38 protein-coding genes (1 of these 38 running past the window's edge) are annotated in these 44,002 nt (G+C 34.9%); 6 read left to right on the top strand and 32 right to left on the bottom strand.

What is annotated here, in order from left to right:
- Positions 1–607: 607 nt before the first annotated feature.
- Positions 608–1,498, bottom strand: coding sequence for a DMT family transporter (locus tag HNR27_RS04635; RefSeq protein ID WP_429338922.1), 891 nt, complete (start codon positions 1,496–1,498; stop codon positions 608–610).
- A 92-nt stretch (positions 1,499–1,590) separates the two neighbouring features.
- Here HNR27_RS04635 and HNR27_RS04630 point away from each other — a divergent pair, with 92 nt between their 5' ends.
- Both HNR27_RS04630 and HNR27_RS04625 read left to right on the top strand, forming a co-directional pair.
- On the top strand, positions 1,591–1,800 hold the full coding sequence (locus tag HNR27_RS04630; RefSeq protein WP_429338921.1) for a gamma-type small acid-soluble spore protein: 210 nt from the start codon (positions 1,591–1,593) through the stop codon (positions 1,798–1,800).
- A 2-nt stretch (positions 1,801–1,802) separates the two neighbouring features.
- Positions 1,803–2,111, top strand: a complete 309-nt coding sequence (locus HNR27_RS04625) for a DUF3892 domain-containing protein (protein WP_429338920.1) — start codon at positions 1,803–1,805, stop codon at positions 2,109–2,111.
- A 51-nt stretch (positions 2,112–2,162) separates the two neighbouring features.
- Here the strand turns inward: HNR27_RS04625 and HNR27_RS04620 are convergent, their stop codons facing one another.
- The 13 genes from HNR27_RS04620 to HNR27_RS04560 form a co-directional block, all read right to left on the bottom strand.
- Positions 2,163–2,678, bottom strand: coding sequence for a YkvA family protein (locus HNR27_RS04620; protein ID WP_429338919.1), 516 nt, complete (start codon positions 2,676–2,678; stop codon positions 2,163–2,165).
- A 172-nt stretch (positions 2,679–2,850) separates the two neighbouring features.
- Positions 2,851–3,825 carry a quinone oxidoreductase family protein gene (locus HNR27_RS04615; RefSeq protein ID WP_429338918.1) on the bottom strand — a complete coding sequence of 325 codons (975 nt, stop codon included), beginning with the start codon at positions 3,823–3,825 and terminating at the stop codon, positions 2,851–2,853.
- Positions 3,826–3,964: 139 nt separating this feature from the next.
- Positions 3,965–5,044, bottom strand: coding sequence for a sugar ABC transporter substrate-binding protein (locus HNR27_RS04610; protein ID WP_429338917.1), 1,080 nt, complete (start codon positions 5,042–5,044; stop codon positions 3,965–3,967).
- Between the two features lie 30 nt (positions 5,045–5,074).
- Entirely contained in the window at positions 5,075–6,613 is a 1,539-nt protein-coding gene (locus tag HNR27_RS04605) for a response regulator (RefSeq protein ID WP_429338916.1), read from the bottom strand.
- Positions 6,591–8,051: a sensor histidine kinase gene (locus HNR27_RS04600; RefSeq protein WP_429338915.1), complete on the bottom strand. Its 1,461-nt coding sequence runs from the start codon at positions 8,049–8,051 to the stop codon at positions 6,591–6,593. The genes HNR27_RS04605 and HNR27_RS04600 overlap by 23 nt, the downstream gene beginning before the upstream one ends.
- Entirely contained in the window at positions 8,048–9,025 is a 978-nt protein-coding gene (locus tag HNR27_RS04595; RefSeq protein ID WP_429338914.1) for a sugar ABC transporter substrate-binding protein, read from the bottom strand. The genes HNR27_RS04600 and HNR27_RS04595 overlap by 4 nt, the downstream gene beginning before the upstream one ends.
- 173 nt (positions 9,026–9,198) lie before the next feature.
- On the bottom strand, positions 9,199–10,374 hold the full coding sequence (locus HNR27_RS04590; protein ID WP_212919066.1) for a sugar ABC transporter permease: 1,176 nt from the start codon (positions 10,372–10,374) through the stop codon (positions 9,199–9,201).
- A gap of 12 nt (positions 10,375–10,386) precedes the next feature.
- A complete protein-coding gene (locus HNR27_RS04585; RefSeq protein WP_212919065.1) occupies positions 10,387–11,907 on the bottom strand; it encodes a sugar ABC transporter ATP-binding protein in 1,521 nt (506 codons plus the stop codon).
- Positions 11,908–11,987: 80 nt separating this feature from the next.
- Complete coding sequence (locus HNR27_RS04580; protein ID WP_212919064.1) at positions 11,988–13,103, bottom strand: sugar ABC transporter substrate-binding protein; 1,116 nt, start codon at positions 13,101–13,103, stop codon at positions 11,988–11,990.
- 411 nt (positions 13,104–13,514) lie between these two features.
- On the bottom strand, positions 13,515–13,766 hold the full coding sequence (locus tag HNR27_RS04575; RefSeq protein WP_212919063.1) for a hypothetical protein: 252 nt from the start codon (positions 13,764–13,766) through the stop codon (positions 13,515–13,517).
- Between the two features lie 140 nt (positions 13,767–13,906).
- Positions 13,907–14,332 carry a thioredoxin family protein gene (locus tag HNR27_RS04570; protein WP_212919062.1) on the bottom strand — a complete coding sequence of 142 codons (426 nt, stop codon included), beginning with the start codon at positions 14,330–14,332 and terminating at the stop codon, positions 13,907–13,909.
- 13 nt (positions 14,333–14,345) lie between these two features.
- Positions 14,346–16,478 (bottom strand): peptidase domain-containing ABC transporter, encoded by a 2,133-nt coding sequence (locus HNR27_RS04565; protein ID WP_212919061.1) that lies wholly within the window; start codon positions 16,476–16,478, stop codon positions 14,346–14,348.
- Positions 16,447–17,739 carry a glycosyltransferase gene (locus HNR27_RS04560; RefSeq protein WP_212919060.1) on the bottom strand — a complete coding sequence of 431 codons (1,293 nt, stop codon included), beginning with the start codon at positions 17,737–17,739 and terminating at the stop codon, positions 16,447–16,449. The genes HNR27_RS04565 and HNR27_RS04560 overlap by 32 nt, the downstream gene beginning before the upstream one ends.
- A 349-nt stretch (positions 17,740–18,088) precedes the next feature.
- On the opposite strand from HNR27_RS04560, the gene gccF reads away from it, so the two are divergent.
- Complete coding sequence (gene gccF, locus HNR27_RS04555; protein WP_212919059.1) at positions 18,089–18,307, top strand: glycocin F family RiPP peptide; 219 nt, start codon at positions 18,089–18,091, stop codon at positions 18,305–18,307.
- Positions 18,308–18,618: 311 nt separating this feature from the next.
- A complete protein-coding gene (locus HNR27_RS04550) occupies positions 18,619–18,936 on the top strand; it encodes a PH domain-containing protein (protein WP_212919058.1) in 318 nt (105 codons plus the stop codon).
- A 407-nt stretch (positions 18,937–19,343) separates the two neighbouring features.
- Here the strand turns inward: HNR27_RS04550 and HNR27_RS04545 are convergent, their stop codons facing one another.
- The 16 genes from HNR27_RS04545 to HNR27_RS04470 form a co-directional block, all read right to left on the bottom strand.
- Positions 19,344–19,682 (bottom strand): hypothetical protein, encoded by a 339-nt coding sequence (locus HNR27_RS04545; protein ID WP_212919057.1) that lies wholly within the window; start codon positions 19,680–19,682, stop codon positions 19,344–19,346.
- A 782-nt stretch (positions 19,683–20,464) separates the two neighbouring features.
- Positions 20,465–22,366 (bottom strand): endonuclease MutS2, encoded by a 1,902-nt coding sequence (locus HNR27_RS04540; RefSeq protein ID WP_212919056.1) that lies wholly within the window; start codon positions 22,364–22,366, stop codon positions 20,465–20,467.
- Between the two features lie 504 nt (positions 22,367–22,870).
- On the bottom strand, positions 22,871–23,377 hold the full coding sequence (locus tag HNR27_RS04535; protein ID WP_212919055.1) for an HXXEE domain-containing protein: 507 nt from the start codon (positions 23,375–23,377) through the stop codon (positions 22,871–22,873).
- Positions 23,378–23,943: 566 nt separating this feature from the next.
- Positions 23,944–26,844, bottom strand: a complete 2,901-nt coding sequence (locus HNR27_RS04530; RefSeq protein ID WP_429338913.1) for a DEAD/DEAH box helicase — start codon at positions 26,842–26,844, stop codon at positions 23,944–23,946.
- Positions 26,845–26,906: 62 nt separating this feature from the next.
- Positions 26,907–27,302, bottom strand: a complete 396-nt coding sequence (locus HNR27_RS04525; RefSeq protein ID WP_212919053.1) for a (deoxy)nucleoside triphosphate pyrophosphohydrolase — start codon at positions 27,300–27,302, stop codon at positions 26,907–26,909.
- A gap of 643 nt (positions 27,303–27,945) precedes the next feature.
- On the bottom strand, positions 27,946–30,102 hold the full coding sequence (locus HNR27_RS04520) for a YhgE/Pip domain-containing protein (protein WP_212919052.1): 2,157 nt from the start codon (positions 30,100–30,102) through the stop codon (positions 27,946–27,948).
- 221 nt (positions 30,103–30,323) lie between these two features.
- Positions 30,324–30,473: a small acid-soluble spore protein SspO gene (gene sspO / locus HNR27_RS04515; protein WP_212919051.1), complete on the bottom strand. Its 150-nt coding sequence runs from the start codon at positions 30,471–30,473 to the stop codon at positions 30,324–30,326.
- Positions 30,474–30,622: 149 nt separating this feature from the next.
- Entirely contained in the window at positions 30,623–31,810 is a 1,188-nt protein-coding gene (locus tag HNR27_RS04510; protein ID WP_212919050.1) for a spr1629 family repressor/antitoxin, read from the bottom strand.
- Between the two features lie 21 nt (positions 31,811–31,831).
- Positions 31,832–32,593, bottom strand: a complete 762-nt coding sequence (locus HNR27_RS04505; protein WP_212919049.1) for a spr1630 family ClpXP-sensitive toxin — start codon at positions 32,591–32,593, stop codon at positions 31,832–31,834.
- 342 nt (positions 32,594–32,935) lie between these two features.
- A complete protein-coding gene (locus HNR27_RS04500; protein WP_212919048.1) occupies positions 32,936–34,660 on the bottom strand; it encodes a sulfate adenylyltransferase in 1,725 nt (574 codons plus the stop codon).
- Positions 34,661–34,827: 167 nt separating this feature from the next.
- Positions 34,828–36,357 carry a solute symporter family protein gene (locus HNR27_RS04495; protein WP_212919047.1) on the bottom strand — a complete coding sequence of 510 codons (1,530 nt, stop codon included), beginning with the start codon at positions 36,355–36,357 and terminating at the stop codon, positions 34,828–34,830.
- Complete coding sequence (locus HNR27_RS04490; protein WP_212919046.1) at positions 36,357–36,704, bottom strand: DUF485 domain-containing protein; 348 nt, start codon at positions 36,702–36,704, stop codon at positions 36,357–36,359. The genes HNR27_RS04495 and HNR27_RS04490 overlap by 1 nt, the downstream gene beginning before the upstream one ends.
- 179 nt (positions 36,705–36,883) lie before the next feature.
- Positions 36,884–37,636, bottom strand: a complete 753-nt coding sequence (locus tag HNR27_RS04485; RefSeq protein ID WP_212919045.1) for a LytR/AlgR family response regulator transcription factor — start codon at positions 37,634–37,636, stop codon at positions 36,884–36,886.
- The gene (locus tag HNR27_RS04480) at positions 37,633–39,399 is read right to left on the bottom strand and encodes a LytS/YhcK type 5TM receptor domain-containing protein (RefSeq protein ID WP_429338912.1); all 1,767 of its coding nucleotides are present in this window, start codon (positions 39,397–39,399) and stop codon (positions 37,633–37,635) included. The genes HNR27_RS04485 and HNR27_RS04480 overlap by 4 nt, the downstream gene beginning before the upstream one ends.
- Positions 39,396–40,940 carry a solute symporter family protein gene (locus tag HNR27_RS04475; RefSeq protein WP_429338911.1) on the bottom strand — a complete coding sequence of 515 codons (1,545 nt, stop codon included), beginning with the start codon at positions 40,938–40,940 and terminating at the stop codon, positions 39,396–39,398. The genes HNR27_RS04480 and HNR27_RS04475 overlap by 4 nt, the downstream gene beginning before the upstream one ends.
- Positions 40,937–41,212, bottom strand: a complete 276-nt coding sequence (locus tag HNR27_RS04470) for a DUF485 domain-containing protein (RefSeq protein ID WP_212919042.1) — start codon at positions 41,210–41,212, stop codon at positions 40,937–40,939. Before HNR27_RS04470 ends, HNR27_RS04475 begins: the two co-directional genes overlap by 4 nt.
- A 278-nt stretch (positions 41,213–41,490) precedes the next feature.
- Between HNR27_RS04470 and HNR27_RS04465 the strand changes: the two genes are divergently transcribed.
- A complete protein-coding gene (locus tag HNR27_RS04465; protein WP_429338910.1) occupies positions 41,491–41,871 on the top strand; it encodes a MarR family winged helix-turn-helix transcriptional regulator in 381 nt (126 codons plus the stop codon).
- Between the two features lie 12 nt (positions 41,872–41,883).
- Entirely contained in the window at positions 41,884–43,092 is a 1,209-nt protein-coding gene (locus HNR27_RS04460) for an MFS transporter (protein ID WP_212919041.1), read from the top strand.
- A gap of 108 nt (positions 43,093–43,200) precedes the next feature.
- Here HNR27_RS04460 and HNR27_RS04455 read toward each other — a convergent pair whose 3' ends face one another.
- Both HNR27_RS04455 and HNR27_RS04450 read right to left on the bottom strand, forming a co-directional pair.
- On the bottom strand, positions 43,201–43,578 hold the full coding sequence (locus HNR27_RS04455) for a VOC family protein (RefSeq protein ID WP_212919040.1): 378 nt from the start codon (positions 43,576–43,578) through the stop codon (positions 43,201–43,203).
- A gap of 100 nt (positions 43,579–43,678) precedes the next feature.
- Positions 43,679–44,002 carry the final stretch of a LysR family transcriptional regulator gene (locus HNR27_RS04450; RefSeq protein WP_429338909.1) on the bottom strand. The gene runs 570 nt beyond the window's last position, so only the last 324 of its 894 coding nucleotides appear in the window; the start codon falls outside the window, past its right edge; its stop codon occupies positions 43,679–43,681.

Here is a 44,002-nt window from a genome sequence, read left to right as displayed (position 1 = left end):
CGGTTTCTGCTCTTTTGTGTCTATTAGAGCGGTTCTATTGGACTGTGTTACGGGGTTTCCTCTCTTTTGTGTCCATTAGACTGGTTCTATTGGACAGTTTTACGCGGTTTCTGCTCTTTTGTGTCTATTAGAGCGGTTCTATTGGACTGTGTTACGGGGTTTCCTCTCTTTTGTGTCCATTAGACTGGTTCTATTGGACAGTTTTACGCGGTTTCTGCTCTTTTGTGTCTATTAGAGCGGTTCTATTAGACTGTCTACAGCTTTTCCGCTCTTTTGTGTCCATTAGACTTGTTCTATTGGACAGTTTTACGCGGTTTCTGCTCTTTTGTGTCTATTAGAGCGGTTCTATTAGACTGTCTACAGCGATTCCGCTCTTTTGTGTCCATTAGACTTGTTCTATGAGACAGTTTTACTCGGTTTCTACTCTTCTATGTCCATTAGAGCGGTTCTATTGGACAGTCTACAGCTTTTCCGCTCTTTTGTGTCCATTAGAACGGTTCTATTAGACAGGTCTAAGGCGTTTTCCCACTTCAGTGTCTATTAGAACTACGTAATCAGACTGGCTCAACGAAATTCTCCCTATACTATGTTTACGATTAGCCCATACTTAGCTCTTCATTAATCTACTATCTTTAGTCAGCTTTAGTTCACTCAATAATGTTGATCCGAGTATCAGTACTCCACCAATAATTTGCACTAACCCCATGTTTTCATGCAAAACAATGGCAGCCATTAGGACTGCTGATATAGGATCTATATAGCTAAAAACAGCGATTGTTTGTCCTTTAAGCTTTTTTATAGCAGCAAAATATAATAAATAAGCTATCCCGGTATGAAATACCCCGACAACTAATATTAACAATATAGTTTCTCCACTGATTCCTGTGTAATTCATTTCCTCTGTGAATAGTACATAAGGTAACAAAACAATAGTGGCAATTGTTAGCTGCATAATGGTCGTTTCAAAATCAGATAAATTTCGGATAAATTTATTTAATAATATGACGCTTGCATAGAAGGCTGCCGCCAAAAGTCCGTATCCTATACCTACTCCGTGATGAAATCCCACGTTAGAAGGAAGTGCTTGTGGCTGAACTATCAAAAAGAACCCTGTAAATGCAAGAAGGATACTGATAGCTTTAAGAGTTGTCCACCTTTCCTTTAGTAGAAATGGAGCTAGAGCCATAACAAAAATTGGAGCAAAATAATAGCTCAACGTGGCATTCGAGATGGTTGTGTATCGATATGCTTCAAAAAGAAAAATCCAATTAAATCCCATCGCTGTCCCAGAAAAAAGGAGCAACATCAAATTTTTCTTAGAGATTTGATTAAAATTTACCTTTTGTTTAAGAAACAAACTGGCAACAATCAAAAAAACACTCCCAATTGCTCCCCTAAACAATGCAAGTTCACTTGAGGATAGCTCAATATTCTTTACAAATAATCCAATACTTCCAAAAATTAACATAACAAATATAAATACTGCTTTTGCTTTCACGTAATTTCCCCCTACCATATTCGTTCATCCATTATCTCATAATTAGAATAAATTTAGCACATGCTAAGAAAAAGACAAGGGGGATATTTTCTATGGAAAAATCGAATGGAAACTTTACTGTAGCTGGTACTAATATCGATGAAGTTAAACGGAAAAATGCAAATTCGGGTTTGTCCTATAACGAGGTCAAGGAATTACTAGCTAGAACGACAGGTGGACATGGTACATCCATCTATAGTGACACAGATCCGGAGAAAATAAGAAAGCAAATAAACACGGATATCTCACAAAGGAAGGAATAACTATGGCAGAAAAGGACTTTGAAAAAATTTATAATGAATACCGAAACCAAAGTGAACAAAACGAAAATAAGAGCCAACAGGAAATTAGCGATAAAGAACAAATTACAGCGGTTAGAAAAAATGATGATGGAGATATCATTGCTTTTAAAACGAATACTGGTCGAGAGTTAGATTACGTGACAGCACTTGAAGAAGCCAAATTAGGTAACCTAGCACATGTCGATGTCTTTCATAAGTATGGACGCGATATTATTCGCAGTGAGCCAGATGGCATTAAGGAAAATAACTTAGATCAATTACCTGAATTTTAAAAGGAGCAACCATTAAGTTGGCTGCTCCTATATATCCATCCAAACGCGAATTTATTTTGGATTTAATTTCATATCAATATCAGAAATATCTACCTTTTCTCCGAACCAAGCATGTAGTTTTTCTTTTGCTTTCCTTTTGACTTCATCATCAACATAAGCAGCAACTTGGAGTAAAGCAGCAGTAAGTACTCCTAAGTCATCCACAAAACCTGCACCTAAAGCAACATCTGGGATAATATCAATCGGCAAAATAAAATATCCTAATGCTCCTAAAATAGTTGCTTTAACTTTTACAGGAAGCTCTGGCTTTTGCAACGTATAATATAGTATCAATACAACATAGATTACCGATGCTCCTGCTTTCTTTGCGAATCGTTGGATTTTCTTCCATAGTTTCTCTTCTGAATAATGTTCTACATGCTTTTCCAATTCTTCTTCCGACTGTAAAGATTCAATATCTATTTCTTCAATTTGTACTTCATCTAGTTTTATTTGTTCAGAGCTTAATTCATTGTTCTGATCCAATTCAACTCTATTTGACTTGTTTTTCTTGAATTTCTCAAACATTCGCATCACCTCATAGGTTGCTTAGATTTTATAAGGATGTCTTACCTAAATCATAATCTTTTCTATTCTCCCCGTAAAGTGATGAACTCAAAACTAGTCCCGATTAATAGCATTTTCTAAAAACAAATAACCTTCACCAACTTCCTGAGGAGTGAAGGTTATTTTATCATTTTTATCCTCTAACATTAAGTAAAATTTTCCCGGAGTGTTGCCTATTCTCAATTAACCTATGGGCTTCAGCAACCTTGTGCAATGGAAACTCGTCTCCAATTATAATATGTAATTCACCACTTACTAAAAAGCGAATAACCTGATCTGCTACCTCGTTTAATAAATATGGTCTCTTTTTTCTTGTATTTCCAAGGCTGAATCCCAAAACAGAGCGACAGCTAGAATGTATTTCATTTGTTTTGAATGTCCCCACTTCGCCACTTGAATTCCCAAAATGGACGAGCCGACCATATTCTGCGAGACAATCCATACTCTTTTCTGTCACTTTACCAGAAACAGAATCAAGGATGAGATCCACCCCATTGCCATTCGTGACGTCTAATACATTAGAAGTAAAGTCCTCATAGGTAAAAACCTCATCGGCACCTGCTTCAAAAGCAGTTTTTTTCCTTGCCTCACTACCAACTGTACCTATAACTTTACTAGCACCTAAAAGTTTTGCAATTTGAATAGCTGTAGTACCTACACCACCTGCTGCTGAATGAACTAGTACTGTTTCCCCTTTAGAAATTCTTCCAACATTTTGGACAAGCATGTACGAGAGAAAACTGACTATAGGGCTTGCTGCAGCAATATCTGTATCCATATTATCTGGAATAGGAAAAACAAGCTGTTCATTCGCAATGGCAAATTCTGCATAGGAGCCACTATGTGGGAAAGCAATCACTCTTTGGCCCTTTTTTATATTTTTCACATCTGGACCAACCTTTTCAACTATACCAACCAAATCGATGCCTAATATCAGTGGAAAATTCCCTTTAGATTTTTTCCCATTTCTATTCTTAATATCAGCAAAGTTAACACTAGTCTTCCACGTTTTTATTAAAACTTCCCCTGCATTAGGTTCAGGTATTGGAATTTCTAGATATTGTAATACCTCTGGACCACCGAACGCTTCTAATACAACTGCCTTCAAAGCAACCCCCTCCAAACATGCTTTACTATATTAAAAATCTATTACAGCAAAATAGTTTTCGCCATTAATTCAGCAAGTTATTGGCTTTTCATACAAAAAATTGTATAAATCAAGATGAAAGAAGTAATTTCTCTCCCCATCACTCTCCATAAACATCTTCCCTCGAATGAAACCCATCCGCTATAATTGTATCATCAATATTATCCTTGTTAACTTCAATCGGAGAAAGCAAGATAGATGGGACTTCAATTTTTCCGTTATTAATCTTTCTATTCGTTTTAATTGTTTCTCCATCTGCAAGCTTGAGGGCAAGATCTGCCGTTTCTTTCGCTAAAGAGCTAATAGGCTTATAGACAGTCATTGCCTGTTCACCTTGAACAATACGTTGAACTGCTGTAAGATCAGCATCTTGACCGGCTACTGGTATCTTGCCTGCAAGTCCCTTTTCTCTAAGTGCTCTAATAGCTCCCTCTGCAGTAGAATCATTAGCTGCAATAACGGCGTCTATCTCATTATGATTAGCCTCTAGTGCCGCTAACATGTTTTTATAGGCATTATCTGGATTCCAGTCCTCGGTCCATTGGTCATATACAACTGTTATATCTCCATTTTGTATGTAAGGCTGCAGTACTTTAAACACACCTTTTTTAATTAAATTGGCATTATTGTCTGTTATCGCCCCACCAATATATACATATTTTCCTGTTGGAACCAGGCTTGTAATTGCCTTGGCTTGCAATTCTCCTACCATTTCATTATCAAAGGAAACATATAAATCAACATTCGCATTTTTAATGAGCCGATCATAGGATATCACCTTGATTCCAGCTAAATGGGCTTTTTCTACGATTGCCGCAGCAGGCTCGGTGTTATAAGGAACGATGACTAATACATCCACCCCATTATGAATTAATGTCTCAACTTGTGCGATTTGCTTCGCTACATCTTCGTTTGCCACCATGATATCTATTTTGGCACCTAATTCCTCTACTTCCTTTTTAAAAAGCTCCCTATCCTTCAACCAACGCTCTTCCTCTAAGGTGTCCATCGAAAACCCAATGTGTATCGGTCCAGATTCAGCTCCCTCTTCTTCGAGTTCTAATGAAGGTTCAGGGGAGCTTTCCGATTCTGTTGGTTCAGCCTTTTCACAAGCTATTAACAAGAAAATGAATAAGACCATCAACATTATTTTCATACAATGAGGAATAAATCGTTTCAAGTTAATCCCCTCCCTCTAACCAATCCACAATTAGTCTTTCTTGCCCAGAACAGTTTTCTGATAATCGCTTGGCGAAATACGAACCATTTTCTTAAAAACCTTACTAAAATAATTTGGTTCATGATAACCAACCTCGATAGCAATTTCTTTTATACTGCGATTTGGATCTGCCATTAATTTCTTTGCCCTTTCTATACGACATTCTGTCAAAAAATCAATATAGTTAACCCCTATTTTCTCTTTGAAAATTTTACTAATATAAATAGGACTTAAACCCATCCTTTTCCCTAATGCCTCAAGTGATATATCCTCATGAGAGTGCTCGATAATGTATCGCTTAATCTGTTCCACATTATCCGCCTCAAGTCTTTGATAATACTCTGTATGTAATTGTTTCATCTGTCCTAGTAAGGACACTGTTTCACTCCGAAGCTGTCTATAGTCAAGTGTTCGATACGAGTACAGAGGTGTGTCGGAATCAATTCCTAATTCATTTAAAACTTTTGATACAGTCCACAATACCTCTAAAATTCTTTGCTGAGCTTGTAATGGGTTAATGCCATTGTTTTCAAAAAGGCGAATGACGTTTATTATCTTTACTTGAGCTTGTTCCCATTGACCAAACCTAATAAGATCAGGAAGTTCTTTTTGCAGTAATTTTACTTGGTCATTGGACTCATAATTATCTCCAGGAATATCTGGATAAAATTTATATTTTACAGGTGCTGCTATATCCAAGCATGATATTAATGCCTCTTGATAGGACTTTCGGACATCATCAAGGGATGGGTAGACTTTTCCAATGCCAATAAACCACCCGTCTTCATTTGGATTCTCTCTAACGGAGAGAATCTCACGAGCAAGCGAAGTAGCTTGAGAACGATAGGATATCCCATTAGTACGGAAGACAATAATGGGAAGCTGATTGCTATGTAAAGCTCCCACTAAGCTATAACCTGTCTGCCTAACTACCTCTTTAATTTTCGAATAATTATCCTCGGAACCTGCTGGGAGATGAATATTTATCACAAACATTTCAGCTTTTGTTTCAATACCTAAAATTTCTACTAACATATCAAGGTGGACTTCATGAACATGATCAAATAATAGCTGTGTAACTACATCTGTTTCGATTACGGACATCGTTTTTTGGAAAATTTGTTGCTGGCGTTTCGTAGAGATACGGGATTTTTGTTCTAGCATAATTTGCTTAATTACCTTACCGACAATGTCAATAATATCGTTTATCTTGCTCGGTTTAAGTAGATAGTCTGTTGCCCCAAGTTTAATCGCTTGGCGCATATACTCAAACGTATCATATGCCGTGACCATGATAAATTTCGTATCGGGATTGTCTTCCCTAATCTGTTCCATCGCCTCAAGCCCACTCATTCCTGGCATCTTAATATCCATTAAAATGAGATCAGGTTTCCTCTCTCTCGCTACATCAATGGCCAGTTTTCCATTTCTTGCTTCGATAATTGATAGACTTGGAAATGAACGACTTAAAATCGCCCTCATCCCTTCTCGCTCTACATGCTCATCATCAACGATTAGTACCCGCATCATTACTTCCCCCATTTTGCTTCGGTATATGTAGAACTATTTTTGTAAAACTTCCTACTATACTTTCCATCTTAATGACCTCATCGAACCCATAGTAAAGCCGTAGTCGTTCCACCACATTACGAAATCCAATCCCTGTGGATGTGCTGTCACCTGACTTCAACTTACTATTAAGTAATTGTTCCATTTTTTCCGCTTCCATCCCCATACCATTGTCCTCAATCTCGATTTTCACCTGTTCTCTATAATCCTTAATTCGAACCCAAATTGCACCGCCTTCCTCCTTTGGCTCTATACCATGGATGACAGCGTTCTCAATTAGTGGTTGCAGAATAAGTGTCGGAATGGGAACAGCTAGACATTCTTCATCTACGACAAGGTGAAAATGAAGTCTATCTGTTAATCTTGCTTTTTGAATTTCCATATACTGCTTTAAAACGATAACCTCTTCTCCAAGTGGAACAGTTCGATCCATTTGCTTTAGATTGTATCGAAGTAGCCCAGCAACATTAACAAGTAAATCACTTGTTTCGTGTGACCCTTCTAGATATGCCTTTTTGGATAACGTATTCAATGTATTAAATAAAAAGTGAGGGTTAATTTGGCTTTGCAAACTACGAAACTGGCTTTCTTGTAATAATATTCTATTATGCTGCAATTCCTGCTCAAGCTTAGCTTTCTGTTTTGTTTCCTGAAATAGCTTATTAATGTTTTTGCGCATATGATCAAATGTATTCGCCAGAAAAGCGATTTCATCCTTTGTATCGATTTTTACTTGTACATCAAATCTCCCTTTGGAAAGCTCATTTGCTGCCTTGGTTAACTGTAGGACCGGCTTTGTGATGCTCCGTGAAAACAAGTAGGAAAACACAAGTAATGAAAAAGCGATTAATATTAATAGCCAGATTCCTAGTTCCCTTAAATCCCGTGATTGTTCCATAATTCCAAGATAGAATTGATCATATGTTTCTAATTCCTTATCAATTAAGGTCAGAGTCATATCTGAAATATGATTCGAAATACTCGTCGCTTCTGCAAATTCTCTCGCAGACTCCTCTACCTCATTTTCCTCATAAAAGATAATGAAACGATTCGTTGTCTCAATGAAACTGTCAATTAAATGTATATAATTGGTTAACGTAAAATCATTTATTTCATTTCGAAGATGATTTACATTATTTTTTGCTTGCTGTACTTCTCGCTTACTAAGTTCAATTTGCTCTAAATTATCTAACGATGGGTGTAGCATATAATCGTTTAAATCATTAATAACCTGTTGGCTCGCATCTGTTACTTCATTCATACTTAAATATCGTTGAAGAATGTCATTGTATTGATTTAATGATTTATTATGATAATAAGTAAGTGTAATCCATATCGATGACATAATGACTAGGACAATCGTTGATACAGTCCATATTTTGTTCTGAATTTTGTTCATGGTGCATCAGTCGCCTTCATTATATGAATTTCAGTTAAATAGCCATCAGAGTCAAGTGGAATAGTCTCTCCCTTAAGCCAATCTGTCATTAACTCCACACTTTTTCTTCCCATGATTTCAGGGGATTGTCTTAAAACACCATCAATCATTCTCTTTTCCAGTAACGGAATGGCTTCTGGTCCATCATCAAATGTATAAATATAAAAGGGAGATACTTGATAACGCTTACCTATTTCTTGAACCATAGCACCGATAGTATTTGCATTTACTGCAATAAATGCATCCGCATCAGTCACTTTATTTAAAATATCTTGTGTAGAAGTGATAACTTCATCCCGTTTATTCGAAGTTTTCGCATGCTCAATGAGGATATTAGAATATTGCTTTAATAAATCCTCCATTCCAGCTAAACGCTGCTCTTGGTAATACTCCAATTCATCGTTGAACATAATTACTACCTTGCCAGCTGTTCCCATATCGGTGATGAGCTGTTCGGCAATCATTCGCCCCGCCTTATATTGGTCAGAGCCCACATAAGTTCTTCTCAAGCTCTCAGCCATGGGAACATCATTAGCAATCGTGATAATTGGAATACCATAAAACGATGCCTTCACCTTAGTAAGCTCTTTAAACTCCTTAGAGTCTAACCCTTGTACAATAATTCCATCCACCTTGGACTGAATAGCAACCTCTAAATTAGTTAAGAAATCCTCTCGGTGACTACCGTAATTCCCCCATATCTCAAGGCTTACTCCAAGCTTTTTTGCCTCATCCAACGCAGCTCTGCCAACAGCATCCCAAAAAGGTGTATCTATATCCTGCGTAATCAAAACAAGACGATATTCGGATTGCTGTTGATCAATTGCCTCAGGAAGCTCCCAATCGGATTGAAAGACACTTAAAGCAGATACGGAGGTAAAATAACATAAAATGATATATAGAATGATTAACAAAAAAATGCTTAATTTTCTCAAGAAGTTTTATCCCCTTCCTACTTTTCAGGCAAGCTATCAACTGAATGAAGCTTCATTTTTTCTCACTATTATCATACCATCAAACCGTACATCTTCCATACTGCAAAAATTCAGAACTATACCAAAAAAGAAGAAGCTATAATTAGCTCTTCTTTTTTCATAGAACTAGTATTCTATTTTCCTCGTTTTCTAGTCATGACATCAAAGATAACAGCTAGTGCTAATACACCACCACGAATCATGTATTGATAAGAAATCCCGACCCCAAGCAAGTTCATACCATTCGTCAGTGAAGCCATAACAACTGCACCAACAATTGCTCCAGTTACTTTTCCGACTCCACCTGCAGAGGAAACACCACCAACATAAGCTGCTGCAATTGCATCTAACTCAAATAACGTACCTGCAGTAGTTGTTGCTGACTGTAAACGAGACGTAAACAGGATTCCAGATAATGCAGATAACAGTCCCATTGAACCAAATACGAGTAATGTAATCCTGCCGACATTAATTCCACTTAGATGTGCAGCCTCTGGGTTACTTCCTACAGCATAAATATGTCTACCGATAACGGTTTTCGTCGTGATGAAATGATAGATTAATACAACAAGAAGGATAATAACGATTGTCCAGGATAATCCATGATGACCGGCAAGAATCCAAGTGATATAACCAATAATTGCTGACACAAAAACCAATTGTAAAATAAAGATTGGTGTAGATACTACCTCAAAATTATATCTCAGCATTTTTCTACGCTTGGACAGAGCACCATAAATATATAAGATAATCCCTAGTACACCTACTAGCAAGGATAGTAAATGTAATCCACCAATTTGCGTAATTGAGGGAATATATCCATTCCCAATAGCATTAAATGCATCATTTTGAATGATGATTGTACCTGACCCTTCTGTAACACGTAGTAACGCACCTCTAAAAATCAGCCATCCAGCAAGTGTTGCAACAAATGAAGGAATTCCTACTTTTGCTACTAAAGTTCCAGTTGTTAACCCAATTAGTAACCCGATTAATAGAATAATTGGTATGACCACATATACTGGTAATCCAACCTTCATCAGTAGAATTGCAGATATGGCACCAAGAAAACCAGCTAGGAACCCAATTGATAAGTCTATGTGACGAATCACGATAACTATCATTACCCCTACCGCTAGGACCGCAATATACCCTGCAGAATCTAGCAGATTACTTATATTTCTTGATGACATAAAAAGACCATCCGTTAATATCGTGAATGTCAGCATGATAACGAATAAGGCAATATACATACCGTAGTCACGAACATTATTCTTCAGTAACTCTTTTAATTCTGTTATAAAACCCATAGACCCCACTCCCTATTGCGTAGCAAGTTGCATAATTTTTTCTTGACTTGCCTCTTCACTTGATAACTCACCTTTTATCTCACCATCAGCCATAACATAAATTCGATCACTCATCCCTAAAACTTCTCCAAGCTCAGAGGAAATCATAATGATGCTCATGCCTTCTTCAATTAGACTATTCATAATCGTATAGATTTCAAATTTCGCTCCTACATCAATTCCTCTTGTTGGCTCATCTAAGATGAGTAGCTTTGGTTTTACAAATAACCATTTCCCAAGGGAAACCTTTTGCTGATTACCACCACTCAAGTTTCCAACTAATTGTTCAATCGAAGAAGCTTTAATCGTTAGATCCTTTTTATATGCTTCTGCAACTTTAATCTCTTCATTTTCATTAATAACACCACTTGTGGAAATTTCATGTAGATTAGCAACTGAAATATTCTTTAAAATATCCTGTGTTAAAAATAACCCATCACCCTTACGATCCTCTGTTACATAAGCAATTCCAGCTTTTATTGCATCACTCGTATGTTTGAAGCTTCTCGTTTTCCCGTCTACTTTTAAGTCGCCCTTCAATTTATAGGACTTAGGGTTACCAAAAATACTCTGAGCAAGCTCTGTTCGTCCTGCACCCATTAACCCTGCGATACCTACTATCTCACCTTGTCTTACGCGAAAATGAACATCCCTTAGAATTTGCTTACCTAATTGAGAATCATAAGCAGACCAATTATTAACCTCGAGTATGGTATCACCAAAAGCCTTCTTCTCACGCTTTGGATAAATGTCAGTAATTTCACGCCCAACCATGTGCTTGATAATAATGTTTTCGTTAATTTCTCCCTTTGCAGCATCTAATGTGCAAATGGTATTCCCATCGCGAAGAACCGTAACACTATCAGCAATCGCAATAACTTCCTTTAGTTTGTGAGAAATCATGATACTCGTAATTCCTTGCTTCTTAATCTCCTTTAAAAGCGCTAGTAAATTTTCACTATCATCTTCATTCAATGCCGCTGTCGGTTCATCCAAAATTAATAGCTTAACATCCTTGCTAAGTGCCTTTGCAATCTCGATTAATTGCTGTTTACCAACTCCAAGGTCCTTTACAAGTGTTTCAGGATTAACCCGCAGATTAACCTTCTCAAGCATTTTCTTCGATTCTACAATCGTTTGGTTCCAATCTACAATTCCTCGATGCTGTACTTCATTACCAACGAATAGATTTTCATATACGGAAAGGTCAGGAAATAATGCTAGCTCTTGATAAATTATCGCGATTCCTGCATTTACACTATCATTGATCTTAGAGAATTTTTGAACTTCTCCTTCATAGATAATGTTCCCATCGTACGTTCCATAGGGATAGACTCCACTTAATACCTTCATTAACGTCGATTTACCTGCACCGTTTTCACCAACTAAACAATGAATTTCTCCCTTTTTCACTTTAAAGTTAACATTGTTCAGTGCTTTAACGCCGGTAAATTGCTTCGTTATTTGATCCATTTCCAAAATGTATTCACTCATCGTTCCCACCCTTTGACAAAACAAGTTAGAATGGTGAAATAGTAATAGGATTTCCTATTACTATTTCACGCTTGTATCCCTTATTCTAATCCTGTAAATTCGCTTGCTTCGTAATAACCAGAATCAATGAGTTCTGCTTTTACATTTTCTTTATTTACCACAATAACGTCTGTTTGTTTTGCTTTAACATCCACTGAACCATTATTGTAAGAACCAGTTGTTTCAGGTGTATTACCTTCTAGAACTTCAATTGCCATCTTCATCGCATCACTTACTAATGTACGTACATCCTTGAACACTGTCATTGTTTGCTTGCCATCGATAATATATTGAATAGATGCCTTCTCTGCATCCTGTCCTGTTACAACATAACTAGTAATCGCCGGATCAGAACCAAATACGTCGGCAATTGCACGAGCTGTTCCATCATTTGGTGCAAGAATTGCAACATCACCCTTTAAGTCGTCACCCACTGCTGTTAAATGTGTTTCAGCTTTGTTCTTCGATTCGTTTGGATCCCAATTCGTTGTAACCTGTCCAAGAATGGCACTCATTTCATCACGAGTTAATTCTGCTTTATCCTTTAATGCTTCTGCCTCACTAGAGTTTGCAATGACAAAGGTACCATCAGCAATCTTCGGCTGAAGTACACTCCATGCTCCCTCAAAGAATAAGAATGCATTGTTATCAGAGGATGCACCAGCATACAGATAAAGCGGAACCCCTGAACCACTAGCGTTATCGATTAAGTATTGACCTTGTGCCTTTCCAACAGCAACACTATCAAATGTTACATAATAATCAATTGCATCTGTGTCAGTAATTAAGCGGTCATAAGAGATAACAGTTATTCCTTCTTTTTTCGCTTCTTCTACGGCAGCACCTGCTGCAGCCCCATCATGTGGAGCAATAATTAGAACTTCAATACCTTTACTAATTAACGTCTCAACGTTTTCCTTTTCCTTTGCGGAAGAACCTTGGCTAAATAAGATTTCCGTTGTGTACTCAGAATCCTTCAAAGCAGCCTTAAATCTCTCTTCATCTTGAACCCATCTAGGCTCGTCTTTTGTAGGAAGGACAATACCTACACTAATTTTGCCACCTTTACCACCACTCTCACTGCCACATGCAGCAAGAACTACCATTAACATTAAAGCCATAAGCCCAATAGTTAGCGCTTTCAAATTCTTTTTCATGCTTTCCTTCTCCCCTTCTTTTGTAGTTCTTTTTGTCTACAAGTCACATTATATCGAGATATGCTTGGGTTGAAAGCGTTAACATGTGGTAATTTTTTAGTATTGTCTGTAATTTTTTAAGGTGGGATTAGGAAAAACTGGAAGATCTAACGTTAGAATAATGGAAAGTTCATAAATGCAATGAAAAAAATTTAGATATTTGAGGACTCTATCCTTTATTCGGTCATCGATTATAAAAGAGGATATATTCATTAAACAGTTTGATTTATTTTTTACTCTTGTGTATAAATAAAAAAACTCAATAAGCAAAAGCTCTAGCTTATACTTATTGAGGCAACGCTTTATTCAATGTATGTATTATTTGACTCTTCAGTGTCATAGTGGTTATTTCACAATATCTCAATTATTAAATTAAAACCAGAAAATATTTTCTTTAATCTTTACCCCATCAGCCTCTGTCAGTTTTTTTAGTAAAAGTAATCTGATACTTGTGTTATAATCTGATGTTTTTTCGGCAATAACTGCATCACTTTGTAACTGGTTAAGAGTATCTACAATATCTGCTGGGTATTCAAGAATAAAATCGATTTCTTGATTGCCTTTTGTAAATATCTCATAACTTTCTGTGTCAAAATCATTTAAAGACAAGCAGAGCTGTGACATTATTTTTTACGCAAGGAAAAAATTCACCTTTTTTACTGATAAAAGGAAATGATAGGATTTATCAAAAAGGAGCATTCCCATATGAGAATGCCCCCCCTAAACCTTCTGTATTTACAAATTAAAGAACTGGGTTTCGTTTCTCAAATATCACTGTCCCCATAAATCAGATCAGCTGTATTTTTAAATTCGTCTTTACCAAATATTGATAAAAATCTATTTTCTTCCTTTCCTGAACTAATAAAAATAACTGTCGGAGTGCCTTCAATATTGAACCCCTCCATTAGTAGGTTTTTATTTTTGTCTGCATTTATGTCTACTGCAAAAATATCCTTTCCTGTTGTCTGAATGTAATCATTTATAATTGGGTTTACTTGTTTGCATGGAGCGCAGTTTTCTTGATAGAAATAAGCAATAAAAGTTTCCTGTTCTTCCTTCATTTTCTTTATTTGATCTGAGGATACTTTTTTATATAAAGCCGGTTCACTTCCCACTAAATTACTAACAGAAATGTATCCAATAATTACCATAGTTACCACTGCAGAAACAAATACTATAAGTTTCTTCACAAAATCACTCCATTCAAAAAGAATTAATAAGTTTTTGTTTAATATCTCCATCCTCTTGGGGATTGATGGTGGAAGTTTTTCCATTATTTAAGGCGTAAATTTTATCACACGCTGTTGCTAAATCTAGGTCATGGGTTATAAAAATAACAATCATTGGAGCCTCACGTAATAATTGTTTTATTTGATTCCTTTTTACAAAATCTAAACCATTAGTTATTTCATCTAAAATTAAAACATCAGGCGAAGATAGTATATAGCGAGTTATATTTAACATTTGTTGTTGTCCCATTGATAACTGAACACCTTTAGATCCAATTACTGTGTTATAACCTTCTGGCATAGAATTAACTACCTCTTCGAATCCTACTAATCTTGATACCTCTTTGACAACCTCAAAATCTATATCTCTATGAAGTAATATATTGTTTAGAATTGTATCATTAAATATTTGAATGTCTTGAGGAATATACAAGACCTTCTTTAATAAAGACGCTTGGTTTATATTACTAATACTTATATCATTAAATAAAATATCTCCCTTTTCTGGTTCGTAATAGCCTGCTAGTAATTTTGCTATTGTTGATTTACCTGAACCACTTCCTCCAATTAGTGCGATTTTTTCACCTTGCTTAACTTCAATATTTAGGTTGTTTAACACATAATTATTGGGGGTAAAAGAAAAATATAAATTTTGAATTACTATTTTCTCTATTTTATTTTCTATTTCAATTCCTTGATCAGGTTTTTTTTGTACAGAATTAACTATATCTTCATATCTAAGAGTAGCTACTCTTCCTTGTTCTAACGTTGCTTGTAAAGTGGTTAAATTAACAAAAGGGTTGAAAACATTAGAAACCAAGGAGTTGAACATTAATAACATACCAGAGGATAAATCATCATTTATAACTAAATAGGAACCAAAAGCAAAAAAACAGACATTAAAAAAATTCACCACAGACACCTTGATTAGGTTTTGAAAATTATCGAATGATATAAATTTTTCTCTTATAGCGTATACTTCATCCAATCTTTTGATTACCTTATCTTTCATTTGGTTGGTAATGTTATAATTTTTAATACTTTCAGTGTTATCCACCGTTTCTATAAGTTCCGTGTTAAGGTACTCTTGTTTTTCAAATAAGTTATAGCTCAGATTTTCATATCGTTCCCTTGAGAAAAATAGTAGTAAAAAGAAAGTAATTATAGGGATAAAGGTTAGCAAGGATAAATATACATTCATTCTAAATAAAATAATAAAAGTAACAATTATTGCTAAAGTGTCCAAGGGTAAGGTTTGTATAAAAAATAAATATCTAGTTCTTATGTCACTAATATTACTAAATCTAGTTATTAATTCTCCGCTTTCAAATTGTTCCGTGAATGTATAATCCTGTGCAAAGTATTTTGAAACTAACTTTTCTACTAAGTTTTTGTCTATGGAATTATTTGTTTTTACATTGATTACAGAATTAATGTATTTTAAAAAAAACTGAATAGTTACAGCCAAAAGATATATTACTGTGACCCCAACAATAAGTCCAACTGCTTCATTTGGTATAATTAAATCAAAATACGTAGAGAACATTCCAGCTAGGTAAATAGTGAGTAAATATACAATACCCGACAATATCCAGGATGTTATAATATATTTTTTAATTGTAAATAAACTCTTAATAATAGTGTTGCTTTGTTTGGTTTCAGTAATTGAGTATGATGTTAGTTTTTGGCTATCAATCAACTTTTCAACTTCAAGTACAAATGGAACCCAGTTAGACAAAAATCTATTTATTTTCATCCTCTTTATCTGATTTTTTGAAGGATCTCCTATATAAACATGATTTTTAGTAGCCTTAAATAGGGTTATAAAATGGTTATTGCTTCCTTTGATTTGGGTAATACATGGATATTTTAATTCTTGAAACGTTTCTTTAGAGGAAACACATTTTGATACATTTGTTTCCACCCCCAGTTTTTGGAGACCACGTTTTATTCCTAAAAAAGTAGTACCATTTTTGTTAGTAGACAATATTACTTTTAATTGAGATAGTGTCATTTCTATATCCCATGAATATTTAATGAGCATAGATACGGCTGCAGGCCCACAATCGTTTTCTTCAAGTTGTTTTGTGAAATATTTTTTTTTCATTTTCCTCTCCAATTTGTAGTAAATATTTTTGTAATGCATCATATAGTTCCATATAATTTTCTTGATATTCTCCATATTGTGCATCTTCTAGCTTTTTTAGAATGTTAAAACAGCTGTTATAATCTCTTATATTAAAGAAAAGTTGAGACAAGAGATAATCAAGATGGAACCCATTTGAATTTAAACTACCGTAATCTAGTCCTTTATTAGTTTGTTTATAATCTATAATTTGTTGTATAAATTGATGATATGCGTACTCAAAAATAATGAGTTGGATGAATATATCCCAATATAAAGTATCAGTCATATTAGGTGCCAATTTCTTTAGATCTTCTAAATAATACTTTGCGTTTTCAATATCTCCAGCACTTAGATAATGTGCTATTAAGTCGCTTAGTGCTCTTAATTTATATTCTTCGTAAAAAGGGGCTTGTCCACATAATGTTATTACCTTTAAAAGTGAGTCTCTATAAAAATTTTCCTCTAGTACACCTTTCCCATCCCTACAAAGTAGATAATACCATTTAGGATTCAATGGTTCTTTATCAATCATAGTGTAAAGTAAGGAAGTATTACGTTCTTGTTTTTGTTTAGCTGAGGATACAGATTTCATATACCCATCATGATGTAAAATAACATCATCAAAAGCTAAAAAATTTAATTCTGACTTGTTGATATGTCGAGGTTCTTCATGGACCATTCCGAAGTAAAAAACGGAATCATTATTAGGTATAATTCTTCTAACAGTTTGCACAACGTGCCCGCCTGAATTAACAATAGCGGGGCAACAAACTACTGTTGTATTTAATGTATCTACAATAGAAAGATGAGATTTTAAATTCTCAAATGACCCCTTTTCAATAGTTTCATCAGCATCAATAAATACTATCCAATCTTTTGTAGCTTGAGATATTCCAAGATTCCTTATTTCAGCAAAATCATTATTCCAACTTGTTTCAATGATTGAGTATTTATTGGTCATACTAAAATTGTTTAGAATATTTAATGTGTCATCAGCTGATCCAGTATCAATTACAATAACCTCATCATTAATTCCAATATTATTTTTTATTGCATTTAAACATCTTGCTATACACCTTTGTTCGTCTTTACACATTATTATCACTGATAGACTTGGCTCTTTAAGTAATAGGTTGTCAAAAGAGTTTAATTCTAGATGTCTAATATTTTCACTTATGTTAGGCGAGTATAGCTTTAAGTGTTCAAAAAATTTTTTTGCTGTCTTAGTATTTTTTGGCATACCCTTCATATCTCCTTATTTCTTCAAAATATAAATCTAAACTTGTATTATAGTAATCTACTATTTTAACTAAGATACTTACTGGAACCTCCCTTTCAGATCTTTTGTACTTCGAATACAAAGATTGATTGCACTATAATATTGATGATGTTTCTGCATGTGACAAATTATCCTATTCTCTCAATTCCTTTACAAAAATACATCCCCCATTCCTCATATTATAATTAGTAGAAATAGTTCAAAAATTGTTAACATTTTTATTGTTCGATGTTATAATTATATCATCAATGGTGAATATTTAAAATAGAGTTAATAATTTTAAAATTATAATTAAGAGGAGGCTTATTGTATGTCAAAACTAAAGACTGTATTGACAGAAGAAGAAATTAATACGTATACAAAAGAAGGAAAAGGGTTATGGGATCCAGGAGGTGCTCTATGGTGTAGTTACTATATGGCCTTGTGTAGCACCGGATATGACTGTGGAACTTGTGGCTGGATATTTAAGCAATGTGGTGCTGGTGGAGGAGGTGGTGGAGGTGGTTGCGGCACTTGCGTATGCCGATAATGCAGGGTGAATATAGTAAATAGTTCTTTTGCTAACTAAACCTAATTCACCATTGTAATTAAATATTATAGGGCTGCATCAAAAAGTACAAAATTGGAATTCTTATTGATGACAGCCTTTTTGTTTTAGCTATTATAAAGCGTTTTTTCTTAGGAATCTTCTTATTAAAACAGAAAGATTACTAGTGTTTCCCTCCTTGTAGGCAGTATTCAGTATGGACTTAGAAGTTACGTCTGTCCTGAATCAGGTTGTCACATAATGGCAAGAGATACTATGCTCTAGTGAAAAAGGATGCAGGGGAGTGAGTTACGATGAAAAAACTTGAATCGGTGTTGTTTCCTGGTGAGTACATAAAGACGAAGATAGCAGGGACCTTTGAAGTAAAAGAGAAAACAGGCATAGAATATAAATTTGGGGAGTTCCTTGCAACTAACAAAAGACTTATTTGGTACACAAAATACCCTTTTGCCCACGAAGAAGTAGAAATTCATAATTATAGCGAAATATCAAGGGTAGATATTGATTATTCTTTTTTTACATTTAATAGCGGTGTATCAATGAAGATTAAATGGGCAAGTCATGGAGATAGGCAATTCTTTTTTGAAAATCTGAATGAATTAATTCATTAGAATATTACGTTTGTTGCACATGAAAAATAAGCAAGATGTTCTTAACTTTTATAGCAGCAATTAAAGACAAGGAAGGGTATCCAAACCAATCTTGTGATAAACCCCAATTATCGTTTTGAAATTGTTTTTAGACACGCAACGGAATTTATTTTTTGTTCCTGCGAAATAGGAGGCGACACAGGTACTCTGTTTTTGTCATTGAACACTCAGATGGATGTCGCCTCAGCCAATTACACTGTAGACTGGGAGGACTTTTGTTAAAAAACTAAATCAAAAAGAGCAACTTCGTCCAACCTTCCGTTACAAAATTATTATTAGAAAAAGTGTTTACAGTATATTAAGCAACCAATTAGAGTTACAAATGAGCTCATAGCGTTTCTTTTTATTATATTATTCCATTCGATTGATTAATAATCTAATTGACGTAAATACAGAAGAAGACTGTCCTCTTGATTTTTAAGTGTATACTTACGGATTTTACTGTCTATCCTTTTTTGTTGTTTACTATCTTTGCTAAGCCAGTTTATGAAATGAAAAAAGGGACTGGATAATAAGTTCGCTGTACCACGAAAACCTAATTCAAACCCCATTTGTTCTTTTTCAGTTAAGGATAATTGCGTATTTTTCAAGAATTCTTCCTTGAAATGCTTCGGAATTAATATATATGGCTCTTTTTTCTCTAATGCAGAAAGTAACTCTTCAGCATTACCAGCAACAAAGTGATTATTCGATCCATCTGCCTTCATTTTTTATTCCTCCTTCTATTAAATAATTATATTCATATTTTTTAGTCAATTCAAGTAAAGGTATAAAATACCTTTCTCCTTGGTGGGGTAAATAACCAATTCTAAATGCACAATATATACTATTATAATATTTGTATTAAATTAAATTCGATCCTTCTTACTCTACAGATACTTTGCAATAAAAATAAGTTTTTAATACACAATCATTAAAAAAAGTCCGTTAAGGAATTAACAATAGTGTTTCCGAAAATATATTAAGATATAAATATAGAAATTTATATTTAAAGGTTCATCAACTTGATAGAAAATGTTATCCCTTCACTTACAAGGGAGACTCACATGAAATTGTTTAACGCCATATGTGATGGGCGTAATTATTATTGTCTCTATAAAAGTGCGTATGTACAAAAGAACATTTTTTAAAAGAGTCGTGTGTCTAATAAAGACAGACGGCATTTTTGTGTTTAACATAATGGTTCTATATCAAATGTTGTCGTTATCACACAATTTGAATAAAAAAAGTGCACGATATCAACCAATTCTTTATACTTAATTGACCAGGAACAAGAAAAGAATGGGGATATGGATTTTTAGAGTATATAAACAATCTAATAAAAGTAATGAAACGGAACGCTTTCAAGCGAAAATATTATTAACACATAAGTATAAAAAATTGGTGTTCACATTAGGTAAGGGTGAAGCAAAATTCACTTCACCCCAACATTTGACGTTGAACCATTTTTTCGGAGCGACCCGAACCTATTTTTTATATCCTTCTTGTCTTAGCTTCTATTCTTTCTAATTTCTTTTTGAATTTTGCGTAGTGCTTTTTTTGAACCACGCTCGATATCATGCTGCATTTTTCGCGTATGATGTTCGATAAATAGTGTATCCAAATCATATCCTTCTGGGTATAAATCTACCGCCGGTATGTCTAAGGAAAGCCGCTTAACATTTACTTCGATAAATTCCCCATTATGAAATACGATTACATTATAGAAATTATTCATTTCTTCATATACAATTCCGTAATCGTCATAATCTAATAATTTCACACGATCCCCTTTTTTATATTCATACTTCACACTCGATTTCTCATTGGAAGTCTTTGGTTTCCTTATTTTAGACTCGTTTACAGGCTCCAACGTATATTCTTTATTTTCCATATAATATTTTGCTCTCTGTAATACATTTTCTCGCACATTCATTTTTCTAGAAATCCAAAGGGCATTACTTTCTCCTGATTTTCCGATTATTAGCTTATACATTGGTTCCAATGTTTCACTATTAAATTTCATTGCAGCATTCATAAAATCAGGATGTATCTCTGAAAAACGTTTTATTTCACCATAATGAGTCGTCGCCACAGTTATACATCCCATGTGGTAAAATTCTTCTAAAATCGAAATCGCAAGTGCCGCACCTTCATTTGGCTCCGTACCGCTTCCTATTTCATCAAATAATAAAAGTGTATTATTATTGGATACCCTCATAATTTCTGAAATGTTTTTCATATGTGATGAAAATGTGCTTAGTGCATTTTCAATACTCTGGTTATCACCTATATCCGCAAAGATATTCTCAAATACGGCAATCTCGGTTTCCTTGTCTGCAATAATGTGAAAACCCGACATTACTGCCAATGTTATTAATCCAATTGTTTTCAGTACAATTGTTTTCCCGCCAGCATTTGGTCCTGTAATAATCAAGCTACGATAGTCTTTCCCAATTTCAAAATCAAGTGGCACAACCTCTCCTGTTAATAAGGGATGTTTGCATTGGACTAATTTAATATAGCCAAAATCATTCAGTTTGGGCTCTATTCCGTCGATATGTTTGCTGAATTTTGCTTTGGCAAATACCATATCATATTGGCTAATAAGCTCGATATTTATCTTTATCGCGTGAAGATTTTCTAAGATCATTCCTGTTAAAGTGGCTATTATTTGATATTCTTCTATGGCCTCTTCCGATTTTAGAGTTGCAAGCTCTCCATGTAATTTTGTAACTGTGTTTGGCTCAATAAAGACTGTGGAACCTTTGGAAGAAACTTCGACGATTGTCCCTGATACCTGATTTTTATAAGAAGCTTTTATCGGAATCGTATACCGATCGTCTTTCTTCGCAATAAAAAATTCTTGAATGTATTTCTTGTTGGCACTACTATTAATAAATTTGTTTAATCGTTCTTTAATTTTCGCTTCAAGGGATTCAATATTATTTCGTATTCGCTTTAGTTCTTTACTTGCTCCTGAATCAACTTTATTTCCTTTAATTGAAAAATTAATTTCTTCTTCCACTGATAGAAATTCCGTCATTGAATTCGCATAGGAAGCAAGCACAGGGGCAAAGAATTCCTTATTTAACATAAACTTTTTAATTCTTCTACATCCTCTTAAAAAGTCCGATATACTAACCAACTGACTTGGCTCAAGCATCAGACCTTTTTCGAGTTTTTGAATAATGCTTTGAATATTAGATATTCCCAAAAACGGTACATGGCCTTCAGCATCTATTATCGCCCGTGCCTCCGTTGTTTCATTCAAACGGTTTTTTACTACCTCTATGTCTGAACTTGGTTCTAGATCATCTAACAATTGTTTTCCCAATCCACTTACACAATACGATTTAACAATTTGTTTTAATTCGTGATATTGTAGCTTTTCATATGTTGTTTGATTCATTTTATACGCTCCTCACTATGATCAATTTATTATCATACATGAAGATACCGACCGATTAGATTTCAATGAAACACTTAAAAATATGCATAAAAAAGCTGCGGGGATACCGCAGCTTCCTTTACATTTAAAAGGCATGTGTAATAGACATATACAATGAAATAAGCCATCAAACATAGCTAACTCTTCATCATTACACGCTTCATAAAGTATTGTAGGTATCTTCATAGGTATTGAAATAAATCCATGACAAAATTAAAGGGAGTGAAATCTATAAAAGTCCCTATTTGTCATCCAATTTATTTCATTAAATTTTTTCCTATTTAGAACCTACAACACTCACAAAAGCACCTCATATCATTATTTATTTTTATTCATTGAAATCTAATTAACAGTTATTATACTATGCTTTATTAAAAAAGGAAAGCTGATATGTATTAGTAAATTTGGTTTCTTAGGCTTCTCTAATTAACTCAATCTCTTGCGGAATTGTAAGACATTCCGAAATCAACTCCACTTCTCTCCAATCTTATGACTAAGAAGAAATACCGGGATGAAAAGAACGGCGACGACAAATGAAGCTGCAATAGTATTCATCGTTAACATACCTGCTTTAGCGAAGTGGTAGAAAAACAAAATATTATAAGGGATAACCAATAATATTGATGTCCACACCCCTGGGGTGTAGCACCTTAGAAATAGTGACTGTAATGGATGCGTAAAAATATTTAAGGCAAAAATCAGATTTAATCCTAAAAATAAAAAATAATGCTCTGTAACTGCGGCTACTAAAATCAAAGCAGAACATGGAATGGAAAGGACAAAAACAACAACAGCAAACTGTGCAGCTGTAATATCTTGAAACTTCTCAATTTCCTTTTGTGCAAACAAAGGGATTCTTTTTCTAACCCGAGGATATGTTCTCTTCATCCATCTCTCAACCGTTATGATTTCCTCTAAATTGTGGAGCATGAAGATGATGATAAAAGCCAGAATTAATAGATTAGTATTCATACGCTTCTCTCCGATCTACATTTATATTGTTCAGTCAATTATTCCAAACCTCCATTACTTCACACAATCATATTAACATAATTTTCAGTCAAAACACATCACACGATTTATTTATATTTGCAGACCACATATTTTCAATCTAAAAAAACTATTTACCTTTCTTCCCACTGTCTAACAAAGATTCCTTTCACAGCAGAAATATCTCCTCCTTCTTGAACTACCTCGTGGTTTAATAGAGATTACTGTATTCTGTACTTTAATTATTTGAGTCATTTATTCACCCATTTTCTATAAAATTATAAAAGCAGAAGTTACCGTGAATTGGCAAGCTTCTGCTTTTCTTAGTTGTATTCAAATACTAATAAGCTATCAATGTTGTGGTTGATAGAATTTTAGTTTTAGAAGATTTTGTCATTATTATCCCCTAATTGCAATTCTAATAATAGAATTATATCATAAAACAATATCCTTCCTTTCAATACTAACAAGTTACTCATCACTAATATAAAAAATAGGAAGCCACTCTTTTGGTAGACTTCCTATTCGTAAATTAACTCCTTCAAATCTTATTTAATTATATCCTGTACAATATATTTGTATAACCTATTCTCAACCGGCTTCTCCATAATCATATTCATATGAACTACAGGGATCTTTTTACCTTTTTTATCTAGCATAGTATCCTGTTCAATAGTTTCTTTATCTGGAGTTGCCTTTCCAAGATAGTAAAAATTACTTCCCTCATCGTCATCCTTTTTGATAAAGATATGAATGTCAATGTTTCTTTCTTCAGCATGAATAATTTTTTGAACTTCTTCTGACTGTAATGTTCTATTGCTTCTTGTATACCATTTCAACGTTTCCGGGTTAATGAATTCATCACCATAGTCTACACTCGATTCGACTTCGTCATCTTTATGATATGTTACAAAGATTGGACATGTATCATGTTTTGGCTTGTAACCATACATTGTCGAGCTCTCATCACTATCCCAATTAAGAAGTTTACATGCATCTTTTCTCGAATATTTCTCATATAAAGTCAAGGCTTGACTGCAGTCATACTTAGTACTGTTCTCAAAACCACTTGATAAAATATCATTTATTAAATGCAGGAAATATTTATTTGATTGAAGGCTCTTTATGATTGATTTATTAAATGAGTATTTATTATCTTCTCCAAATAAGATAATTGGTTGTTGTCCATACTTTTTCTTATCAGACTGAGTAAAAAATGATAAGTCAAAAATTCTAAGCATGGATTCTATTGTTTTCTCATCAGTTGAGCATCCCTCCTCTACTAAAAAATTAATAAATTCTTTTTCATCTACTTTACCTTTCTCTATTAGCAGTTTTAGAAGAATAAGTTCGTGTTTACGTTTACCATTTAAAAGCTCAATTGATAACATAGTTAAAACTTTTTCTTCATAAAAATTTATATTAGGCACTTCTTCATTCATCTTCATTAGAAACTGATAGTAATTTTTATATTTATCTACTATTACTATCGGATCAATAGAATGGTTCCTAATAAAATCAATTAAACCAGGCACTCTTCCTAAACGGTTTTTAAGCTCGATATATGCTTCTCTTAAAACTTTTACTGCAGTAAGATTGCTACTGTTAATTGATTTAAAAATCTGCTTTCTAGCCACTTCTTCAAAATTAACAGTTGATACCCCTTTAATATAGCTAGTTTCTGAAGTGTGCCTTCTAATATTATCTTTGTTCTGTGACTTATCCCCAGATAAAGCTATTGGGATTAAGTAGTTGTTTTTGTAGTTACCAATAAAATCAATAATCGTAACAAAATCTTTTGATTTATGTTTTCTGAGTCCTCGCCCTAATTGTTGAATAAATATGATACTAGATTGAGTCTGCCTCAACATAACAACTTGATTTACACTAGGTATATCAATACCTTCATTAAATATATCAACTGTTAAGATATAGTCTAACGCACCATTTTCTATTCTTGAAACCTGCCACATTCTTTCCTCTTGAGAATTGTCGCCTGTTAGAGCAATAGTACGAAGTCCCTTCTCATTTAGAGCATGTGATAGCTTGACTGCCTCTTCTTTTCGGCTACAAAACATCAAGCCCTTTACTTGTGTACCCGAATATCCATAATAATTAATCTTATCTAGGATATGTTTTACCCTTTCTTCAGTTACCAATTTAGAAAGAATGGTAGTATCGTCAATTAATTCACCCTCATATTCAAAATCCGAAACTCCGAAATAATGGAATGGACAAAGCATGTCCTCCTCCAACGCTTCCTGCAATCGAATTTCATAGGCTATATTATAGTCAAATAGCTCATAAATATTAAAATCATCAGTTCTTTCAGGAGTAGCAGTCATACCCATTAAGAATTTTGGGGTAAAATAATCAATTACTTTAAGATAAGAACTTGCACCCGCTTTGTGGACCTCATCGATCAGAATATAATCAAATTCGTCCGGATTAAAACTTTCCAGGTTCTCTCTTTTAGATATAGATTGGATAGTGGCAAATAAATATCTAGCATCGGTTTGCTTACTGGAACCAGATAAGATTCCAAAATCTTTTTCTAGTCCTCCCAATATACGTTTAAAATCAGATTTTGCTTGATTAAGAATCTGTTCTCTATGAACAATAAATAACATTTTCTTAGGGGCAAACCGTCTTACATCAAAAGCTGACAAGTATGTTTTACCTGTACCAGTTGACGAAATTACCAATCCTTTATCAAACCCTTTAGCTCTCACACCAGCAATTTGTTTTAAAGCAGCCTGTTGCATCTTATTCGGTTTTATCCTCATTGCATCTTCTAAAAAGTTTTGATTATAGCCTACAGGAAAATCAATAACTTTCTCTGCAGTTTTAAAATCTATAGATTTATATTTTTCCTCGTAGCCCATAATCCAATTTTCATTTAAAGGGATACTATCCACCCATATTTTTTCAAATTGGTCTTTAAAATGTTGAACTAATTCACCATTTTCATGTGATGTGAGCTTAACATTCCATTCATGATTAACTTTTAAAGCTTGTGCAGTAAGGTTTGAGCTTCCAACAATTAAAGAATAATAATTCTCTCTTTCAAATATGTAGCCTTTTGAATGAAAGCCCTCAACATTTGCTAACCTTACTTCAACATTTGTAATTTTTAAGAGTTCTTTAAATATCTTTGGCTGATTAAAATTTAAGAATGTTGAAGTTAAAATCCTACCTGTGATTCCTCTTCTATTTAAATCTAGTAAATGTGACTTAAGGGTAGCAAGACCACTTTCAGTAATAAACGCTACAGAAAACAGAAAACTCCTGCAGTTCTCTAGTTCTTCTATAATTGAGGCTAATACATACTCATTTCCTTTTTGATTATTGATTAATAGTTTTGGTGAGAATCTCCCGTAATTACTTATTTGCTTATCAATGAACCCTTTATGTAATGCTAATTTTAAATCCTTTATAAATTGCTCCATGGACCTTTCCCCACCCTAAAAATTTATTTCTATGTATTTTCAATATCTATTTAGTGAAATTTCTAGAAATTATAGCTTGACAGTTTTTTGATAGCTGGTATATCAGCCGGTGCCCAGTCTAATGATGGAAGTTCATTTGGTTTCAACCACTCTATATTTACGTGTTCTGTTAAAATTGGAGTTCCTTCCTCGAGGCTACAAATATATGTAGTTAGATGAACAATTCCAAAATCATATTCATACCTTGTATATTCAACTTTATCCTTCACTCGAATTTTACAATTCATTTCTTCTTCTATTTCTCTACGTAAAGCATCTTTTGGTAATTCCCCTTTTTCAATCTTTCCACCTGGAAACTCCCATTTGTAAGGTAAAGATTTATTAGGTCCACGCTGAGCACATAAAATTTTTCCGTCTTTTGTAATTACTGCACCAACTACATGTATATCTTTTTTCATTTTCTCCTCCTAAGGAAAAGTATTTTCTTTATTTGAATAATACTTTAAATATATAGAATCCAGATCTACATTGTCCAGATCTATATATATCTTCAACCCTTAACAGCTTATTACAAAATTGATATCTGGTACTTAACACAATTCTTTTTGAAACTTGTTTAGATCTTCTATCAAATATCATAGTGCAATCCATCTCTTCATCGGCTACACCACCTACTTGACGCTATTTTAGGATAAGTACATTCAAATATCAAACAATCCATAAAATACTACTGAATTATATGCGAAAAATGTCAGGCAAACAAAAAATTCTATTTTATCCCTTGTGGTAGAATCTTAATAACAACTAGATAGGATAGAGGGCGGTTGGCTATCCGATTTAAGTAACCGGGAGTATGGATGAATACACATGAAGAAATTAGATTGATAATGCAATTTAGCTTAACTTTCACTTCAGGTTTAACACTCATTAGTTCTATTCCCTCTTCCTAAACAAAAAGAAATAACCGCCCCAACTAAACAGCGATTACTTCTTTATCAATATAAATAACTAGCTAGTAAACTGCTCCATGTCCTACCATATAAGTAAGACATTAATTACGACCATCAATTTCCTCAACACACTATAAATTTATACCTCCCCCTAATGAAACAACCCAGACTCCTTCCCCTTCTCCTTTACCTTACTCGTGTATTTATCAATAGGACCTTTTAATAGCCCTCCTAAGATAAGAGCCAACAATCCAAAGACAACTAACAATAATACATCATGCAAAACCTTCTCCCATATAATCCCCCCAACCGCTTCCCGCATAAGTGAAATTGCATAGGTAAAGGGTAGGAACGGATTAATGACTTGGAAGAATTTAGGTAAAAGCACCACTGGATAGGTACCACCTGCTCCAGCAATTTGCAGCACTAATAATACAATGGCAAGTGCCTTTCCAACATCACCAAAAACGGAAACCAATGTATAGACGATCATGACAAATATTAAGCTGCACAACAGACCAAATAACACAAACCAGAATGGTTCTGCTATCCTTACATTTAGAATAAACATGTCTCCTAACGTCACAATCAACGTCTGGAATAAACCAATTGTTAGAAAGGTAAGCATTCTTCCTACATAAACTTGTTTTTCGGTATAGGACAATTCTGACCGGTGAACATCAGTTGAGAGTAAGGAAATTAATAATAAGCCTCCGACCCATATCGCAAGTACTGTATAGAACGGTGTCATGCCAGTACCATAATTAGGAATTGGAAAAACCTTATTTTCATTAAGCACAACAGGTTCTTCAAAGAAACCTTTTTCTGCAATAGGGTCATGTCGTAGTATGTTAATCAATTCACCTAGACTCATTTCACCTTGAATATCTCTTATACGATTTGCGAGTTGATTTACTTTTTCATTTACATAGGGAAATTCTCCCATAACATTTTTAAGCATTTTCTTACCAGAAGAAAGATTATCACTGGTCCTATTTAGAATACCTTGAACTTCTGGAATAGCGGATTGTACATCAGCTAATATTCCTCTTGCACTTGTGAGAGTATCTTTTGCCTTTGCTACTTCATTCCTAACTGTAGGTTCAATTGTTTCCTTATATTCCTTTACGAATGCATTGACTCTCTCATTTACCTTAGCAGAACGATCTTTAATACTGGAAAATAGTTGATCAACTTCTGCCTGCTTTGCCTCCAAGTAGGAATTAACACTGTTAACCTGATCACTAAGCTTTTCTAAACTCTGCCTGATAGCCTGTACCTCACTTAAGGCACGGTTTATTGTTTCATCATTTCCTTCCTGTGTTTCTTGAAGCTGATGAAGTGCATTTTCAATTACAGTGATGGACTGTAGTGCATCGTTTATTTGTCCTGTAACATTGCTTCCAACAGGATTTCCCTCTGTTATATCAACGTCTGCAGAATTAATGCTGTTAATAAAATCATTAACCCTTTTTGTCATCGTTTGAATCTTGTTTAAATCCTCATCAACTTTAGGAGATATCTTATTTAATCTAGATTCTGCTTCATTTAAGAAACTCGTTGTCTGGTCAATAATCTCGATTCCATTCGCAGTCGCGTTTTTCACTTCAGGTATTAGTCCCTTTGCCCTTTTCAGCATATTATCTGCATGATTGGCATCTTCTGATGTTTCATTTAGGATGTTATTTATTTCTGGCAACCTGTCCTGTAATGTAAAGATATAGTTCTCAAATCTTTCAATATCTGGTCGTTTCTCTCCTATTTCAATTCCAATTTTATTAAAAATATCAAAAATGATTCCATTAACAGTCGAGACAAATTTTCTAGTAATTTGGTCGACAATCACACTTGCACCTTTGTCTGTAATTTTTGGTGCAATGGCATTTATTTTTTCGTTTACATAGTACTCTACTTGTGCTTTCTCAGGTTTGTTGCTCATAACCGTACCTAATTTTTCCGAGAAGTTCTTCGGAATAACAATAACAGCATAATACTCCCCATATTCTAATCGGTCCATTGCCTTACTACGATTAACAAACTGCCAACCAAGTGTCTTATTTTTCTTTAATTCGGCAACCAAATCTCTTCCCACATTAATTTTCTCGTCTCTTACTGTAGCTCCTTCATCCTCATTCACCACTCCGATTGGAATCTGTTCTGTTTGGCCATATGGATCCCACGATGCATTGATATTTAACCATGCATAAAGGGATGGTAATAATATCAGTCCTCCAATAATAATGATAGCAACCCAGTTAGTAATAATATTTTTTATATCATGGATAAAAATCTGAATACTGTTTTTCATCTTTATCATCCTTATCAATTACACTCTTGAAAATTAGCTTTCTAATCATTTAGGTTGTCCAAAATTTTCTATATCATCAAGGAAGGATTAATAAAAGATTTTAAACTGGCACATAGCCAAACGATTTCCCAAATTCAAGTTACACCAAAGGAAAAGCAAATCAAAAAGCAGCCCAAATTACAACTAAATGGGCTGCCATACGGAGATATTATTTCCAATGTTTATTGTCGCTTTTTCGTTTTCTTATTATTATATTTTTCATTAGCGGTTAATGGCTCATTCGCAAATTCATGGTCGAATTGCTTCGAGAGCTTTTTGCGTACAGCTTGTTCATCACTAAAACCACCAGAACTCAGCTTCTTCTTACTCATGGATTAACACCTCCAAGCTTAGTTTCTTCATTTTGGAGGCAAATATGTTGATTTGTTCGTGAAGTAACTTGGCAGAAATGAATAAAGAGTAACCCGTAAAATCTGGATTACTCTTTTAAATGGTTGTCATTATCTTTAGTATTCTTAGTTTAATTAGTTTTAAAAATCAACTCATTTACAGTAGAACTGTTATCTTCCCTTTGCCTATTTTTTGTGAAAAATTCTTCTTCTAATCCAGTTAAAATAGTTAGAAATCCTTGGTTTATCCTTAGTTCATCCATAATTTCAGTAACAGTATAAAACTCCTTATCAAAAAGTAATTGTAGTATACTTTTTACTTTGGACGGGCGTTCAATTGGGATTCTATTATCTAATGGTTCAACTTGTTTATATCCTTTTTTATTAACCAACATATAAAAGTAACGGTATTGCTGATAATCAATAATTCCTAACTTAAAAGCCCTTGCTGCCATTGCTTGTAACGATACTAGCCACTTTTCCTTTAATTCAATATATGCATCTGGATTCGATTTTTTCCCTATATTTTCACAGTCTAAAGAAAATTGATATTCTGGTAACAAAAACTCAGATGCAAACTGATTTGCCTCATCTTCTAGGGCTCGATAATCTTTTTTATCTTGAATAGAAAACTCTACTTTATAATGTAAAAGTAAGTGCCCCAGTTCATGTGCTAAATCAAAATTTCTTCTCACTGCAGATTTTTTTACAGTTCCTAACACAATATAAGCCCTATTGTCTTCACTCCATAAGCTATAAGCATCAATTGAATCACCAATTTCTTTTTCAAAAACAAAAGCACCTGCTCTTTCCAATAAAAATAAAAAGTTATTATTGGAATTGCTATCCATGCCTATTTTTTTACGAGAATAATCGGCCACATGCTTTATTAGACTATCTTTATTCATATCAGGATTTTGCTTTAAATAATTTATCGTATAATTTCTTAATTCTAGGAGGATATTCATTGGGTAACTAATTCTAGTTTCCACTTTCTTCAAAAAAGAATCAATAAATCTAATATGCATTGACTCACTTTGAGTTTTTTGTAGTGAATTAATAGTACTTGAACGATAAGCAATATTTTCAATAAGTATATTATCCTTGTTATATGAACTCAATATGTCATCGTGGTAGAAATAACTTGATTTAACATTAAAGATAACTTTTAAACGATTAACCACTTCTAGCTTTGGTGATACATAACCATTTTCATATTGCCAAATAGCCTGTTCAGTAACTCCAATTCTATCTGCCAACTGTTTTCTGCTTAACCCATGAAGTATTCTAATGTTGGTCAAGCTATTGCCTTTGAACACAGGCTATACCTCCTTATATAACTAACCTTCTTTTTTAGTAATCTCCTCATTTATACCAATATCAAATTTGTACGCATCCATATTATTGTTAATATCATCACTATTTATTAGTACTTCTCTTAATTCATCATCAATTTGAACCATGTTTGAGGCATTAATGTATTTTGTTAAGTCATCAATTAGATAAGCTTTATTATCTTTTGGGTTCGGCATAAATAAAGATATATTGGATATTAATTGGCTCTCATCGATTGCATAAACAACAATATAAAAGCGATCAAATTCACTTTTTATCTTTCCAATATCATAATGATCTTGTTCATTTAAGAATCCTTCCTCTAATAATTCTAATTGAATAGATCTATTCGCCCTTTCAGTTGGAATACTTTTGAAATCAATATTGGAATTTATTCGCATCAAATCTTCCATATAAGACATCTTATTCTTACTTGCTTTCCCTAATGCATCTTTTCCTCTACTAACCTGTTCTTTATTAAAATATCTAGCGTTTTTTACAATAAACAGTATTTTATTTTCATGATGTTGAAATTGAAGATATTGCCAGGTCAGGCCTGCTTTAGCTAATTTACTCTCTACACCGAATAATTTACATGCCTTTGAAACTTGATCATCAATATGATTTCCTTTAACCCATGCATATGCACCGCTAACCTTCATACTTCTTGACTTTTCTCTTCTTACTTCAAGGTATTCACGATATCCATCCATTAAACCATCAACAATTCTTTGATTGAGTTCTGTCGTTAATTTAAAGTCTGTCATCCAATTACCCCCTTAATATAAACAACATCATTGTACTTAATACAATTCTATTAAAGAAAATATGATTTGTACATATTTTTATTAAAGTTTCTAGATATACTTGCATCCATTAATAGGAAGGGCTAATGCTATATCTATTTTTATTTGCTTTTAAACACTTTTTAAAACAACATTCACTTTACTGCATATACTCTGAAATAGTAAAATTTCCCAATCGAAGAAGTTGATACTATCCCTGCTTTGCAGATGTATTCGTTTATCTATGAAACCGAGGAAAGTGTTTTTAACTTTATAAATTAGAAAAAAGAGCAACCGATTAAAAAATATCGATTGCTCTTATAATTATTCTTCATCCCCACCGCGATAGCGCTTATACGGTAATGGATTCCACGTACGGTAAGCTATCTCTTCTTTTCGTAATGCGACAGGAATATCCTCTAAAATTTGTTTCGCTACTTCTAGCTCACGTTCTGCTTCAGCTTTATCTTGGTACATAAACTCATCCGATGCCTTTTCCAGGGCATTATCTACCTTCTGCTCCAGGTTTTCCACGACCATTTGTTGCTGACTACGGATGGATTCACGTGCTTCGGCAACCCATTGTGGCTGAACATTACGTAGATTATCAGTAACATAGCTGAATTCCTCAAATATACCTTTATATACAAGATCGGCATTATTCCGAACATCAGTAATTACCGCTTCTAAATCCTCAATGGAAAGCTGTTCCACTTCAAGTGGGCTTCTACGCTTCGGTCCGCCAATACCAGTATTTTCTAAGTAATAAGGGAAAATACTCTTAATGGTTTTTCCAACTGGATTAATTGCAAGACCATTCTCATCCACACCCTTAGGCTGAACCCCTTGCATTGCAATACGGGCGGATTCTGGGCGTACAATCTCTTTAGGTGGTAGCACACCATAGCGTAATAATTCTCGGATTCCTGTGCCTGAAATATTAATTCGATATTTCGCATCATGTGGACAGGTTTGTTCTGTTGCAGGGTTATCACAACGGGTACAATAGAAGACCTCATGGAATAAACGAATATCAATTCCTAATTCATCTGGCGTAAATTCATCAAAAATAGAGTGACTGGCATATTTGTCGTAATAATCCCCAATACCAGCATGATCTCGGCCAATTAACGCATGGGTACATCCATAGTTTTTCATAATTAATGCATGAAGAACAGCCTCACGAGGACCTGCAAAGATATAGGTAACCCGTAAAGGTGCAAGCATAGTTCTATCCTTTGGATAATACTCCTCAAGCACGGCCCGATAGGAAAGCATACGGAACTCGTGTCGTGTATATTCACGTTTAGCCATTTCAACCAATGGCTGAACAAAAAGACCGTCCAACTCTTCTAAAGCGTTCCGATGAATATACTCATGGCCTCTGTGTAATGGATTAGCTCCAGTGATAAATCCTCCAACTGACTTGAATTTCTTCTCCTCATAAAACATCCTCCAGGTATCTTTCGGTTCCATTCGGATGCTTTCAAATGGTCCCCAATGTACACGCCGAACTAATGTAATTGGCCCAGCTAGAGCTGTATCTCCCATTCTCCGGTATATCGCATCAACACCAGGATGGTCACGGTCAGTCGTTCCGAAGACATGCTGTGCACGAAATTCACGATCATAATAGAAAATATCCTCTAGCTTTAAGATTGCTACCGGTTCCCTTGTTTCGTCAGCTAAGGCAACCTCATCGCCTACCGACAAACCTTGGATAATCTGCTTATTGCGATCACCAATCGGTGCAAAGCTTAATGGTACAGGCCATACGACACCATTTGATAGACGTCCTTCTGTCAAAACTGATTTATAGTCCTTCTCATTCATAAAGCCTTCATTCGGAGATAAGACACCTGTTGCAATCATTTCAAGTGTAATAACTGCCTCTAGATCAACCATAATCATTGGCAGCTGCTTTGCTCGCTCCATAGCTTCTTCACGTTCCTTACCAGTTAGAACACGATTTACCAGTTTCCCACCATGTGGCTGCTGTGGATAGCTTGCAAATTTTTCTTCTGTTAACATCATTGTATCTTGACTCAATTCTACTTCTCCTCCTCATATTCTCTTTCTATAAATCTATTTGTAAGAACAAGCTTACATTCATCAATTCCTTGAAATGGAAAAGCAGCTGTACCAATAAATAGTAACAGCCCTTTCCCAAATCGAAATACCTATCCATATGAAACGAAACGTATCACATATCCGATTTATTCGTTATACCCTGTATTTGCTCTTACCTTTACCTTTGCATAGCGTTCGAAATCATGTTCCTTAGAGAATATCGTCCCTAAGTATCCACCTAAAAATCCTAATGGCACACTGACAAGTGCTGGGTTATCAAGTGGGAAAATTGGATTTCCAACAAATAGAGCAGCTCCTTCTACAGGTGAAAATACACTAGGACTCATGGAAACGAGAATTAATGCTGATCCAAGACCTGATATAACCGCCCAAACTGCCCCGCTTGTATTAAAACGCTTCCAATACACGGTGTACAGGATAACAGGTAAGTTCGCGCTTGCTGCGATACAGAATGCCAGTGATACGAGGAAGGCAACATTTAAGTATTGTGCCCCTAGTGATAGGATGATGGAAAATACCGACACACCTAGCGCTGCATAACGTGCTGCTAGCATTTGTTGCTTTTCGGTTGCTTTTCCTTTTTTAATTATTTCCCCATAAACATCATGAGCAAATGCAGAAGCTCCTGATAATACAAGCCCTGCTACAACCGCAAGAATCGTGGCAAATGCTACTGCTGAAATAAAGGCGAACAGAATGTTTCCTCCAATAGCTTCGGCTAGTAACGGAGCCGCCATATTACCACCAGGGTTTGCAGCTAAAATTTCACTCTGTCCCACGTAAATCGCTGCCCCAAAACCAAGGAATAGGGTTAAGATATAAAATATCCCAATCGTCCAAGTAGCTGTGATAACAGAGCTTCTTGCAGTTTTAGCATCTTTAACAGTAAAGAAACGCATTAAGATATGAGGTAACCCTGCTGTTCCAAGTACAAGTGCTAGCATTAAGGATATTGTTCCAAGTGGATCCTTATACTTAATTCCCGGATTTAAATAATCTGCTCCATGACTTGTTGCTGTTTTTACTTCTGTAAACATAGCTGAGATATTAAAGTTAAATTTCATGAGGACAATAAATGAAATGATTACCATTCCCGCCATTAAAAGTACTGCTTTCGTAATCTGAACCCAGCTTGTTGCTATCATACCACCAAATAATACGTAAATTGTCATCATGACTCCAACGATTAAAACAGCAACCCAATAAGGGATATCAAATAATAGTTGAATCAGTGCTCCTGCACCTACGAGCTGGGCAATCATGTAAAATAATACGATTGTAATCGTGCTTAGTGCAGCAACACCTCTTACTTTTTTCGCATCAAAGCGAGAATTAATCATATCTGCAAGTGTGTATTTCCCTAAATTACGTAGTGGCTCTGCTACTAATAAAAGCACAACTAAGTAAGCAATAAGGAAACCAATACTATAGAAAAACCCATCAAATCCTTGTAAGGCAATTGCCCCAGCAATTCCAAGAAAGGATGCAGCAGATAAATAATCACCTGCTATCGCAAGTCCATTCTGCCAGCCTGTCAGCCCACCACCAGCTGTGTAGAAATCACCTGTTGACTTCGTACGTTTTGCTGCATAGTACGTAATGACTAGGGTAAGTGCAACAATCGCTAAGAAAAGGATAACGACAATTGGATCCATTAGGCCTTACCTCCCTTGTGAATTTGCTCTTCAATAATTTGTTCAGCCTCTTTATCAAAGGAAGCTGCCTTTTTTACATAAATTGTGCAAATCACCCATGTCATAATAAACTGAGCAATTGCAAATACCCAAGCCCATGAAATATCACCAAAGAAAGGGGTATTTAAAAATTTACCGTAGGATGTTGAAATTGGCAGTAAGAAATAAAAAACGAGGAAGAATATTGTCAGTGGTACAATAAACTTCTTTTTCCTATTCATAAACTGTTTAAACTGTGGACTGCTTTCAATCTTCACATAGTCCACACCCTTTTTCCCCCGGTCATCCACTAATTTAGGTTGTGCCATACATTCATCCTCCCAATTACCAAAATTGTAAGCGCTTACTGATAATTATAATAATTTTGGACATTCATAATATAATGTCAGTATAAATGGTTGAATAATGTGGTTGAATGGTTTTATTTTGGTTGTAAATGGTTGTGAAAATGATTCTATAGCTATCGAGGGACATCTTTTAGTCGTGTTCACCTCCTAAATGTCTGCAATATCGTCTTACTTGCAGACCTACTCACTGGTATTTTTGTATTTTCCTTATCCTTCAACGTTATATTACTAGTACCATTAAACCATGGGGTAATTTCTAAAATGTGGTTCAAATTGACTAAATAGCTTCGGTGAGCACGAAAAAACATATCTCCAGACAATTTATCCTCCAGCTCTTGTAATGTCATTCTGCTCATAATAACCTTATCTTCTGTATGAATTTCCAATAATCGATTACTTGGTACAGCATAATAAATAGATTCCGGTGACAGGACCACCATTCGTTCCCCATCGTCAACTAATAGTTTGGAGGTGGTAGGCTTTAGTATTACTTCCTTGCCTTGTCTACCATTCGCTCTACTAGTCAAAATTTTTCTTATCCGTTTCATTGTCTTTCGAAAACGGATTTCATCATATGGCTTCAATAAATAATCTACCGCTTCAATTTCAAAGGCATCCAAGGCATACTCATCATATGCAGTCGTAAAGACAAATAATGGTGAATGACCAGCTGACAAATCGGAGATATATTTTGCCGCTTCTACCCCAGTTACGCCTGGCATCTCTACATCGAGAAAAATAACATCTGGTTGATGCTCGGTATATAATTCAATTAACTGTTCCCCTGCTTCTGCATGTGGTAAAAGAATAATATCCTTCTCTTCCTTTAATAAATATAACAGCTCTTTTCTTGCCATTATTTCATCTTCCGCAATCATTATCCGAATTTTCACCCTACCACCTCGCTTCTATTATAATTTGAAATGGGAATGGAAAAGCTCACCTCACTACCACCATTTGGTAGATTACAGATGTGAAGTCTTGCAGATTCACCTATTAATCTAATTAATCGCTGATTAACATTATAAAGACCAATCCCCCCATTTTGGTTATCTACTAATGGTTTATGACTTACTAGGGGTAAAATATGCGTAGGAAAGCCACAGCCATTATCCCGCACATATACTGTAATAATACCATCTACTCTCTCTATCTTGATTTCCACTTTAGCTTCATCCGATACATCCTTTAGTCCATGCTGAACCGAATTTTCAATTAGAGGCTGAATCGTAGCAGGTGGAATATAGGTATGTGAAACATCATCTGGCTTTTTAAAATTTATATGTAATCGTCCTTGAAATCTTGCTTGAATGATCGAGGTATAGGCTTGGACATGCTCACATTCCTTCTCCAGCTCCACCAATGATTTTGATACTAGTCTTAAGTTAAACCGCATATAACTCGCTAGCTGCAAAGTAATATGGCGCGCATTTTGTGGATCCTCCCGAAACAATGCCGCGATAAGCTGTAAGGTATTAAACAAAAAGTGTGGGTTAATTTGTGCTTGTAAATTTCTTAATTCCGCATCACGAATATGTGCTTTCATTATTTCAGTTGTCATTACATTGAGCTGATTTGAAATGAAATGCCCAAGTCCTTCAGCCATCATTAATTCAACCGGCGAAATATGCTGTGGCTTTCGAAAATAAAAAGTGATAACACTTGTCACCTCGTCCGATTCCATAATCGGAATTATTATGGCTGCTTCTAAGGGACATTTTTCATGATGACACTGTATATCTGCCTTTACGTATGTTACCTGCATCTCTTTTGATTCAATTGCTTTTTTCATAATGGGGGCAGTAATGGAATCTCCTGCTTGGTGATGCTTATCACCTAAACCTTTGTGTGCTAAAACCTCATTTCGATTTGTAATCGATACTGCTGCAAGCTTTAGACGATCATATAATAAAGTAGCTAGCCCGTTCGCTACTTCTTTACTAGAATCTTTTTTCAAAAAAGGGAGGGCTTCTTCCGCTATCGTTAATGCTTGTCTTGTTGCTAATGCTGCCTCATTTTCTTGTTCGCGCATTACAATCCCAATCATCGCTGTAAAAATAGCTATAGCAATACTGTTTGAGAGCACTAGTGGTAGTCCAATTTTGTCTACTAAATGCACCATTTCTCCACCATCAGTATACAAAATAAGGAGTAGCTGCATTTGTAGGACCGGTGGAAATACCCCAATAAATAATGCCTTTAATGGAGATATAACCCGCTCATTAGAAAAAAAGCGCGCCGTTAATCCAGCAAGTAACCCTGTCAAAGGATTAACTAAGCCATTCGCAAGCCCACCAATGCCACCAAGAAACATGAGATGCACACCAGCAATGAGTCCAGCAACTAGACCAACAATTGGTCCACCTAGTAAACCTGCAATAACAATCGCAACTAGACTTGAGCTTACAATTAGTTGATTACTATCTACAGGAAAAATAACAAATCCGTGAATGATCTCGGCTTCTTCTGTAATGATAATCCCAGTAACAGTACTAGCAATTCCAAAAACCCCAAACACGAAGGCATGAACAAGAGACATTCTAATACTGTATTCACGATATAATAAGGACTTGAACCCCGGAGTGCGCGTCATCACAAATGCAATAACGAGAAGTAAACCTAACCGTTCAAATAAAATGATCGTTAAATCCTTCACGGTTCTCCTCTCCTTGATGCAATACCTGTTTGTGATCGAATAAAAAATCGTTTAAATTCCTCATTGGATTGCCGTTGTTTTTTTGAAAAAACAGTGCCAAGATATGCACCTAAAAATCCGATTGGAATGGCAATAATCCCAGGATTTTGAATCGGAATTATTGCTTCCCTTGCAATCCAGCCACCATCTGGATTCATAATATGCGGTCCAAGTATCACAAGTAGAAGGGAGGCGACTAGACCGCTCACCATTCCTGTGATGGCACCCATTTGTGTGAAGCGCTTCCAATATATCGTGAGAACTAGAATCGGAAAATTACTTGCAGCTGCAACAATAAATGTCATTGATACGAGAAATGTTACATTGATGGTTTCTAATCGTAGCGCAAATAGGGTAGAAATTAAGCCAATTCCTAAAGCTGTCCATCTCGCTGCTCGTAATTGTTCTTTTTCTGTTGACTTACCTCTCTTCAAAATATGGTGAAAAATATCATGGGAAAAGGCCGTTGTTGCTGATATTACAAGACCAGCCACTACCGCTACAATGGTCGTAAAAGCAATAGCTGAAACAAATGCTAGTAGAAAGTCACCACCAACCTCTTTTGCAAGTAAAGGGGCGGCAAGATTACCTGTCGGGTCATTAGCAATTAAGGTTTGGTAACCAAGTAATGCGACTGTTCCAAGACCAAGTACAAGTGTCATTAAATAAAATAATCCGATAATCCAGGTGGAACTAATAAGGGAACGCCGAACCTCTAACGTATTCCGAACGGTAAACAACCGCATTAAAATATGTGGTAAACCTGCTGTACCAAGTACAAGGGCTAGCTGTAGTGAAAAAAACTCGATTGGATTACCAAAAAGATGCCCTGGTAGAAAAAAAGCATCTCCTAATGGCGTTAATTCCTTTACTCGCTCAACTAGAAAAGGTACATTCCAATTAAAATTAGAAAAAACGATTAATGAAAGTAAAAATGTACCAGACATTAGCACAACCGTCTTTACAATTTGAACCCAAGAAGTGGCAACCATACCACCAAATACAACATAAATAGTCATTAATCCTCCAATAATAATCACAGAAATGGAGTAATCAATATTTAATAATAAACGAAGTAAAAAGCCAGAAGCGACAAGCTGTGGAATCATATAAAGAATGGAAATAGCAAAAGCGCCAAATGCCATTATCCAGCGCATTTTATTACTTGGAAACCGTGAACAAATAACATCTCCAAGGGAATATTTACCAAGGCGATGGACAGGCTCAGCAACTAAATATAGGACAACTAAATAAGATACTAAAAATCCAATCGAATATAAAAAACCATCATAACCATTAATCGCTATCATGCCGACGATACCTAGGAATGATGCTGCACTTATAAAATCACCAGCTATCGCCATCCCGTTCTGAAAGCCTGTCAAACTACCAGAAGCTACATAAAATCGATTAGTTGTATTACTGCGCTTTGCTGCCCAATAGGTAATAATTAATGTACAAACGATGATACATATGAAGAACAAAAAATATGTGAGGTTCACGGTAATTCCTCCTGGATAGTTTCTTCCATTCGTCTATCAAACTGTTTTGCTTTGACATGATAAAGCCAGACCATGAACCAAACAAATGGCAGTTGTAAAAATGCATACAGCCAGGCCCAAGTAACTCCAGTAACAAAGCTTTTTTTATTCATGAAGTCAGGATAAAAAATTAGCGATAAAGGGAGCATAAAATAAAATAAAAAGATTATCGCTAGATTCGGAATCAACAATCTTTTTTTTCGTCGAATTAACTCCAGTACACGCTCATCCACCCTTATTCCCCCAATTACTAATTCGCAAGAGTCTGTAAATTTATTTAATTCGAATAATAGCTGAATAACTAATGCTTGTAAAGGCATTTGTTTGCATTTAGCTCGAATGTAATCTCTGTCACCCCCTATTTATATAACTTTTTTTATCCGTGCCTTCACTTTGTCCACTTTTTTTGCTATACTTATATGGTTACTCTTGCTAACTATTATCCTTGTTAACTATTAAGGGAGGTATTCCAATTAAATCATCACAAAAGTTTTTTCATCAGCTCATCCTTTTGTATCGTCCATTTGAGAACCGCTTAAATATTGAATTAAATAAGCATGAATTACACCGAGCACAGTGGACTATTTTATATTATTTATTTCACAATGGCTCTTCAACAAACGTTGAAATCGCTCATTATCAAGGAGTAGAAAAACCAACAATAACAAGAACAATTAGTAGCTTGGAAGAAAAAGATTATGTCAAGCAAGTAAAAGGTAAGGATAGACGAGAAAAACGAATACAGCTTACACCAAAAGGTATGGCCGTGTATGAATCTGTTCGAATCACCATTGACGAATTTGAGGAAGAAATATTAACAGGAATATCGGAACAGGAACAACAGGAGACTATCCGTATATTGGAAGCAATACGGAAAAACATCATGAATTAAGGAGATATGCACGTGGAACAAGCAAAAGCAAAACTGTGGACGAAAGACTTTATCATCATATCGTCTGCGAACTTTTTCTTATACTTAGTATTTTATTTATTACTAGTAACAATGTCAGTTTACGCTGTAGAAGAATTTCATGTATCTGAAAGTCAAGCAGGTTTAGTGACAGGTATATTCATTATTGGAACGTTAATTGGACGATTATTTATTGGTAAAATGATTACAACTATCGGAAGTAAGCCGATGCTTTATACTGGTTTAATCTTTTTTATTGTAACTTCCTTTCTCTATTTTATAAAACTAGGGATTGTCTTCTTACTAATTAATCGCTTTTTACAAGGAATCGCCCTTGGCATGGCAAGTACTGCAACAGGAACCATTGTTGCACAAACTATTCCCAACGATCGGAAAGGAGAAGGGATTAGTTACTATAGTATGAGTGTTACACTAGCAACAGCTATCGGACCGTTCATTGGGATTTTTATGAGCCATCATACAAGTTATCAAATTATCTTCGGTTTCTGTCTTGCGTTAGGTATTATAAGTTTTATTATCTCAACCCTTTCAACAATCCCAGATAGTAAATTACCGAAAGAAAAAGTACCCTCTAGTGCATTTAAAATTTCTAATTTTATCGAGCCTACTGCACTACCGATTGCCCTTGTGGTATTCATTCTATCGTTAGGGTATTCGAGTGTTCTATCTTTCATTAATTTCTATGCCATCGAAATTAACCTAGTGGAAATCGCCAGTCTATTTTTTGTCGTCTATGCTGTCGCAATACTTGTTTCCAGACCGTTTTCTGGCCGCTTAATGGATGCTAAAGGTGCTAATTCCATAATGTATCCAGCATTTATATTAAATGCTGCAGGACTACTCCTTTTAAGCACAGTAGAAAATAGTATACCATTACTATTAGCAGGTGTTCTAATCGGTCTAGGCTATGGGAATATGCAATCCACAACACAAGCTATTGCTGTTAAGGCAGCACCACCTCAATCTGTGGGGTTAGCTACATCAACCTATTATATTTTCCTTGATGCTGGATTAGGATTTGGTCCTTATTTATTAGGTCTTATTATCCCGTACATGGGTTATCGTAAGTTATATATGGTAATGGGCTTTCTGGTCTTATTTACAACCATTATCTATTATCTAATGCACGGAAAAAAAGAGCGTAACAAAGTAAAAAATATAAACCATACGGTTAAGGGGTAAACAAATTCGTTTATCCCCTCCCACCTTTTTATATGGTTTAAATAATAAGCAAAAGAAAAAGCTATCACATCTTTAATTTGTGATAGCTTTTTCATGAAAAATACTACCTTATCTTTCCATTACAGCGAAATAGTTTTCTTCATCATCCGCAAAATTGAAAACTCTACCATTGGGTAGTTCAACTATTTCCCCAACCTTTACATTTTTACTAGATAAATTTCGGTATAATTGATTGAAATCCTTCGTAAAAAACATCAGAGATGGTGTTCCCAAATTTAATTCTGGTTCCATTTTATCCACCTGTTCCTTATTATGGAGCACAATACTTGTTTCTGTATTATTCGAAGGGGCAATCTCAATCCAGCGGAAGCCTTGCCCATCATCCTCCTCTGCAATGACATGAAAACCAACCTTCTCCGTCCAAAACGTTACTGCAGCATCCTGGTTGTTCACATACAGCATTATTTGACCAACTTGATTAATCATCTGGCATCCTCCTCTCTTTTTGTAGATCTTCTATTAAGACTAATATAGAAATACGCTCATCACCTGTAAAGCTAAAAAGTACTACATGAGAAAAAATAAACTATCCTCTTTTTAATCCGTACTCTTTTAGCATTCGAATTAACTCCTGTAAAGCTTTGGTTTGATATGGGGATGCGGTAATGATTGAAAAGTTTCTTGTGTATGGCAAGCCTTCTACCTCGATTATTTTCATATTGTTATGAAGAAGTTCTTTTTGAACCGCAATCTCTGATAGCAAACTAACCCCAAGTCCGGCAATTACTGCTTCTTTTATCGATTGGGTGCTACTAAATACCATTAAATTGGTAGGTCGAATCCCTAATCGCTGGAATATTTTTTCCCCTGCTTCCCTAGTCCCAGAACCTTCTTCTCGTAATATCCATGT

The organism is Ornithinibacillus bavariensis (assembly GCF_050433565.1).
Taxonomy (GTDB): Bacteria; Bacillota; Bacilli; order Bacillales; family Amphibacillaceae; genus Ornithinibacillus; species Ornithinibacillus bavariensis.
The sequence above is the reverse complement of the archived record's forward strand: the minus strand, read 5'-3'. Positions and strand labels throughout refer to the sequence as shown.

What these genes read in the sequence shown, in the direction of transcription:
- HNR27_RS04630 (WP_429338921.1), top strand. Translation starts at nt 1,591, where the DNA reads ATGGAAAAATCGAATGGAAACTTTACTGTAGCTGGTACTAATATCGAT.
- HNR27_RS04625 (WP_429338920.1), top strand. Translation starts at nt 1,803, where the DNA reads ATGGCAGAAAAGGACTTTGAAAAAATTTATAATGAATACCGAAACCAA.
- HNR27_RS04620 (WP_429338919.1), bottom strand. Translation starts at nt 2,678, where the DNA reads ATGTTTGAGAAATTCAAGAAAAACAAGTCAAATAGAGTTGAATTGGAT.
- HNR27_RS04605 (WP_429338916.1), bottom strand. Translation starts at nt 6,613, where the DNA reads ATGATGCGGGTACTAATCGTTGATGATGAGCATGTAGAGCGAGAAGGG.
- HNR27_RS04600 (WP_429338915.1), bottom strand. Translation starts at nt 8,051, where the DNA reads ATGAACAAAATTCAGAACAAAATATGGACTGTATCAACGATTGTCCTA.
- HNR27_RS04590 (WP_212919066.1), bottom strand. Translation starts at nt 10,374, where the DNA reads ATGGGTTTTATAACAGAATTAAAAGAGTTACTGAAGAATAATGTTCGT.
- HNR27_RS04585 (WP_212919065.1), bottom strand. Translation starts at nt 11,907, where the DNA reads ATGAGTGAATACATTTTGGAAATGGATCAAATAACGAAGCAATTTACC.
- HNR27_RS04580 (WP_212919064.1), bottom strand. Translation starts at nt 13,103, where the DNA reads ATGAAAAAGAATTTGAAAGCGCTAACTATTGGGCTTATGGCTTTAATG.
- HNR27_RS04575 (WP_212919063.1), bottom strand. Translation starts at nt 13,766, where the DNA reads ATGTCACAGCTCTGCTTGTCTTTAAATGATTTTGACACAGAAAGTTAT.
- HNR27_RS04565 (WP_212919061.1), bottom strand. Translation starts at nt 16,478, where the DNA reads ATGAAAAAAAAATATTTCACAAAACAACTTGAAGAAAACGATTGTGGG.
- HNR27_RS04560 (WP_212919060.1), bottom strand. Translation starts at nt 17,739, where the DNA reads ATGCCAAAAAATACTAAGACAGCAAAAAAATTTTTTGAACACTTAAAG.
- gccF (WP_212919059.1), top strand. Translation starts at nt 18,089, where the DNA reads ATGTCAAAACTAAAGACTGTATTGACAGAAGAAGAAATTAATACGTAT.
- HNR27_RS04550 (WP_212919058.1), top strand. Translation starts at nt 18,619, where the DNA reads ATGAAAAAACTTGAATCGGTGTTGTTTCCTGGTGAGTACATAAAGACG.
- HNR27_RS04545 (WP_212919057.1), bottom strand. Translation starts at nt 19,682, where the DNA reads ATGAAGGCAGATGGATCGAATAATCACTTTGTTGCTGGTAATGCTGAA.
- HNR27_RS04540 (WP_212919056.1), bottom strand. Translation starts at nt 22,366, where the DNA reads ATGAATCAAACAACATATGAAAAGCTACAATATCACGAATTAAAACAA.
- HNR27_RS04535 (WP_212919055.1), bottom strand. Translation starts at nt 23,377, where the DNA reads ATGAATACTAATCTATTAATTCTGGCTTTTATCATCATCTTCATGCTC.
- HNR27_RS04530 (WP_429338913.1), bottom strand. Translation starts at nt 26,844, where the DNA reads ATGGAGCAATTTATAAAGGATTTAAAATTAGCATTACATAAAGGGTTC.
- HNR27_RS04525 (WP_212919053.1), bottom strand. Translation starts at nt 27,302, where the DNA reads ATGAAAAAAGATATACATGTAGTTGGTGCAGTAATTACAAAAGACGGA.
- HNR27_RS04520 (WP_212919052.1), bottom strand. Translation starts at nt 30,102, where the DNA reads ATGAAAAACAGTATTCAGATTTTTATCCATGATATAAAAAATATTATT.
- sspO (WP_212919051.1), bottom strand. Translation starts at nt 30,473, where the DNA reads ATGAGTAAGAAGAAGCTGAGTTCTGGTGGTTTTAGTGATGAACAAGCT.
- HNR27_RS04505 (WP_212919049.1), bottom strand. Translation starts at nt 32,593, where the DNA reads ATGACAGACTTTAAATTAACGACAGAACTCAATCAAAGAATTGTTGAT.
- HNR27_RS04495 (WP_212919047.1), bottom strand. Translation starts at nt 36,357, where the DNA reads ATGGATCCAATTGTCGTTATCCTTTTCTTAGCGATTGTTGCACTTACC.
- HNR27_RS04490 (WP_212919046.1), bottom strand. Translation starts at nt 36,704, where the DNA reads ATGGCACAACCTAAATTAGTGGATGACCGGGGGAAAAAGGGTGTGGAC.
- HNR27_RS04455 (WP_212919040.1), bottom strand. Translation starts at nt 43,578, where the DNA reads ATGATTAATCAAGTTGGTCAAATAATGCTGTATGTGAACAACCAGGAT.